Raw genomic sequence first — 57671 nt, forward strand, 5'->3', positions numbered from 1 at the left:
CCTGGATAATGGGGTAGAACAAATGATCCTCACCGGAACAAGCGTACGCGGAAGTAAAGAATCTGCTGAAATTGCAGAAGAATATCCTGAGATTTTATTTTCTACAGCAGGAATTCATCCCCACGATGCCAAATCTTTTAACCAGGAAAGTATCCAGGAACTTAGAAACCTTTTGACATCCGATCAGGTGGTATCGGTAGGCGAGTGCGGACTGGATTTTGACCGGGATTTTTCGCCCAGACCTGTTCAGGAAAAATGCTACAGAGCCCAGCTGGAATTAGCCGTTGAGGTTGACAAACCCCTTTTCCTGCATGAGAGATCAGCTTTCAAAAGATTTAATGAAATTACTGATGAATACCTTTCCGGATTGCCGGAAGCGGTTGTTCATTGCTTCACCGGAACATTGGCGGAAGCCAGAATTTATCTTGACAAAGGATTTTATTTAGGATTTACAGGCGCGATAAGTGATGAGAAAAGATTTAAACAGCTGGAAGACGTGATCAAATATACCCCGCTGGACCGGATGATGATAGAAACAGACGCGCCGTTTATGCTTCCGAAAAATATGCCGCGAATGCAGAACCGCCGGAACGAACCGTCTTTTCTACCTTATGTGGCACAGACGATCGCTCACTGGAAGAAGATGAGTATTTCTGAAGTCGCAGAGGAAACCACGGAAACCGCCAGGAATTTTTTCAAGCTATAAAAAAGAGCTCTACTGATGAAGTAAAGCTCTTTTTTTATGATGAAACTGCAAAACCACAGCTTAACTTTCTTTTCTGTTAAAGACTTTTTATCGCAGATTCCAAAGCCAGTTCCATCATCGGTTTAAGGGCTTTTTCTCTTTCGTCAGCAGAAATTTTTTCGTGGGTAGGAATAATATCAGTTACCGTAAGAATAGTCGCTGCGTTTTTTCCTAAATGCTGTGCATTCGCGAATAATCCGAAAGCTTCCATTTCTACAGCAGGACAGTTGTATTTCGTCGCAATGGCAGGAACATTAGGATCTTTTCTGTAGAAAATATCGCTGCTGTGTACATTGATCGCTTTGGTGGCTAAAGAAAGCTCCTGAGCCGTTTCATTAATGGTTCCGAAAATATTTCCCTGGTGAGGAAGAATATCATCTTCAATTTCCCATGCATATTTTGCATATGTACTTTCGCTGGCTGCATTTTCAATATTTAAAATATCAAAAAGTTTAAGGTCAGTCGTATAAGCTCCGCACGTCCCGATTCTGATGATGGTATCTACTTCATACTCCGTAAATAATTCAAAAGAATAGATCCCGATGCTCGGAAAGCCCATTCCGCTGGCGCCTACAGTGATCTCTTTTCCTTTGTAAAGACCTGTATAATAAAAGATTCCTCTTGTTTTGCTTACCAGTTTAGCATTTTCCAAATAATTTTCAGCAATATATTGTGCACGAAGCGGATCCCCCGGCTGCAATACTACTTTAGCAATTTCTCCTTTTTTTGCACTGATGTGAATACTCATAATGTTATTTTGAAGGGACAAAGATAGCAACTTTTAGATTGAAATATTCAAAGGTTTGTTTCTCAATAGACTAAGTTTTTTAAGCATGAATTTCTATCATCTGAAAAGGTCTAGCGTATGGTAAAAAGAATCAATAATTTAATGCTCCAAACAACCATCATACGTTTCCAAAACCGATGAGGTTTAATCAACAATAATAATTAACAGAGAAACTAGAGTACCTTTTATTAATGCCAATAGAGTTTTAAAATAGAATAACACAGAAGAAGTATGGACAGCATCTCCTTCTTACTTTAGTAAAAGTTAAAAGATAGACCATAATGAAAATTGAACATATCGCTTCTTGGGTAAAAGATCTGGAAAAGGTCAGAGAATTTTATGAGAAATATTTTGGAGCTGTTTGCAACGAGAAATACCATAATCCCGTAAAACATTTTCAGTCCTATTTTTTAAGTTTTGATAACGGATGCCGCCTCGAAATCATGACCCGACCTGATATACAGGAAAGTGGAAATACGTACGATTCCCAGCAATACGGAATTATTCACCTTGCATTCTCTACGGGAAGTAAAGAAAAAGTAGATGAGCTCACTGAAACTTTAAGAAAGGACGGTTATACAATTGCCGGAGAACCTCGTACAACAGGTGATGGTTATTATGAAAGTGTCATTTTAGATCCTGAAAACAACATCATTGAAGTAACAGAGTGATTTTGATCTGAAAGAACATTTTAGTTTAGGGTTTCGGGCCGCGTCGAAGACGCGGCCCGAAACCCTAAACTCTAAATCATCTGCACGATTTGCTCAATGCGAGAAAAAAAACAGAAAAAAGACTTTTATTATTAATTCGATCAACATATTTATTAATTATTCACCCCAAATATTATTTAACTGTCAATCATTCAGATAAAAATTTTATTCTCTGCGAAATAGTTTTATTTTTGTTAGATGATGGAAACCAAGTCCCCATTTCTAGATACTATTTTTCTGCTGCGAAACAGCGGGTCCATTACTGTATTTTCGAACCTGCAGGAAATTTCTAAAATGGAAGAGCAGGAAGCAGGAGATTATTTTGAAGCAGAGTTCGAAAAAGAGAGATTGGAATTTTTATCTGGTGATCTGAATTGCAATAAAGAAGCTGCAGTTTGGGGAGCTAAAGTTTTATATCACAGTGCTCAGCTCTGTCTTATCCGGGAAAATACATCAAAAGATCTGGATAAACTGATTCCGAAGATGAAAATAACCACTGATGTTTCTTCCGTTTTGTCTGCTGATTTATCATTGAGGTTTTTACCACAGATCGCTTCCGTATTGCAAACCGCAGATCCGTATGACCCGTTGGTGAAAATTTTGGAAGATATTCTCACGCAGTTTCATTATTCCGGAATAGGATATCCGCTGAATCTGGAGAAAATCAACTGGGAAAAAGAGCTTCAGGATAAGGTTTATAGAAAATTATATCTTGAAAGGATCGTTGAAAAGAAAGCCTATTCGTTGGCAGAAATTCCCTATATTAATAAATTGCTTATGGCAGATTTTGGACTTCATAAGGATATTTACTGGCGGGATTTAAAAATAGTTGCTCATGGAGATTAATACTGCAGTTGCATTAGGAGGAATAGTTGCTTCCTACTTTTTTGTGTTCTGTATTTTGGCATATTATGCCAATATTTTGATGTTTAAAACGAAAGTGAATGAGATTTGGATGTTCATGTCCTTTTCAAAACCCTTGTATGCCTACACCATAAAAAATGATCTCAGAATTAAGTTTGGCTATATTCCCCTTTCCAGCCTTGTGAAAACAGATTCAGGAGGGGAAGTGGGGCTTAATGATGATGAACTGAAGAAATATGACAGGCGGACTATGAAAAATGCCTTTATTTTTCATGGAATGATGGGAACTATCCTCAACGTTTTAATTGTTGCTGTCAGTTGGATTTCAGGGTATGATTCCCTTGTGATTTTTAAAGATTTCGGAACCCATATCTGGCTGCTGTTTTCAGGAAAGAATGACTTTTCTGGGTTTGTAAATTTTATTCACAGCCAATACACCGCATACGGGAAGCATTTTTTTATTTTTTTAAGTGTGGGAATATATTTTATTTTTATCTCACTGGTCATGATGATTTCCTCACTGTATTCCTTCCTATCGGCGCTTATGGGCCTTGTGATAATAGTTGGATACTTTGTTGTAGGCTTTAAATTTCTAGAACTTCCATTTACTTTTTATATTGATCTTATTCTTTCACTGATTGTAATTGGATTTATATACTTTTTACTGTTAAGATTTTTCATTAAATAAATACTAATGACTCAAAATATCACAAAACTCAATACCGTTCTCAACTACGTAAAAGACACCTTCGTAGGAAAAAATGATGTCGTAGACCTGCTGGGAATATGTCTTCTGGCCAAAGAAAACGCGTTTTTATACGGACCACCGGGAACCGCAAAATCTGCGATTGTAAGAACGCTGTCCAAAACAGTGAAAGACGGCAAAAACTTTGAATATTTGCTGACCCGTTTCACAGAACCGAACGAAATTTTCGGACCATTTGATATCAGAAAATTAAAAGAAGGTGAGCTTCTTACGAATACCGAAGGCATGATGCCGGAAGCTTCACTGGTTTTCCTGGATGAGATTTTCAATGCCAATTCTGCCATCCTGAATTCACTGCTGATGGCTCTGAACGAGAAAATTTTCAAAAGAGGAAAAGAAACAAAACATTTACCAGCGCTTATGTTTGTTGGAGCCAGTAATGTTCTTCCCGAAGATGAATCTTTGAACGCATTATTTGACCGTTTTCTGGTGAGAATTAATGTTGATTATGTAAATCCTGATCTGCTTCAGCAAGTACTTCTTGCCGGAAGAAAGCTCGAAAACGAAACGGTAACTGATATTCCGGAAATTCTGACAGACGAAATCAGAGAACTTCAGAATCTGTGTAAAGCAGTAGATCTGAGACCTATTTACGAAGTCTATTTAAATACGATCATCAGCTTAAGAAATACGGGAATTGCCATTTCAGACCGTAGAGCGGTAAAACTTCAGAACCTGATCGCGGCCAGCGCTCTGATCTGCGGAAGAAATGAAGCCGTGCTTTCTGATCTTTGGGTACTGAAAAATATCTGGGACACAGAAGAACAGATCGAAATCCTGGAAGGGATCATCAACAGAACCATTGAAAAAGATGACAACCCGAAATCCCATCCACAGGCGATGCAGAACAAAACTCCGAATCCGGAGGAAGTAATGAAGGATGTAAAAATTCTCGTGGAAAAATGGAACAGCGGAACGTTGAGTTTTGAAGAACAGAATGTGATCAAAGATAAATTGAGATACCTGCAGACCCGTTGCGACTGGATCAGAAATCCGGAGCAGAAGCAGTATATCCAGCAAGAAATTGAGAGCTTATGGCAGAAGATCCTTCAAACGGTATAAAAGAATTCTGGGCAGAACTTCCCCGCGCCGATGAAGATTTTCTGGGCGCCATCCGGGACTGGAAAAATGTACAGATTGCAGTAGACGACGAGACGGTTTGGCTGAAGGGCTTCACCGAAGAGCAGGCTGTATCCGCAGATATCCAGCAGCTGCCTAATTTTATGCTTTACGAACTGCGCGACGGACTTTTGTTCAAAAAAGAAGCATTGGTACCCAGCAAAAAGATGAGAACAGCTTTGCTTTGGTCGCCAATAGATAAAGCATTACGACTTACGTTTCCTGCTTCCAACAATAATTATTTTGGAATCAGCGAAAAGGTGGAAGTCAGATTGAAACCGGGGAATGAAGAACAGCCTGCCATTGCATTGTTAAGTTCAATAACAGAAATTAAAGACAGTATTCCTGCACAGCCGAATTTCAAACTGGATAAAATAGAATGGGCAGTGATTGATGATAAAGCATTGTTTCTGGGAACACCGCTGTTGAGTCTGCCCGGAAAAACCTACTGGACCAGAGACGGTCATCTTTTGCCTTCAGGTTTTGATTTCGAATTTAAAAATTTGAGTTCACTCCTGCAGCAGCAATATAACAAAGCGTCGGACAAATGGCTGTTATGGAAAGAAGACGGAACTTATCTTCCTGTGAAAAAAGAAGATTTCCGGAAACTGTCTGTAAGCTCATTCCACCTTACTGAAAAAACAAAAGAATGGATTTAAACGAATATTTCCAGTCATACGAAAACTACTTTTGGGAGTGGGAGACCGACGAGGATATCGCCGGTGATTCCGGGTACCATGATCATAATCTCATCTCGATTCCGGGCGTTGGGGCCATAGCCTACAGACCTTATGTGATGGAGATATTGAAAGAGCTACAACCGCAGGGATGGCCTCCTTTTGGTGCATTACTAATGGTTTTATATGCCATGCAGGACGGTTATACAGATTTTGCAGGTCCTCTGAAACATACGGCTAATTTTCACAGCATTGGAAATTTCGACTTCACCGCCGAGAAGAGTATTGAGTTTCTTGAAAAGTTGAAATCATTAAACAGAGTTTATAAGCATGGACAAAACAGGATCGTTCTGTTTCAGACCCTTTTTCAGGATGCACACAATAGGATCGCTCCCGGTAAAGCAGAAATGATCCTGACGATTTACCACAAAAGACCATACATCTTGGCAGCAAGTGCGGAGAAGAAATATGCAGGACCGTCCGCCATCAACAGAGACTTAAGCGCATTAGACCTGTTGAATGAAAAATTCCCAACAGTACAGTCTATTATTGATGCCATGAAGGATCACATCGACGAGCCTGAGCTGGACGATGAACTTGTAGAAGAAGAAACTACGGTAGAAACCGATAAAGATTTTATCCAGCAACTAATCGAAGAGCCGAAAACCTTTCAGGTAGGAAGTCTGATAAAAAGAATCTGGAGCGGACTGAGAATTCCGATGCGTCATTTATCTCCCGGGGAACAGCCCATCGGAGGAATTTCCGATATGGCGAATAAAGGTGATCTCCATAGAATGCTGCTTTCTGAATTTGCCAATGAAGATGAAGTGTTCATGAACCGTATCGCGAATAATGAAGCCTTGTACATCCAGAGAGAGATTCCGCCGGAAGAAAATATATTTGAAAGAGCGATTTTAATAGATACTTCCCTGAGAAACTGGGGAACGCCTAAAGTATTGGCGTTTGCATCAGCTATTGCGGTAATCAGACATCCGAAAGCCCATTCGGAGTGTAAGGTTTTTGCATTAGGACAGGCCGGATTGTCGGTATCTCTCGATAAAACGGAAGACGTTATTGAAAACCTGAATCAGGTGAGTCCGATTCTGGAAGTTTCGGAAGCACTTGGGAAGTTTTTTAATGAGGACCATCCTGAAAAAGACCTTGAAGTATTCTTCATTACTAATCAGGAAAACCTTGCTGATGAAAAAGTGCGGAAAGTGATCCACGAAAACAGGGACCGCCTGAAATTTCTGATCACGACTTCCTCAGATGGCGAACTGAATTTTTATAAACATCATAAAGGAGCCCGGAAACATATTCAAAAGATAAAACTCCCATTACAGGAATTGTGGGCCAATCCGCCACAGCGTAAATTGAAAGCGACGACCATTAATGGCAAAAAAACGGATCTTCCACAAAATTATCCGATCCTGTTTCCGACTCCGTCCAATAAAATTGCCCAGTTTTTATACGAAGGTGAATTTTATATTTTAAGTTCAAAGAAGCAATTGCTGAAAACATATCTTTCCGATAACTATTATGACCGCAGCTCTTACGACTACTACAAAACATATCATGGATGCGAAGTCCTGATTGAAGATATTTCCGTAAAACCGAGAGGACAGTTTGCCCTGGCAAAAAATAAGCAGCAACAGTTTATCCTCTGCCAGTATCAGCCGGATAAAAAACTCATCTCCAAACTGAATCTGAATACAAAAGAATATTCTGAATTCAACGTTACAGGATTGAATATCCCGAGCTCGTACCATTTGATCTATTTCAGCAGGAACTTTTATCTGCATCAGCCTACAAATTCTTCCCTTTACAAAATCAGTCTGGAAGGAAATATATCGGTAGAATCCGTTTTTAATGATGACCGTGAAATAGACAAGAATATTGCAAAAGCTGAAACCGAAGTCGCCAAGCTGAACCGAAGCGGAATGAAAATCATCAGCAATTTCAACCGGATGGGAATCAATGAAAATAATAATCTGGTGATCTCAGGAAATGAACTTTGCAGGTTGTATGACAATTCACTGAACCTTTACAAAAACAGATTTACAGTGAAGATTCTTGCTGAACAAAACAAAAATAAATTTACATTTCAGGACGGAAGCGAGATCATTACGGATCCCCGTGGAATGCTTACTTTTAATAGCAGCAATACCGGAATTCCCACATTTTATATTCCCTCCACGGAATATGGTTTCCTGGCATTGTCTACGATTACGGAGTATGGCGGTTCAGAATATTATCTTCCGAAACAGACGCTTTTGAAAGTAAAAACCCTGGAAGAAATGTATTCCCAGTATTTAACCGCATTTATTGATCAGATTTTGGATTATGGAGCTTAGAATAAAACCTTTTCCGAAAAACAGCTATCCTAAGAAAGGGGTTTTGATCAAAGATCCGTCCCCGAAGGTATGGCTTAACGAAATGGAAATATTGGGACTCGATCTCAATAAAGTAAAATCCTATGCGATTCCGGCGGATCAGCCTAATGTTCTGTACGGATGTCTGCTGGTATTTTATCATGAAGCTCCTCAGGAAATTGGAAAGAATGCCTATTTTCAGTGTGTAGACGATCAACTATTTATCCCTGAAAATACGATATTTTATCCAAAGATCAATCCTGAAGACTGGCAGTCAGCGGGGGCTAAATTAATGATCATACATCCTGAATTTGGGTTCGTCAAACTGTCAGAAGAAATAGACTGGCTTTCTATGGTGCAGGAACCTGAAATAGCACAGGGTAAAGTAAGAAAACCTTCGAATGGTGTGAAAATCCCTCTACATATTGAGAGTTTTACGGTTGAGATGGATGACGAAAAAATTCTGGCGGCCCTCCAGCAACCGAAGAACGAAGAAGAATGGATGAAAAACCTGCCTTTTGATCTTAAAAAAGTCATGGCCGGGAATAAAAAAGAGATTGAGAAGTATTTACAATATATAGAAAAATATCCTGACAGAGCGGTAGAACTGGGCGTACCATTGGATATTATGGGAACTTCCCGTGGTGATGGCTTTGGAAACTTTACGTTTGGAAACAGCTGGCTGGATACCCTGTTCGGAGGCTCCGGAGATAAAAAAGAAACCGCAGGAACCCGCAATTTCCGCAGAATATTCTGGGCTGTTGTCGTAATCGCGATACTATTCAGGATTTTTATGCCTTCAGATAAAGACAAGACGCTGAAAGAAGATTTTCTCGTTTCATCCGGTAAAATTATGAACGGTGCTGATAAAACCCGCGCTGATATGATCGCATATCAATCCGGAGTGACGGATATTGATATGAAAATTGATTCCATTTACGGAAAAACAAGAAAAAAACTATCCCGTGAATATTCTGCAGCCGGTGCTGCCATGTCAAAAGATCAAAACGAAAGGGAACAATATAAAAAAGCAGGAGGGAGAAATCTAGGAGAAGTTGGTAACGACATCGAAAAGCTCAACAGCAGAGAACAGAACAGCAGAGATTCCCTGAAAATCGTTTACTCAAAAAAGATAACGAAACATCTGGTTCAGCAGGAAGCCCCGATGAAACGCCGCATTACGGATTCCCTGAAACAGTACAGTAAAGGAAAGCCTGTGAATGGAGAGATTGTGAAATTTGTTTTAAAGAAAAAGCAGGTGCTCATGGCAGATTCTCTTGGAAAACTGTACGGAACGCTTGATATGATGGAGCTTCCTCCGTCTCCGATTAAAGATTCAAAAATTGGAAAGCTGGAGTCCGGCGAGAGCAGTTCACCTGAAAAAACAAAAGTTTCGGATATCTTCTATCTTGTGATTTTTATGTTTGGGGCGGTGGGAATCTATTCTTTCATCTTCAAAAGGAAATCATTAAACCTTGGAGGAGACAGCGTGCCGCTTTGGGTAAAGATTATTTTGTCGGTATTCCTTGTTTCCATGCTGGTGTATCTTTTTTATCCACTGATAAAAATGTTCGGCTACAACTGGTTTGTATGGATTCTGGTGATCTGTGTCATCCTTCTTCTGTACAGACTGTTCAGCGAAGATAAAACCATTTTAAACCCTGAAGACGATGAATAAGCAGAAATTTATAGACAAATTCCTGATCGCATTTATGATCCTGGCGGTGTTTAAGATCATTGGCATAGGAGCACAATTATTTCACGAAAGCATTTGGAGTGTTGTAGGGACGCTGGCTATTTTCCTTGTGGTAGCTTTTATTATCATGATTGTAATCACTGCGCTGAAAGATAAAGAACAGAACAGGAATAATTCTGGCAGAAGGGGTTCCAGCGGCGGAAATTTCTACCTTGAAGCTTCTTTGTTTGACAGGATTCGAAGTAAGTATGAAGAACTTGCCGAAAAATATATCGCGGAAAACGATTACAAAAAAGCGGCTAAAGTATATATGAATCTCCTTCAGGATCATTTCCGCGGGGCGAAAACACTGGAAGAAGGCGGTTTCTACAATGAAGCGGCAGCGGTATATCTGAAAAAACTAAACAATAAATCAGAAGCCGCATCATGCTATGAAAAAGCCAAACAGTACAAAAAGGCAATCGACTTGTACAAAGAACTCCAGCAGAAAGAAAAAGTAGGAGATCTTTACCGGGAAATTAGTGATATAAAAAATGCACATATCTATTATCAGATGGTTGCAGATGATTATACAGGCAATAATCAAATGGTAAAAGCCTCTTTGGTATACAGCAAAAAAATGGAACAGCTGGAAGAAGCCCAGAAAATCCTGCTGAAAGGCTGGGAGGAAGATAAAGATGCCTTCAACTGTCTGAATAATTATTTCGCCAATGTTTTTGATGTCGGAAAACTGGAAACTGAAATCCGGAAGCTTTATCAGAAAACACCTTCCTATAAAAAGACGACCTATCTTGAAGCAATGAAACATGAGTTTAAAAAAGATCCCAAACTGCAGCCTGTAACACGAAGTATAGCGTACGAGATTATTGCAGAAAAAGTAGGTACCCGTTCTGAGATCATCAATGAACTGAAATATTTTAATCCTGATGACAGTGTGATCCTGAAGGATATTTCGAGGTTTAAGACGGGGAGGAATAAGATGTTGAGGAATTAATAAATTTAAACATTTAAGAATTCAAGCATTAAAAAATTAGAAGAAATTGATTATACCAACAAATGCAATTTGGCTGAGGTACTCGAAGCCACCACCTAAGAGCCAATATTTGAATAGTTTTTCCAGTTAAACTATCCCCCTGCTCAGTGAAGAAAAGTATTATTTTCATTAATGAAAAACAATTTTTCCTATCTTTGCGCCATAAAATTATGACACTACAAAGAGCACATATCAATGTAAATCTATGCGATAGCCCTTCAATAAAAGGATTATTCGGATACGAATGGATGATATGGAATGAGGCGAAATGTGCTTGCTTTGAAAATTATTTACAATAAACCCGTAAGAATTTAAACAAAATACCACAGAAACGCCTCGATAACTCGAGGCGTTTCTTGTGTTTTAGGCCATAAATTATTTAGAATGAAAAAAAATAACCGTAAAAACAAAAATTTTTTAATTAACAATGTCAATTTAATACGATAAATAAGAGTGATAAGTAACCCGATGAGAGACAGTCATTTAGGTATTTAAGAGATCCGCAGGATATTGCGGACGGTTATTCTTTATGCTAAAAACATCGTTTAACTTATTGATTATCAAATATTTAATTGAAAAATAAATTTGCAGATTAAAAAATTTCATACTTACTTTGCAACCGAAAATTGAAAGCAACAGGTTTTCAGGATTCAAAAACTTTTTAAATAACAAGAATATAATGAAACAATTACATAACATATCTAATCAGTATTCAGGAATAGACGGACAGGAGCCGAAAGGATATGCATGTATTCTGGATAGTGAATTTATTGATAAAAGGTGCTTATATACGTAGGTCTCAGTGATCTGACACGTCAAAATATATACAGCGCCTCCCGAAAAGAGGTGCTTTTTTTATGGTTTCTTTAGCTTATTTGGTAAAGCGCCGGTCTGTGGAACCGGAGAACAGGGTTCGATCCCCGAAGATACCCAAAGTGAATAGGAATGATGAATTTTGGTAAGAGTGAATGGTCAATGGTGAATAATGAATTTAAAATTGACAATTGACCATTCACAAAATAAAAAACAATCTCATAGCTCAATTGGTCAGAGCACCGGTCTTTTAAACCGGGGGTTGAAGGTTCGATTCCTTCTGGGATTACAATAGATGTTAGAGACTAGAAATTAGAAGTTAGAAGATGAAAAATAGGAGCCATCGTATGACGAATAATTATCATTCATCAAACATCATTGATCAATTATTGATTCTGTAGCTCAATTGGATAGAGCGTTGGTTTTCTAAACCGAAGGTTAGAGGTTCGATTCCTCTCAGAATTACAAAAAAGGTCTATTGAGGTAAAGGCTAACCTGCCCGACTGTCTCTTGGGCACTGCGGGTTCGATTCCCGCATAGACCGCAAAGGTTCACGGAAAATTTTAGCTCCGGCTGTCTCCCGGAAAGAAAATTGGAAACCGAACCTTAAAAACTGGAAAGATAACGGTGGTTGTTTACCCGTCTTGGACGCGGGAGGTCGCAAGTTCGAATCTTGCTTTCCAGACAAGTTTTGCCAGGGGCAAAAGTGAATGGTGAACGGTGAATTTTGCTTTGCAAGTGAATTTTTAAAGATTGACAGTAAAACGAATTGACAATTGACCATTCACAAACAAAAAAAGATTTCGTAGCTCAAGTGGTTAGAGTGTCGGTCTGATACACCGAAGGTTGAAGGTTCGAGTCCTTCCGGAATTACAAAAGATGAAAAAGTGAATGGTGAATGGTGAATAGTGAATAGTGAATTTTGCTTCGCAAGTGAATTTTTAAAAATTGACAGTAAAACGGACTGACCATTGACCATTCACATAAAAAAATGATTTCGTAGCTCAACGGTAGAGCGCCGGTCTGTTAAACCGGAAGTTGAAAGTTCGAATCTTTCCGGAATCGCAGATAACTAAATGTTAATTGTTTCAAAAGAGAAGAAATAAGGTGTGTCAAGAGCAGAAGATCTTTACGCCAAATATGGAAAATACCGACAGCCTTTTTCTTTTTTTTATTGAGAAGTTAGATGTTAGAAATTAGAGGGTTTGTAGATTCATTATCAACCATCAACCATCAACCATCAATCATCAATCATCAATTATCAATTATCATTTATAATCACATCTGATGGTTCGCCGAAGTTGAAGAGTCGGGGCGGTCTGCAAAACCGTTGCATAAGCTGAGTGGGTTTGAATCCCATAGCCATCTCAAATAACTAAAATGAGATTAGTTCCGGAGAAAAAGTAAAAGTTTGTCGAGCGAAGAAGTTCTTATATCAAACAAAAAATTAAGACAGGCTTTGTTTTTCTTCAAATAGAAATTAGAAATTAGAGGTTAGAAGTTAGATGCTCATTACTAATTATCTATTACTCATTATACTGGAAGCTCGCCGGAGTTGGAGAGCCGGGGCAGACTGTAAATCTGTTGCTTTATTGCTGAGTAGGTTCGAATCCTACCGCTTCCACAAAAACCACTGATAATGTAACGGCAGCATGCAGGAAAAGTACTCTTGTTGTTCAGGTTCGATTCCTGGTCAGTTGGTTTAAACGCTCCATTCGTCTAACGGTGAGGACGCCTGACTTTCGAGCAGATGATAAGGGTTCGATTCCCTTATGGAGTACAAAATGTGAATGGTCAAAAATCAATTGTGAATAAATAATACCATGAAAGTTCAGATCGATGAGATAAAATTGATCCGATCATTCACAAATGTATAAATAATGAGTAATCAATTGTGAATGGTCAATAAGTCAATTTTTAAAATTACTAATTACCGATTACTCATTACTGATAAAACCCGCGGGAGTGGCGGAACTGGCAGACGCGCTTGATTTAGGATCAAGATATTGAGGGTTCGAATCCCTTTTCCCGTACAGAACATAGATGATGAGAGATCATTGATAAATACCAATAGGACTATGTTGGGATTGCTCATTACCAATTACTCATAAACCATGGAAGAGTGGTGTACAAGGTATGCACGCTAGTCTGAAAAACTAGAGGTACAGGTTCGATTCCTGTCTGTTCCACCAAAACATAAATGCTGATTGTAGGATAGTATCAATTATCAATCATTATCCATCAATTATAAAAAAACTCTGATAGTGTAATGGCAGCATCCCAGTCTCCAAAACTGATGGTATCGGTTCGAGTCCGGTTCGGAGTGCAAATAGTGAAAGATAATAGTGAATCGTCAATAGTGAATTTTACTTCGTAAGTGAATTTATAAAATTGACCCTGAAACGAATTGACAATTAACAAATTAATATACACAGAATTTAAAACATGTAAAAAAATGGAAACGCAACAAGAAGTATGGCAGAATATGAAAGGAAATTTTTTCCTAAAACCTATCACACAGCTGGTAGAAGAAGCCATCATCCGCGAACAGGCTAACGGTCACCGCCTGAAAGTATGTGTGGGCTCAGATTCCCACGTTTACGGCGAAGCGATCAATTATGCTACAGCAGTAGTATTTGTCCGTGAGGGAAAAGGAGCGTTTACCTTTATCAGAAAAGAAAGAGAAATACAGAAGATCAGTATCAAAGAACGAATGCTGAATGAGGTCAACAGATCCGTAGAAATTGCTTACGCTATCTGTGCCGTTCTGGATGCTTATGGTGTGGAAATGGAGGTACACGCAGACATTAATACAGACCCTGATTTCAAGTCAAATACAGCATTGAAAGATGCTATGGGCTATATTCTGGGAATGGGCTATGTGTTTAAAGCAAAGCCTCACGCATTCGCAAGCACCAATTGTGCTGATATGATGGTTTAATGAATAAAAAATGTATTCACAGGCTTTCGGACTTAAAAAAATAACAGGATGGAAATGACCAAAAGATTATTATTTCTGGATGATATAAGATACCCGGTTGAAGCGTATCATTATACCAAACAGGATATTTTCCTCAGAAAAGACTGGCATATTGTTCGCAATTACGAGCAGTTTGTCAACAGAATTATGGAAAAGGGACTTCCGGAACTCATTTCTTTTGACCATGACCTGGCAGATGTCCACTATCTGAAGCCCAATGCTGACGAATACACTGAAAAAACAGGCTACGATTGTGCCAAATGGCTGGTAGAATATTGTATGGATAACTATTTGGATCTCCCAAAATTCTACTGTCATTCCATGAATCCGGTGGGAAAGAAGAATATTCTTAGCCTTTTGGAAAATTTTAAACAATTATAATCAACATTTTTAGATCAGCGCAAAAAGATTGCGTTTTTACTTTTTTACTTTGCATAATCGTAATATCAAAGATTACTGAAAGAAAGAAGATGATTGATCGAAAGGCAGGAAAATATTCTAAGCCTTTTGGAAAACTATAAAAAATTGTAATGGATATTTTTAGATTAATTCAGGATATAAAAACGCATTTGAAACTCAGTTTTGATGAAGTGGACAAGTGGTTTGAAAAAGATGAAAAAATATTGAATATTCTGCCTGCCAATGAGGGCTGGACAGTTCAACAGATTTTGGAACATATTTATCTTACCAACTTTTATTTGCTCATTCTCATTGAAAAAGGATCAAAAAAAGCAATGCGGAATTATCTTGAGCTTGATCTGAATTCCGAAATAAAAAACTACAGTTTCGATAATAAAAAATTTGAGAAAGTAGGGGAGCACGGAGCTTTTGAATGGATAAGACCGGAACATATGGAGCCGAAAGGAGAATTAAGTCTGAGTGAAATCAGGAATTTAATGAGTCAGCAGTATGATCAATGTTTAAATTATTTATACCTGATGAAAAACGGCGAAGGTCTCCTCTGTAAAACAACTATGACAGTGAATGGACTGGGGAAAATCAATGTGTATGAATACATTTATTTCCTTTCACTTCACGCTCAGCGACACCTTACTCAAATGAAAAATAATGAATCAGAAACTATTAAAAACTAAAAAAAATGATTTTCAAAACATATAACTCTATAGAAAACGCTTACCAAACCCGCGTGATCGATCAGATCAGATTGCAGGGTTTTGGGGATGAGATTTTCATCGTGCAGGAAAAGGTTCACGGTGCTAATTTCTCTTTCTTTACCGATGGAAAGGAGATTAAAATCGCGAAGAGAACCGCCTTCATTGAAAAGGATGAAAAATTCTACAATGCACACCAAATTTTAGAACGTTACAGAAAAAATGTAATTGATTTGTTTCAAAAAGTGAAAACCATTCACCCGGAATTGGAAACGGTAGTGATCTACGGTGAACTATTCGGAGGAGGTTACAAACATCCAGAAGTAGAACCCGTAAAAGATTCCATCAAAGTACAAAAAGGTATTGAATACGCCGCTCATAACGAATTCTATGGATTCGATATTAAGTTGAACGGTACTACTTATTTGGATACCGATGTGACGAATCAGATTTTTGAGGAAACCGGATTTTTCTACGCAAAGGTTTTGTTCCAGGGCAGTCTGGAAGATGCTTTAAGCTTCCCGAATGTATTTGACTCTAACATTCCGGCTTGGCTTGGCCTACCTGAAATGGAGAACAATATGTGTGAAGGAACAATTGTCAAAACTTTGAAAACCAGGTATTTTGGAAACGGCGCCAGAGTTATTCTTAAAAACAAGAATGACAAGTGGGTCGAAAGATCTAAAATGGTGAAAAAAGACCGTAAAGAAACTCAGAAGCCAGCAGATTTTTCAGAAAATGCTCAGAATATCTGGGAAGAAATTCAGAGGTACGCCACAGTTAACAGATTGCATAATGTGGTGAGCAAAGTTGGAGAATTTGAACCCAAAATGATAGGCAAGATCATAGGTCTTTTTGCTCAGGATATTTTGGAAGACTTTGGAAAAGATTTTCCGGATGCTTTCACTTCAGTGGAAAAAGACGAACAGAAAAGAATCAACAAAAAGTTGAATACTTTAGTGATTGATTTTATAAAAGAAGAGTTGATGACTCTTAAAGTTTAGTTTCGGTATATTTTTACCGGAACTTTTTTATGTTTAAAAACTAATACAATGATACAGGCAGAGATAAAAAGTCTTTTGAGAGAAGACATCAGTATATTAATAAAAATTGCAAATTCAGCAAAACATTATTTGTGTGACTGCGGTGAAGCAAGCCAGCTGACGGTAAAAGAAATACAGTCGGTTTCAGCAGTGTTCATCAGCCATACACACATTGATCATTTTTCTAATTTTGACGGAATTTTCAGACATCAGATCGGTAGCGGAGAAAGAGTTGTGATCTGCGGACCAAAAAATATCCATCACCAGATTGAAGCGAGATTAAAATCTTACACATGGAATCTTATTGATGAAATGGCCATTGAATATGAGATACGGGAGATTATTTCCCCTAAAGAAATCAATGTCTATAACCTCCGTCCACCACACTGGAATCTGGAACTGGTGAAGACACAGAACTTTCTTTTTGAAGATGATCAGGTAAAAGTTGATTTTGCCATTCTCGATCATAAAACAGATTCCATTGCGTATCTGTTCAAAGAAAAAGATTCAGTCACCTTTCATGAAGAGGCTTCCGACTTCAGAAAAGGAAAATGGATCAGCGAACTGAAAACGGCGTTTGAAAATAATGATGCGGATAAGGAAATAGAAATTGAAGGAACGGTTTACAAAGCAGCTGATTTGTTTTATTTACTGACGAAAAATCATGGTTACAAGCTTGGGGTAATCATGGATCATGCGGCAGATCAGGAAAATTATGAAAAAATAAAAGCGGTGTTCAGTGAAGCAGATCTAGTGTATATCGAGAGTTTTTATAAAGATTCTGATCAGGAATTTGCAAAGCTCAATTATCACAGTTTTGCTTCTGCATCCGGAAAAATCATGAAAGAATGTCAGGTGAAAGAAGCCGTTCCCATTCATTTTTCAAGACGATATACGGAAACTGATGTTATTGAAATTGAAACTGCTTTTTATAAAGCATTTCGCGAAAATTAATTAAAATTTAAACTACAAAAGAATTGATTTTCTTAAACACAAACACCACAAATGATCTCCACAAATCAACACAATATCTGTGTTTTCTGTGTAATCCGTGGGAAAAAACGTAGTAAAGATTCAACAAACAAATTATTAAAAAAATGAAACCTAATATATTTTTTACAGCGGACCATCATTTCGGTCACGCCAATATTATAAAATTTTCAGAAAGACCATTCGAGTCTTTAGATCATATGAATGAAGAACTGATTAAAAGATGGAATGAAAGAGTCGGTACCAATGATACCGTCTACCACCTTGGCGATATCAGTTTGGGAAAACCGGATTTTACCAAAGAAATCCTAGACAGATTAAACGGCAATATCCATTTGATCAGGGGAAACCACGAAGGTGCTGCGCTCACATACCCCAAACGATTTGAATCCGTGAGAGATTATCATGAATTGAAAATTGATGAACCGGAAAACAGCAATGGCAAGCAGAAAATTATCCTCCTGCATTACGCCATGCGTAGCTGGAACGGTTCACACCGCGGAGTATGGCAGCTCTAAGGCCATTCGCACGGAACTTTACCTGATGATGAAATGGCTTTAAGCTTCGACGTGGGAGTAGATTGCCATGATTTCTACCCGATTTCTTACGAGGAAGTCAAAGAAATTATGAAGCTAAAAAAATGGACACCACCGTTTGGAGATAGAGGACTATAAGTAAGGAGTAATGAGTCATGGCCATTCTAATTACACCGGACTACCACAATCATGAATACATTTTACAGCGTACTTTTTACATTGTAGATTTTACAAAAAAACTATGAACACAACAAACGAAATATTAATCATCGATTTAGAAGCCACGTGTTGGGAAAATGACAGAATTCCCATTGGAGAGAAAGTCGATATTATAGAAATAGGGATCTGCAAGCTGGATTTAAAATCGAAAGCCATTTCCCAAAAACAGAGCATTTATGTCATTCCGGAAAGATCAGAAATCAATGACTTCTGTACAAAACTGACCGGAATTACGCCGCAGCTTATTGAAGAGAAAGGAATCTATTTTGAAGAAGCCTGTGAAAAAATTCTGGATGAATATCATTCTTCAGACCTTACCTGGGCAGGTTTTGGAAACTTTGACAAGGAACAGATTTTCGAACAGTGCGACTGGCTCGGAATAGAAATTCCTTTTGGCGGACAATATCTGAATGTGATGGAAGAATTCAGAGAACATTTCAGACTCCATAAAATGATAGGCCTGAAAAGAGCTCTTGAGTACCTGAAAATGGATTTCGAAGGAAACCATCACAGCGGAGCAGACGATGCTTACAATGCTGCCAAAATTTTACGGAAAATTTTGGAGTAGATATTAAAGATGGAAGCTATAGGCCAGAAGCAAGAAGCAAGAAGCCATCTTCCCTCCTTTGCAACATTAAAATTTTAAACAAATGAAAACAACAGAAAATATATTAATTATAGACCTGGAAGCCACCTGCTGGGACGACAGACCACCCAGAGGCCAGGAAAGCGAGATCATTGAGATCGGGGTCTGCATTATGAATGCTGCAACCGGCAAGGTCTCCAAAAATGAAGGCATTTTAGTGAAACCACAATACTCAAAGGTGAGTCCTTTTTGTACGGAACTGACTTCCATAACACAAAATATGCTGGATGATGACGGCATTATGCTGGAAGACGCTCTGGATATCCTTAGGGCAGAATACGATTCCGAGGACCTGACATGGGCAAGCTACGGTAATTATGACCTGAATATGCTGCAGAACCAGGCCAGAAGATTCAATGTGGATTATCCGTTGAGCGATGACCATATCAATGTTAAAACATTGTTCGGGCAGCTGCATCCTACCGTAAGAAAAAGTGTAGGCATGAGCAGAGCTTTAGGAGAGCTGAATCTTAAGCTGGAAGGTACGCACCACAGAGGTGTGGATGATGCGAAGAATATTGCGAAAATCCTGCATTGGTGCTTAAACAAAGCTTAATGTAACAGTTTAACAGTATAGCAATGACTCCCTTTTTTAAGGGAGTTTTTTATTTTTTATCAAAGTTTATTTTCTACGCAGAATGATTGCGCAATAAGCTTTTTACTTTGCATTATCAAAATGAAACAACACTGAAATTTTGAAAAACAGGTTTCAGTTAAAATATCAGGCAAGGCAGGTTGTGTGTTTCTGTATAACACCATTGCAGAAGAATTTGTTGAAAAACATTGTTTTCGTTCTGTTCAGCTTGGCCCGAAGGTTTGAGGAGTTAACCAAAAAACTTCTACCATAAGCTATTGTACGGAGGTTCGAATCCTTCTGTTTCCTTCAGGGAAATATAACTCAAGAGGATAGAGTAAATAGTTTTTTTGCGAAGGTTCGAATCCTTCTCTCAATTAAGATTGAGATAGCTCAGTTGGTTAGAGCACTACACTTTCCATGTAGTTGAAGATAGACTGAAAATCTATTTTTTACAAAGTTTTCAATGTTTTTCTTTAAAAACATTCCTATAGAGAAAATCTGAGTTTTTTCAGTTGTTGAATCAACATTTTTGAAAAAGCCAGTAAGAAAGATTTTTTCTGAAAGTGAAATTCAGTTGAGGATTACTCCAATTGAACGGAATTTTCTAATGAGGACGGGTTTTCCGCGTGAGCGATGGTAACGGATATCCTTTTTTGTACGCAAAAAAGATAGCAGTGAACGTAGCGGCCGGGGTTGCTGCTTTCAGCGGTGGCCAAGGGACACGCCCAAGATCTTACCAATTGGAAAAATAAGTTTAAGAACAGTATTTTGAAATGATTTGAGCTTTTTGAAACTCCTTTGCTTCCGCCATTTTTTGGAAGAAAGAAACTCGGTTTTCTCTTTTTAATTAAAAATAATAACACTTAAAAATATAATAAAATGATAAAAAATGTACACATTAAAGCCTACCAAATGGGTTTGGTCTTCAAAAACCGAAACTTAATTGAAGTTCTTAAAGAAGGTAATCATTATGTCTTCGGAAATAAATCGGTAGAAATCTATGAGATGAAATCCCGTTTTGAAGCCGGTGAAGATTTACCGATTCTGTTGAAAAATGAAATATTGAAAAATCTCTTGGAAACCGTAGAGGTAAAAGACGGAGAAATCATTTTAGTTCATGAAAACGGAACTTTTAAAGATGTTTTGACTGTTGGACACTATGCATTCTGGAAGGGAATGGTTAACAGAGAATTTCAGAAAATAGACTTAACAAAGATCGAAATCCGGGAAGGAATCTCCAAGACAATTTTGGAAAATATAAAGGTGAAAAGTTTTGTAAGAAAGTTTCTTGTGCCTCATCACCACAAAGGTTTATTGTTAATTGACGGTAAATTAACTCATATATTGGAAAGCGGTATTTACTCCTTTTGGAACAATGAAATTTCAGTTGAGGTTAAATTAATTGATCCCAATTATGAAGTAAAATCCCAGTTTGGAACGCATGAAAATGTAGCTGCTTTATTAAAAAATGAAACCCTGAAAAATCTTTTGGAAATCGTAGAGGTAAAAGATGGCGAAATCCTTTTGATGTATGAAAATAGGACTTTAAAAGATGTTCTGAATGTTGGACAATATGCATTCTGGATGGATATTACTGAAAGAACTTTTCAAAAAGTGGATTTAACGAAAGTTGAAATCACAGAGGATATCCCGAATACCATCCTGGAAAATTCAAGGCTGAGACATTACGTAAGAAAATTTATTGTACCGAATCAGTATAAGGGACTGTTGATCATTGGCGGTAAATTGGTGAACACTCTGGAAGCGGGAACCTACAGTTTTTGGAATAATGAAATTTCCATCGATGTCAACACGGTTGATATGCGAATGCAGCAGATGGAAATTGCAGGTCAGGAGCTTTTGACTAAGGATAAAGCGATGCTAAGAATCAATTTTTATGTGAGTTTTCAGGTACAGAGTATCGAAAAAGCACTGATGGAAAATAAAGAATATGATAAGCAATTGTATATTCTGATGCAGCTGGCATTGCGTGAGTTTGTAGGAGCTTTAACACTGGATGAACTGTTGCTGAAAAAAGATTCCGTAGGAAAAGAAATTCTTGAAAATCTGGGTGAAAAAGCCGGCGATTTAGGAATCAGAGCTTTTGATGCGGGTATCCGTGATGTGATCTTAACCGGTGAAATGAAGGAAATTATGAACCAGGTTTTGATCGCTGAGAAAAAAGCTCAGGCCAACAGCATCATGCGTCGTGAAGAAACGGCTTCCACAAGAAGTTTGCTGAACACCGCAAAACTGATGGAAGAAAATGAAGTTTTATGGAAGCTGAAAGAAATGGAGTATATGGAAAAAATCGCAGAAAAGATTGGTGATATTACCGTTTCAGGAAACAGCAACATCGTTTCCCAGCTGAAAGAGATTTTCACAAAATAAAAACTAATAACTGTTACTATAGGGGTGGGCTTGTGTAAAAACGGTCTGCCCTTTTTTAATCTTAATGATTGATAAGAATGAAAGAATTTCCGGACGGATTTTTTAACATATTTTTTCATAATATAAAGAAAGAAGAGCATACCGTGGAATCGATTTTTTTCAAAGAAGAAAGAAGAATGCACTTTAACTTTTATTCAGGAATGCTTCCAGAACTGCTGCTGAAAGCATAATTTTTTGTTAAAAAAATCACTTTACTGGGATATTTAAGTGTCTGTCTGGCAATTTTTGTTATTTTAGTCGCCTAGATTGGAATTATGCTTATTGAAGATGAATTGAAGACGATTTATTTAAATTATAGAATCAAGGAAATTGTTCCTTTTCTCATAAAGCTGACCCCAAAAGAAAAGAAAGAAACTGCAGTTGTTTTAAAGAAATTTTTAAATAAAGACTGGGGGCACAATCACGTTTCTATGCTTGCCGCTCTGGCCTGCAGCACTAACCGGGACGAATACGCAAAACTGTCACCCGGTTATTACGCGGTTCCAATACATCTCGTTGAAGAATTATTCGAATCCTACACTCCGGAATGGCTAGGAAACAGCTATCCGTTTCTCAGGAATATAGACTATCTGAAAGTCATGGAATGGCAACAGAAAGGCTATCTTACTCTCAATGATGAAATCGCGGCCCATCTTCTTTCCGAATCACTGGTTTCAAACCATACCACTGAAGAAATTCTTTTCACCTATCCTGAAACACTGAATGCCCATATATGGCTCCTTTTTCACCACAATTCCAATATCACTTATCATTATAAAAACGAAAAAAACTGGAAAGTCATTTTTAAAGATCTGATCCAAAAAAATAAAATTGACCGTTTAAAAGTTTTACAATCCTGTCTGGATGCAGTGAGTCTCAATTTTTCCAAAGATCATAATACGTGGTTTCTGGAGCTTTTCTCTTACTTGGAACCTTCCCCGCAGGAGGTTTTAGTACTTCAGGATAACTTATTTTCAATTTTCCACGCTCCACAAAAGTCACTTTTTATTCCGGTACTGAAAATGATCAATCCGGTTATTACAGAACCTGATTTTAAAATACTTGATTTTCTTAATGCCACAGCAAATTTACCCAGCCTTCAGATTAAAAATATTTTGAATACATTGCTTCAGACGGTTGAGAAAATAGCGAAGAACGATAAAAAATACTGGGAAGAAATTTGTCTTTTTGTCCTTCCTGCTTTTATGAGCAAAGACGCTTCTATACAGACTAAAGCAGCTAAAATCATTATAAAATATGGCGATCCCGGTTCTGAAAAATATAAGATTGAATTACAGCCTTATGCAGAATCATTACTTTCAGATACTAAAATAGTGCTTGAAAAGTTCCTTATCAGCAATACTAATGAAGCTACTGAACTGGTAGAAACTGCAGAACCAACTTCCTGGCATGTTTCTCAGTCGATTTCTTCCATTGAAACCATAAATGATTTTATATTCTTTGCACCACAAGTTTTCAGCAGAAACGAACCCAATGATTTCGATCTTTTCCTGGACGCCCTACTGAGGTTCAATACGGAGATCAGTGATGAACAGATGACTCGGCTGGAACCGGCTTTCAAAGCAGCCCTTAAAGTTAAAGGAAGTGGAGGAATGCATCATTTGTATGCTACATTTTTTATGGCATACGGACTTTTAAAACTGAAAAAAGGATCTGCGATACTTAGTGAAGCCAAGAAAGAATTTCCAACCCTTGAAAACTGGATTGGAAAACGTACTCCTTTGATCTTTAAAGCCTATCATCAGTTTCTGTCGGGAATATTTGATCTTTTAAAACAAGGAAAAAACCTTCCGTTACTATCAGTTGCGGATCATACACCTTGCTGGATTGATATCCGTGTACTGATTGATAAATTAAAAATATACCAGGATCAGAACGAATTTCCGGTTCCTTTTGATTTGCAGAGAGCAGTGCTTCGGGTACGAAAAGAGAATTTCGAAGAAGGACAAAAGGATGCCGAGAAACAGCTTAGCGAAGAATATTTAAAACTGCTGGAACCTATTTTTGATCCCGAATATTATAAAAACCTTTATGAAAAGTCTTATCTGGAAGGCAGTTTTGACAGAAAGTTAGGCATCAGAAAAATATACAAAGGCTACGTAGCAGAAGAAATTCCGGAGCTTACGGTAGCGATTGAAAATAAAGAAATTCTCGGAGATGCTCCTCTGCTGGATCATTTATTTAACTCTTATCACGGCATTTATGATCAGGATCTTATCCGGATTTTATATACTGCTCCGTACTTTTCGGTGGCTGTTTTTGCTAAAAAATATAACGAAACGTTATCCAATGCTGTTTATCAATATGACAGCAGAACCAATACTGAATTTTTAGATGCCTGGATGAAGCTGAATCTGCCATTCCGGCCAATGCATTATTTATTCCTTTCCGCGGCCATGTTCAGTAAGGATAAAACCTTCTCTGGTACGGCTTTTGAAGCGATTATTCACAAGATAGTTTCAGAAGATTCTGACCCCGGAATATTAGGAGTAATGATCGGTGAAAAGATCAGTCACGGACTGGTTACGGTAAAAAGACTGACGGATGGACTTTCCGGCTTTATCGGATTGACTCCCAGTCATAACCGCGCTTTTGAAAAACTATTGATACCCATTCTCACAGCGATAGATCATCCCGTTTTTAATCTCAAAAAGATTTTAGAGATGTACTACGAGCTGCTGCACCTTAATCAGTCCGAAGTTGATGGTGTGGTAGCTGCAAAGCTGGAAGAATGGAAAAACGAAAATAACCTGAAAAAAATTATCATCAAATTAAAAACAAATGAAAGAAAGACTTTATGAGATCCTTAATGAGGAAAAAGCACATGAGATTATTCCGTTTCTGAAGCAGCTAAGCACAGAAGAAAGAAAAACCCTGATACCCACAATAAAAAAGCTGGACCGGGAGATCAGTAAGATTGTAATGACGAAAAACTCCTACCATACTGCCGGTTCTGCAGATCAGCATTCTATCATTGATATCGCATCATTTGTCTGCATGGATCAGAAACATTACGGGAAAAACTACTGGAGCCTTTTCAGAGACAAAGAACAGACCCGTAAAATACTGGAATGGGGATGCCCGCCATGGTTTTCAGAATTTATAAATGATTCTATAGAAGCTGAATTTACAGCATTTAATTATCAGGATATTCTGGAATGGGCAGAAAAAGGCTATGTAAAACCCAGACCTGAGCTGCTGGGATACCATTTAAGTCTTCAGCCGTATGACCTGGATAAATCTCCGGAGACGCTGAACACACACTTTTGGTATTTATGCGAATTTCCATCGAAATCACTCCCTTTTACAAGAGAATGGCTTCCTTTGGTTCAAAAACTGATTGCCGAAAACAAAATCGAGAGAAAAAGATTTCTTAAAGAATGCCTTCTGGCAGCCAACAGAAATTTTAATAAAAACGTGACCGGATGGTTCATGGATGCATTCAATATCCTGAAACCTTCAAACGATGAACTCATCATGCTTCAGGACGAATTGATGGCCGGATTGGCTTCTGTACAGTCAAAAGCAGTGAATACCATGCTGGCTCATCTGAAAAAAATAGTTCCGGAGCCGGAATTCAAAACCAGTGAGTTTTCCCATTTTCTTCCGAATCTGTTAAGTTCAGAGGTCAAAACAGTGGTGGCAGCCAGTCTTGCCGTCACTGAAAATATCTTTCAGAAAAAGAAAACCGATACCGAAAATCTAGGAATGGCTCTGAGTGCAGCGTTTGTAAGCAAAGATGAAAGCATACAGACCAAAGCCGCAAAGATCATCCAGAAATACATCCCTGTTTCCGAAGATATCAAGGAAGCCTTATCGCATTATGCGGATAATGTTTTGGCTAATGTAAGACCGGGACTTGCTCAATACATAGATGACAAACAACTGGAGCTGGATGCCGTACAGCAGGAAAAGCTGGAACTGATCAGCGAAGAAAGCCGGGCTAAAGAGCCTGCAAGTTTCGAAGATCTGATGTTTTTCCTTCCTCAGGCAATAGAAAGGCCGGGGACTTGTTATTATGATCTGGCGCTTGGCGGACTTGTAAAGTTTGCTGATGAAGCAGATGAGGCATCCGTAAAACTTTTTGAACCCGTATTTCAGAAAGCCTGTAAAACCATTGCCAAATGGGAAGTACATCATTTTAATGTGCTGCTGTGCAATCTGATTATCAATTACGGACTTTCTTTACTGGAAAAATTTCCGGTTCAGCTTAAGAATCTGGAAAAAATATACAAAAGAACACAGGAAGACGAAGCGACAAGAGAGGTGTATTCCACCTATCACAAAAAGCTGGGACCTATCCGGGATATCTATGCAGGAGGTCTTGCTATGAAGCCTTTCAAACATATCGCAGTTCAGGTTTTCAATAAAATAAAATCAGGAGATAAAACTCCGTTGTTATCTACGGTAACTCATGAACCATGCTGGGTAAGTCCGGATGCATTGGTAGAAAGATTTGAAATCTATCAGAACGAAAATAAAAAGCCTGATGATCTGGATGTACAATTGGCATTACAACGTTGTTCCCTTGAAAGAACATCAGACAGATTAAAACGGGTTGAAGAAAAATTAAAGGGAGAATACAAAGATCTGCTTCTTTTCTTTTTTAATCCAAATGCCGCACCGAAAGGAAAATTTGAACATCCGTCATGGTGGATGACTGCCGGAATTACGCGCTCTCCCGGGACCGTTTTTAAAGAATTCAAAGACTTCGGATATGATGATATCCCTAAAGAATTTCTTACCGGTTCGTATGAATGGAAAACAATTGACAGCAAAAAAAACTCCTATTATCCGGTTGAACTTAATATTAATGTTCCAAAATATCACCTGAAAAAAAGAGAACATCCGCTTTTTATGGAATACTTTATTGCGGAACAGAAGCATTTCTCTGAAACCCCTTCATTTATGTGGAGTTTCCCGAATACGCTCGGGAATGTTTTTGCTAAGATCATCAAAGACTGCCTGTTTTATTCTGGAATAGCAGAGGTTTACGAAAGAAGTCTTGTTCTGAATACGGCACAGGCCCTTCATCAGATGAAAAAGCCTCTGGATGCAATGGGATATCTGTTTTTGGGAACCATTTTCCTGGACGGAGACAAAGTGATCCGTGGAACTGCTGCCGAGATCTGGCTGGAACATGTTTCCCATAAAGTAATGGATAATGTACAGCTGGGCCGTGTGACCGGTCTGCACGAGAAACTGGAATGGGCACCTGTGAAGAGATTTACAGATTTGGTACAGCATCAGATGCTTAATGTCAGCAAAGATCATAATCTGGCACTGGAACAACTTCTTACCCATATTTTGCTGCAGATGGAAACACCTGTTACCAATCTAAAAAAAATATTGGATATTTACCACGAGGTTCTGGCTTTAAACCAATCTGAAGCCGATAAAAACTTAAAAGAAAAACTGAATAGCTGGAAAGAGAATTCCAGTCTGAAAAAAATCTGCAATCTTCTTCTAAAAAAATAGATATGGAAGATACGCTTGTTTACAATTATCAGAGACCATCGTCTTTGATAAAAAAAGATGCATCTGAAGAATTATTTCTGTCCAAGTACAGTGAGATTCAGAAGAACACGGATGCTCCCTGCTTTTTCTGGGGAGATGTCAGTCAGCCGTTTATATTGGCAAGATGCCTTATTACCCTTTCCAATATTGTGAAATCCAGCTTTAATCTGTCGCCGTTTCAGATGGCGCTGCTTAAAGATCCTATCGTTACGGCCGGAAACGAGCGTTTGCGGTTTGAAGGATTTTCACATTGTGCCGGAGTGTACGCCAGGGTAGATGTACTGCCGGATGGGCTCCACGGTGAGTTTCTGGAAAATGGAACCACCAATGTGGATTTTAACCAGGCGATGATCACTGCACTGGGAAGCATTTGCCCGAATGAAAAAATAATGCTTTCGGTAGGGCAAAAAGAGGTAGGATTGTACAAAGAAGAAGAAAAGGTAGTGGAAAGAAAAGTTCCGCTGCCTGTAAAATGGATCAAAGGACTCAGTACCGTTCAGATCTACCTGTCAGAATCGGAAAAGCTTCATACGTTCAATAAAATCCAGACCCAACAGTTATTCAGAGGAATACCGAAAGGGCCGGTAAAATCAGATTATTACCTGATCATCCGGGGAAATAAACCTATGTTTTCTCCTGTGAAATCGGCGGATGCTGTGTGTATCGGCGGGCTTAACCGACTACGCTTGCTGGAACCGCTTCTGCCTTATATCGATCAGATGCAGGTATTTCCACATGCTGATATGCAGTCTACGACGTGGCAGCTGTATATGGGGAACATCAGGTTTAGTTTTTCATTGTCAAGGGAAAGCTGGAGAGGATTTTCGGGAGAAGGAGCCGTTTTGGACAGTCTGATCGACGATATCTCCGATGAATGGATTGATGCACTGGATAAATACGCTTATGCGAATCAGTCTTTTAATCCTTCTGCGTTTGCTGTGGAGGAAAATATCAGCCTTAACACAACGGATAACCTGACAGGAAGATTGGCTGCCATGGGGCTTCTAGGCTACGACCTTGATGATAATGGATTTTTCTACCGCAGATTACCATTTAAACTCAACCGTATTATTGGTTTAAATCCAAGGATGAAAAATGCAGAAAAGCTCATCGCAGAAGGGAAGGTGGAAATTTTAAATAAAAGTTTAGCCAGAACCGAAGCCAGGGTAGAAGGAACCGGCGTACATCATACCGTTATTATTGATAATGATAAAGAACGCTGTACCTGTGAATGGTTCAGTAAATACCAGGGCGAAAGAGGACCTTGCAAACATGTTCTTGCCGTAAAGAAATTAGTACATACTTAATAAAAAAGGACAGCTTGTGAATTGAAGGCTGTCCTTTTTATTTATTGATGTTTCATCCATTCTTCGTAGGAAATCACACCTAATTCTGGTTTTCCTTCACCTTCAAGAATAGAAATAAATTCAAGCTGATTGCCGTCCGGGTCATTGAAATAAATGGCCAGCGCGGGCATCCATGCAAAAACCATAGGTTCATCGATGCCGTTTTTCAGAAAGTTATAAGGCTTCAGATCTTTATTTTTCAAAAAATCTACGGAATAATTTAAAATATCTTCTTGGCTGCTGGAAAAAGCAAAATGCCTTGGCTGCAGGTTTTCTTTTTGTTCCCATAATCCCAGCATAAACTCTTTGCCTTCACCGATCCACAAAAATGCAATGGGACGCGTTTCATCCATATGGGCCAGTTTCAACCCTAATACTTCGGTATAAAACCGGATAGAATTTTCCAAACTACTTACCTGAACATGGGTTTCATATAATCCTTTAATCATAGCCTTAATTTTAATGTACACAAAGCTAGACAATGCATTTACAAAAACACGAGCGTACTGATTCCTTTATTTGAATTGAGTGATAGAAAAATTTTATTTAAAAGATAAAAGATCTTGCCATTAAAATTTCAATAGGAACAGGCTTTAGCCAAATTCCAGATTTAAACACAAATGTCACAAATCCTTTTCGCAAATAAACACAATCATCTGTGCACATCCGTGAAATCGGTGGATAAAAAATTTGAAAAAAAAATTGAACAAAAAATAACTACGCAAAAAGGATGCGCAATACTGTTTTTACTTTGCATCAGAAATCAGAGAGGAAAAGACGATCCTCCAAAAATGTTTAACAAAAAAACAGTAACTCATGAAATTTAATTTTTTAAACAAAGAGAAAAATACCGTAATGAATTATGAAGGTGCCAAAGCATTTACCATGACACCTGCTGAAGAATTATACAGTGCTGTTGTTACAACAGGATTATCCAGAACCTCCTATGAAAAAGGTGGCGACAGATTGGTGAGAATTCAGTCTCTAATCAAAAAAAACGATCCGGAATTCGTAGCGAAGTTAGCGGTGTATGCTAGGAAAGATATGTACTTACGTTCCATACCATTGGTATTGACTGCCGAATTGGCCAAGCAGACCTCAGGTACAGACTTAGTCAGCAGAACGGTTGATGGGGTGATCCAGAGAGCGGATGAGATCACTGAACTTTTGGCGTACTACCAAACGACCAACGAAAGAACAGAAATGAAAAAACTGAACAGACTTTCAAAGCAGATCCAGAAAGGTCTTGCTAAGTCTTTCAATAAATTTGATGAGTATCAGTTTGCAAAATACAACAGAAAGGCAGAAGTAACGCTTAGAGATGCACTGTTCCTTGTTCACCCGAAAGCAAAGGATGAAAATCAGCAGGCTGTTTTTAATAAAATTGTGGGTGATACTTTGGAAACTCCTTACACGTGGGAAGTTGAACTTTCTGTATTGGGTCAGACCAGGTTTGCAGATGAAGCTGAAAAAAAGCTGGCTTTTAAAAACAAGTGGGAAGAATTAATCTTCAGCAATAAGCTAGGTTATATGGCGACGCTGAGAAACCTGAGAAATATTTTGGAATCAGAAGTTTCTTCTGATGCGATGTTTAAGCTTTGCAGCTATTTATCGAATGAAAAGGCTGTCATCAATTCAAAACAGCTTCCATTCAGATTTTTAGCGGCCTACAGAGAATTGAAGGCTATGAAATCGCCTTATCTGTCATCTGTTTTAGAAGCATTGGAAGATGCGGTGATGGTGAGTGCGAAAAATATCAAAGGTTTTGGTTTTGATACTTCGGTAGTGATTGCAGCGGATGTTTCAGGTTCTATGCAACAGCCTGTTTCTCCTAAGAGTAAAGTATTGCTTTACGATATCGGATTATTGATGTCTATGATTTTGCAGTCTCAGTGCAAAAATGTGATCACGGGTATATTCGGTGACAGATGGTTGAGAGTTCCTATGCCTAAAAGTGGTATTTTGAGAAACGTCAATGCATTTTACAAACGTGAAGGTGAAGTAGGGTATTCTACCAACGGTTATCTGGTGATTCAAGATTTGATCGGAAAGCGAGAAAAGATAGATAAAATCATGTTGTTTACCGACACACAGTTGTGGAATAGCAAAAATGCCAAGTATTCATTTGAAGATTCCTGGAATCGTTATAAAAAGATAGCTCCGGACGCGAAATTATATATTTTTGACCTGGCGGGTTACGGAAACCAGCCATTGGATGTCAGAAAAAATGACGTATACCTTATTGCAGGTTGGTCAGATAAAGTCTTCGATGTATTAAATGCACTGGAAAACAGAAAATCCGCAGTGCAGTTAATTAAAAAAGTGGTGCTGTAAAAGGCGCTGCTTTTATAAATGATGAATGATGAATGATGATCCATCTTCACGCCAAAACGAGCGAATAAATATAAATAAAACTCAAACTTGAATTCTTCAGAGTATGAAACTTATTAATGTAATTGAAATCAACCCATTAAAATATTCAAAAGAAGAATCTGAATTACCAGATAGTTCTGATTTTCCAGATTCTGAAATTTGGTATAAGGAATGGGTAAAGTCTGTCTCTAGTCTGAATTTTAATTTTAGTCCAATAGATAACGACTCTTATTTTGTTGATATTGAAGTTATTGATGATGAGAATTTAGGGATTGTTTTAGAAGCGGATCTTAAAGAGATAAATCCGGAAGAAATTGAAGACATGCTCACAGCTTTTGATGGAGGAATAGCTTTGATGGAAGATGATAAAGCATGGGTTTTGCCTACCTGTTGTGGAGATATTGGTAATATTATAGAATGGAAAAAAATTCTTGAAGATGAAACTGAAAAATGGAATGAGCTGTGGATTGGTCACCCATGGATTTTTTATAAAAAAGTGAACGGAAAGATTCAGTTGTCTGATTATTCTGATTTAAATCTTAAAGACGCAAAAAATATACAAGCGCATATCGAAGTTGATGAATTGGAATTAAAAACGGAATTGGAGAAAGCAGAAAAACAACAAATTAATTTCAAAAACAGAATTTCAAAAATTTTGGAAAAGATGAAGATTAAAAATTTTGATAGGATCTCAGAAATGTTGACCGGCATGAACAAAACGACCTAGGAAACGGAGGCGTCAAAAAAATAAACTATGCGAACGTTAAAAAAATTCTACTGTCTGAGTGCGAGACCCATTTTGAACGAAGATAACACTATATAATTCGCACGAGTTTTAGAATTTTTAGAGAGTATAGATTATTTTTAGACGGAGTTTCCAAGTCTTGAATTTTTGGTTCTTTTGCTTCAAGGCAAAATGAACAAATATCCTAATTTTAAGATTGCTTCGTCATTCCATTCCTCACAATGACAAAATAAAAATACCATGCCAGAAACCTACCAATATCAGGGAAATTCATTTATAAAAGAAGATTTAACACATCTTTGTCTGTGTCCTTGCTGCGGAGCGCCCGATTGTGGCGAAGAATATATGTTGCTGACAAAATCGGAAGGGAAGCAGGAAGCGATACTCTTTGGAGGCGGAACTTTCAGAGGATATTTAAATTATTGGTTTTATGAAGGGATTACCCCGGAAGAGTACAACACATTGCCGGAATTTGTAAGACAAAACAATGAATGCACCGGCTGGCAGGATATCAGTGCTCAATGTACAGAGATCGATTCAGATGATTTTCTGCTGACATTAGAATCCATAAAAAATGGCAGCCGTAAGGAATATCTGTATGATGACTTTGAAAACTACTATTATCCCGTTTTTAAAAAATTTGCAGAAGAGGCTATGAGAAAAAGACAAAAACTGTATATCAGTATTTAAAAAAAATAAAATAAACTGCGTAAAAAGAATGCGCACTTCAAAGATAACTTTGCATTGTTATTGATCCGGTGCCGTAAGAAAAGAACTTCTTCGACTTTTCATTGAACAGAGTCTTTTCGCCAGATGCCCGGTAAAAACAGACCAATGCCGTACAATAAGCGTTTCATCGTCAAACTTCCAATTTGAATACATTCAAAAACGCTTATGACTTATTGCTTGGTTTTTATACAATGAAAAGATAAAATATTAAAAACCAGTAACCATGAAAATTGATAAAACCTGTCTTAAAGGAACGGTGTATTGAGGTTAATTCTCAATAGACATGAAAAAATTCAAGACATTAAAACAATCTTTCGGGATCAATGGATATGGACTCATTGACTTTCCGAAGAAAATTTCCGGAATACAAATCTCTAGATTAAAGTATGGAAATGAAATGGGCTGTTCGTATTGCTTTCCGCACGGTTTTGAAACGGCGAATTCCCATCAGGAAAACTCCCAGAGAAACTGGAAAAAATACAGAAACACCCGTTGGAAAAATACAAAGCAGGTGCCGTAAAACAGAATTGCTTCGTTGGGTGACAGCAATATAGGTTCGAATCCTGTTCTGGAAACAGATGGCGTAAGGGTATCGCTCTGTCGTAAGTTTCTGTTTGGCCTAATGCCCTGCTTACAAATAATCAAGTGTCGTTTTAGGATCATACTTCGGGATTTAAAAACATAGGGTCGCAGGTTCGATTCCTGCCTTTTCCCTCGAAAAGGAGAAGTAGCTCAGCAGGTAGAGCGCATGCACGGAAGATCCTTTCATTATTACCTTGATTTAAAAATAAAGAGTATGATTTAGAGAAAACAGACTCAATGTAAAACGAGTCAATAAATTGAAAATAAAAAAGTTAAGTGTCGTCTCAGAATCATACTTCGATTACGGTTCACCAGGTTGCAGGTTCGAATCCTGCCGTCTCTTTTGTAAAGGGATTGTAGTTCAATAGGCAGAGCAGGTGAAAAAGAAAGATTCTAACATTATAACCTTGACTTCAATAAAAGAGTGCCGTAGAAAAGGCTTACTTCGAGTCGGAAAATTAGACCTGAAAATCTAAGAAAAGTGCAGTATCCCCGAATAACAGTAAGGAAAAAGATGCATGTCTGTCTTTTCGCCTTTTGCCTCTTTTTTAATTAAAAATATAAACAAGTGCCGTAGAACAGTGTTACTTCGCTCATCACGACGGGGTCACGGGTTCGAGTCCCGTCTCTTCCACAAAAAAACACATTCTATAATAGGAAGAGTAGCTCAGTGGGTTAGAGCACGACAATACACGCTCAGCTGTTGCCTTGTTTTAAAAAATTAAAGTGTCGTACAGGAAAAATACATCGTACCATCTCTTGGGGAGGAATAGCGAAGTCGGTTACTCCGGCAAGGTTATCCGGTTCGAATCCGGCAAACGACAGCCCCGGTTTTCCTGGTCCGCTACCTTTTAAAATCAATGCCGGTGAATTATTCGCCGGCATTGATTACTTGTTCTATTTCTTCTTCGAAGGTTTTTTTCCAGTTCATGATCGTTGTTCTGCTGATCTTATAGGTCCTGGACATATAGCTGGTAGAAAAACCATGTTTGTTTTGATACTGCAAAAGCTTGAACATTGTTTTTTTATCATAGGTTTTAAGCTTCTGATTGTTGATCTGGCTCTCTTTCGACTGTGCAAAAATCTTGTCATTGAAATTCAATACATCTTCAGTCGTATTGAGTTTTCCGAGGAGCTCCTTGATTTTTGGGTCTTTCAGCTTTTCAGGATGTTCCAGCCTCAGCATATCGTAGTAGATCTTCTTGTAATTGGGACGCATAGTGAGTTCTGTTTATCCGTTAGTATTATCATTATTTTTCTGAAGCCATCTATGAAGCGTGCTTTTTGGAATAGAATATTCTTTAATTACCTCGCCGTAGGTCATCTCACCGGACAAAATCCTTTTCATGATAAAATCTTTGATTTCCTGGGTGTAAATATTTTTCCTGAAATAAGGAATTTTATCAGATTTCTTCTGGTCCTGGTTTTTCTTCACGGCAGATGGCGGTGCATAGAGGATAAGATGTGAACTGTAAAGTCTGAAAAAATCATATTCCAGCAGCTTGCTCCACCTTAAAAGCAGTTCCGCATCTATGGATTTGCTTTTGTAAACATTTTCAATAAACTCATCATCTTTATTGAGAAAATTGCAGATCCTCTCCATGGGTATCTCATTTTCATCAACCATCTCCTTGATAAACTTTCCTATATGAATTTCTTTATATAACATGTTTTGAGTACTATTTCTTGTTAATTCACGAATTAAAATCAACAGATCATATATTTCACTCTTACAGTGAATGAATGGACTGTCTGAACAATAAAATTACGCTAAGAAAATCTCAGCGGCAGCAAAAGGGGAATGTCAAGCTCTGTGCTATACTTGGCAGGTGTACAGCCGGCAGTCGGTGGGGCGGTCTGCCGATAAATTAGTTTTCAGGTTATGTGTCTTAAAAATACTTTTTTCTTCTATTTCCTTCTGCGGTATCCTTATTCAATGGGTTCAGGTAAGACCTCTTTCATGCTTCAGACTTCTTTTCTGTAAGAATATTTATAACCTATTAACGCTCTTTCATGCAGTTTTATTCGTAATATTTTTGACTATTGACCTTAGTGTAAACAGATTATTATGCCTGTTAATTTTTAATTAATAAGTAAATAATTTGTTTGTTCGTTTTCAAATTTAAATAAAAAATTGAACCTAATTCTTAAAAGTGCATAAAAAATCTACTTAAAAGCAAAATTTAATTAAAATTAACAAATTAAATACACATATGTGTGAATTATTTTTATGATCCTTTAATGGTAGGAAAAAACAAAAAATACCCATTGTATTCCATCCTTCAAGTATATACCTTTGCAGTTCAATGAAAAATACCATAAGCTTATTCGATTTTTCGAAAAAAATAAATTATAAAAATGAGCTCCTGGCAGGCTTTACAGTAGCCATGACCATGATTCCGGAATCGCTCTCGTTTGCAATTCTGGCCGGACTTTCTCCGCTTACAGGATTGTATGCAGCTTTTATGATGGGGATTGTAACCGCCGTTTTGGGTGGTCGTCCCGGAATGGTTTCAGGAGGCGCTGGCGCTACCATTGTTGTACTGATTGCTTTGATAAAATCTCACGGTATAGAATATCTTTTTGCCGCTGTTGCCCTTGCAGGAATCTTTCAGATGCTGGTAGGAATTTTCAAACTTGGGAAATTTGTCAGGCTCATTCCGCAACCCGTGATGTACGGCTTTTTAAATGGTCTTGCGATCATTATTTTTATGGCTCAGGTAGAGCAGTTTAAAATTACAGACAGTTCAGGAGTCTCCAGCTGGCTTCACGGAATGCCCTTGTATATTATGGCGGGACTGACAGCTCTTACGATTGCTATCGTATACTTTTTTCCAAAGATCACAAAAGCGGTTCCTGCATCATTAGTTGCCATTATCGTAGTTTTTGCGGTGGTTCTCGGTTTTAATATTCCTACGAAAACTGTTGCGGATATTGCCTATATCAGTGGAAATCTTCCAAGTTTTCATATTCCTCAGATTCCTTTTACTTTGGAAACCTTGCAGATCATATTTCCGTATGCGATGGTGATGGCAGGAGTCGGGCTTATAGAATCTCTTCTAACCCTGTCCATGGTAGATGAAATCACCAATTCAAAAGGGAATGCCAATAAAGAATCAGTAGCTCAGGGTATCGCGAATATTACGAATGGTTTTTTCGGAGGAATGGGTGGCTGTGCTATGGTTGCCCAGACATTAGTGAATCTCAATGCAGGTTCAAGAGCCAGACTCTCGGGAATTATCGGATCATTGATGATCTTAATCATTATTTTATTCGGAGCCCCTTTTATTGAAAGAATACCCATGGCAGCGCTGGTTGGAGTCATGATGATGGTGGCTGTAGGAACATTCCAGTGGGTGTCCATCAGAATTGTCAACAAAATGCCGAAGTCTGACATCGTGGTCGGAGTTACGGTGGCTTTAATTACGGTAATTCTTCATAATCTGGCATTGGCCGTTCTGGTAGGGGTTGTGATCGCTGCTCTGGTCTTTGCGTGGGATAATGCCAAAAGAATCCGTGCAAGAAAATCTACCGATGAAAATGGAGTGAAGCACTATGAAATATATGGTCCCTTATTTTTCGGCTCGGTGACGGCATTCATGGATAAATTTGATCTGATGGATGATCCGGATGAAGTCGTTGTAGATTTCAGGGAAAGCCGTATTGTAGATATGAGTGCCATTGATGCTTTGGATAAATTGTCAAAACGCTACAGTCAGCAAAATAAAAAACTCTATCTGCGCCACCTCAGTGAAGACTGCCGTGCCATGCTGAAAAATGCGGAGGCCGTGATTGAAGTGAATATCCAGGAGGATCCTACGTATAAGGTGATGCCGGAGAGGTAGGGGATTGGAAATTGAAAGATTTAAAAATCTGTGTCATTTGTGAAACCTGGGGGAGATTAAAGAATTATCTATTAGAATAAAGATTGGAAGATAGGAGCAGTATCAAAAAGATCTGTGTTACCTGAGAAATCTGCGGGATATAAAAATTTACTATTCACATTTCACGACGACAATAACCAAACAAGGACTGTAAAATCACTTTACAGCCCTCGTTTTTTAGGTTATTAATGTATTCGCAATGAAATCCGGCACCAAAGCATAGTGTGACAGTTTCATGCTGATCGAAGCTCTTCCGCTCGTCAGCGTTCTCAGATCGGAAATATATCCGAACGTTGAGGCCAACGGAACTTCCGCTGTGAAAATCTTTCTTCCTGATCTTTCATCAATAGACGAAATAATTCCCCTTCTCCGGTTAATATCAGCCGTTACGGCGCCTGTGTACTCTTCAATACTCTGAATTTCAACCTGCATGATGGGCTCCAGAAGCTTAGGACTGCATGATAAAGCCGCCGCTCTGAATCCATCTCTCGCGGCATTTTCAAAATCAAATGCACCAGAATCCTGAGCATGGAAAGCCCCGTCAAGAAGTCTGATCTTCATACTTTCCAAAGGATAACCTTTTAAGGGTCCGTTTTCCATGGCTTCCCTGAAACCTTTTTCTACGGAAGGAATAAATTCACCCGGAATAACACCTCCTTTGATCAGATTACTGAATTCCAATCCAGGTTCATTATTTTCTCTCGGCCCGATTTCAAAAGTGATATCGGCAAACTGTCCGCTTCCTCCATTCTGCTTCGAAAGCTTTTCCCTGTGCGTTCTGGTTTCCGTTAAAATCTCACGGTAAGACACTTTAGGTTTCCCTTGATTGACTTCTATACCGTGATTCAGACGTATCTTTTCCAGAGTGACCTCAAGATGAAGCTCACCCAGACCGCTCAATAGAGTTTCTCCGGTTTGTCTGTCTCTTTCCACCACTAAAGAAGGATCTTCTTCCTGAATTTTAGCCAGAACCAAACCGAAAGATTTCTCATCACTGTTCGTTTTAGGCTCTATCGAAACCCTGATCACAGGAGCAGGAATGGTAATCGCTTCCAGAAGGACAGGTTTTTCTACTGCGGATAAAGAATCTCCGGTTTTGGCGTCCTTAATTCCTGTTAAAGCCACAATATCACCCGCTTTTCCTTCCTCTACCGATAAGGTTTTATCAGACTGCATCTTCAGAATTCTCGATATTCTGAAACTTTCCCCTGTCCTTACATTCAGAACCGTGTCGCCAGATTTGATCGAACCGGAATACAGACGGAGCATGGCAAGCCTTCCCATATGTTTATCGATTAAGACTTTAAAAACAAGTCCTGAAAAAGTTTCCCTTTCATTTCTTACGAGTTCTACAGTTTCTTCCGTATCGGGATCTTTCCCCTGAACGGCTGGAAGCTGATCCGGTGCCGGAAAATAAGTGACTACTGCATCCAGAAGCGGCTGTACCCCTTTATTTTTAAAGGCAGAACCACAGAGAACCGGAACCGCAGCGCCTGATCTGCAAACTTTCTGTAAAGCTTCAGTGATCATTTCCCCGGTAATGCTGTTTTCAGGATCCATGAACATCTCAAAGAATGTTTCATCGTATTCTGCGAGGGTTTCCATTAATTTCATCCTGTATTCATAAGCATCCGCTTTATGATCCTCTGGAATTTCCTTTTCAATAATGGTTTCTCCGTTTTCGTCCGTCCAGTATAAAGCTTTCTGTCTGATTAAATCAATCACTCCCTCAAATTGGGCTTCAGCTCCGATCGGGATCTGAAGGGCCATAGGAACTGCATTAAGTTTCTTTTCAATTTCCTTAAGAACCGCAAAGAAATCCGCTCCGATTCTGTCCATTTTATTGATGAAACATATCTTGGAAATTCCATGTTTCTCAGCCTGGAACCAAACATTCTCGGTTTGTGGCTGAACCCCTGAAGAGGCACAAAACACAGCAACAACGCTATCCAGAACTCTTAAGGAACGTTCGACTTCTACTGCAAAATCGATGTGTCCGGGTGTATCGATGATATTGATGTTATAAACAGTTTCTCCTTTTTTCCATTGTGTGGAAACAGCTGCGGATGAGATGGTGATTCCTCTATTTTTCTCCTGGATGTCTTTATCCATAGTGGTATTTCCATCGTCCACATTTCCGATCTTATGTATGAGGCCTGTGTAATAAAGAAGTCTTTCCGTTAAAGTGGTTTTTCCTGCATCTACGTGTGCTATAATTCCTATATTTCTTGTGTTATATTTCATTTTGCTGAATTTAAATTGTTGATTTTGAGAATACGGCTAGGTATTCTCCTCGTTTTGAGGTCTGGAAAATAAGGCAGCAAAAAAGACCCATCTGAACAGATAGGTCTTCAATATATTTTTAGTAATAAAAGATCTAAGGAACTATTCAGATAAATATTTAGTGCTGCCAGAGTACACAGCTCTCACAGGGTTACTTAAAGTTATTATATTTATCATTGTTGTTGACATTGTTGATTTTTAATCGGTTGCGAAATTAGATAAATTTTTTAATTGTCCAAAATTTTTTAGATAAATTTTTTGATCGGCAAATTTAAACAAATGGTTAAGCCGGACTGTCATCAATAGAAAAGTAGGTGAAAATTCATAAAAATTTCTTAAAACAGAGAAGTACGTAATGCTTTTCTAAGAAAAATTTTATCTTTGGAAAGAATACCCAATTAAACACTTGTTGATGATTAAATAATTTTAAATCTTTTTCAAGAAAGCTAAATAAAACTTTTAACTTAAAACTATTGAAAACGGATATCGACATTCACAACCACTGTCATTTTTCTTTTGACCTGTGGCTCACCCTAATCAAATCTCACCCTGAATTTAAAACAAAAAGAGTTGAGCTGTTCACCTCGTTTTTTAATATTGACAAACCCATTGAGGAGGTTGCGAAAACCGTAAAATATTACGACGATCTCTGCAATACGATCAATGAGGTTACAGGAGGAAATATTGATACTTTTGAAATGTATTTACTGATTCTTGGTTCGCTGGATGTAGATGTAAAACAATTGGATAAAGAAAAACTGGACGGGTTTTATCTGAAAAGCGAAGAACTGTTTCTGGAATACAAGCCTGTTGTCATTTTCGAAAACATAAAAGAATTTTTTGATCAGATCAAGAATGAAGGAAAAACGGTAAATATTCTGAGTAATACAGGATTTATCAAAGGAAAAACGATGAGAAAATTTCTGATTCAGGAAGAGCTGGATCAGTATATAGACTTCCATATTTATTCGGATGAGATCAATATTTCAAAACCGAATCCTCTTATTTTTCAGGAAGTGAAAAACAATCTTAAAGACCGGGATCTTCCGATGCACCGTATCCTGCACATTGGAGACAATCCCGTGGCAGATTATAAGGGAGCGAAAGATTTCGGCTTCAGTGCCCATTTACTTAAACACTAAATTGATATGAATAAAAGATACAGCTTACACCACATTCATTCCGCGGATGAGTTCACTTTTTCACCCGCAGAATACAGCTATTTCAAATATGGCGATAAGTCGTATGCTGAAAAGTTTGCTAAAGAATTATTCAACGGATTTATTGCAGAGCATGCAGAACTTTTAAACACAGAAAAAGAGATCGTGGTTCTTCCAAGTCCGTATATGGCCATTCCCACGGCTTCTAATTTTTTATGTTTTTTCTTTAAAAAGCATCTGGATCTGTACCTGTTTCAGAAAGGAATGAGATCCAGTATGATCTCCAAGATCAACCGTAACCACACATATATCACGGATTACGGGAATCTTAATTTTGAAGACCGTAAAAATCTGATCGCGAATGATACTTATTATATCGATAAGGATTTTTTACGCGGAAAACTTTGTATTTTTATAGACGATATAAAAATCACGGGAAGCCACGAATTTACGGTGAACAGGATTTTGAACGAATATCATGTGGACGCAGATTTTATGTTCCTCTATTATGCGGAACTGATGAATTTTGACATCGACCCGAAAATTGAAAACCATTTTAATTATTATGCCGTGAAAAACATCAAACACGTGGCAGAAGTAATGACAAAGCCAAGTTTTGAATTTAACACAAGGATCGTGAAATATATTTTAGGCCTGGATTCAAGTAATTTTGACTATCTTACGTCTAAAGTAAAAAAGGAGCAGATGGACCTGCTTCTGGAGCTGGCGATCAGCAACAATTATCATTTAATAAAAGAATACGAAAATAACATCAATACTTTAACACAAACGGAACTATATTATGGCTATTAACTTACAAAAAGGACAAAGAGAAAACATTAACGCACCTAAATTCACTGTAGGTTTAGGATGGGATATCAATAATACTTCTACAGGAACAGGATTTGACCTTGACGCTTCTTTATTTTTATTGGGCGAGGACAAAAAACTGGTTTCAGACAGTCACTTTATTTTCTATAATAATTTAGAATCTCCGGACAAATCTGTGATCCACACAGGAGACAACCTTACCGGTGAAGGTTCAGGAGATGATGAGCAGATCAAGATCGATCTTACAAAAATCGATGCAGCGATTCAGGAAATTACGGTAGTGGTAACCATCCACGATGCTGATGCAAGAAAGCAGAACTTCGGACAGGTGAGAAATTCTTTCATCAGAATTTTCAATACAGATACCAACGAAGAAATCCTGAAATATGAACTAGACGAAGATTTCTCTATTGAAACTGCCGTAGAATTCGGAAGAATCTACAACAGAAACGGAGAATGGAAATTTGAAGCTGTTGGGGCAGGACAGAGAGACGGCCTTGACAAATTCGTATCAATTTATCAAAAGTAATTATGGACAATCAGGAAAATCAACCGATAGATCCAATGGGATCCATTGAACCTCTTAAAACATTTGAACCTGCTCCGATGGCTCCACCGAGCCAGCCTTTACAAAACACGGCACCGGCAGTTCTTGTGGATAGAGAAGGGAACGTCAATCTGACTCAGCTGCAGGTAGAAGAGCGTAAGAAATATGAAGTTCTTGCCAATTCTATTGATGAGACCAATCCCGGTTCCATCGTGAATTACGGAGCTGAGCTTCAGAAAACTTTATCCAATCAGAGTGATAGCTTCTTAGGAAACGTAAGAAGATCGAACTCTGGTGAAGTGGGAGTACTTATCAATGACCTGTTGGTAGAATTGAACTACGTAGATGTTGATGAGCTTCAGCAGAATAAAGTGAAAAGCTTTCTGAGCAAGATCCCGTTCATGAAAAAGGTCATCACGCAGGTGGAAAATCTGTTCACGAAATATGATAAGATCATCAACAATATCGAGCAAATTGCTCACAAAGTAAATGCAGGAATCATCACTTCTACCAAAGATAATGCTGTTCTTCAGACTATTTTTGAGAGCAATGTGAATTCTATTAAAGCCATTGAAGAATTGGTGATTGCCGGAAATGTAAGAATGGAAAGAGCTGCCGGCGAATTGGCTCAAATGGAAGCCGATCCGCAGACCTACCAGGATTATCAGATCGCTGATAAAAGAGATTTTATCGCGAGATTAGACCGGAGAATGGCTGATCTTAAAGTGGTACGTATCATCATGATGCAGTCCCTTCCACAGATCAGACTGGTACAGAATAACAATGTTTCTATCGCTGAAAAAGCACAGACGATCCTTACCACGACACTTCCGGTTTGGAAAAACCAGCTTTCACTGGCAGTAGCGATGTACAGACAGCAGCAGAATATCGAGATCCAGCAGAAGGTATCTTCTACTACGGAAGCGATTCTGAAGAAAAATGCAGAACGTCTGGGTCAGAATTCAGTGAATGTAGCGAGAGCGAACGAGCAGACCATCGTATCTGTGGAAACATTGAGAGAAACAACTTCAATGCTTATCAACACATTGAATGAAGTGAAGCAGATCCAAAAACAGGGTGCTGAAGGAAGAAGAAAACTGGATCAGGATCTTCAGACACTGGAGCATGAATTAAAAGCAAACGTCAGAGGTTAATTAACAGGATACCAAGGTGGGGGATGATGCAGCAACCATAATGTCTCAGAGCAAAAGAAGATTAACCAAGCTTAAACTTCTTGCTAATTTTTTTGAACATATTGATATCATATCTATTTACATCAAAACGGATATCATCCACAATTTGTTTCAGGAAAATACAGCGCTGGACTACAATAAGCTGGAACTTTTCCACCTGCAGTATACCGACAGCCTCATAGAACTTCTCACCAAAATAAAAAGGCAGAAGGAAAATGATATGTTGGCTGTGATTAATGAAATAGACGTTAATAATAAATATATTGAAGGTTTTGAGGAAAGACGGGTAGACAGTTTTCAGACTGACCGGAAGATGTACAGCGGTATATTTTCCCAACATCTGAAAATGCTTTACAAAGACCTTACTGAAGATATTTTTACGGCAGACTGGAACAATGTCCTGTATTTCCATAAAAAATACGGACAGGAATTCTACAGGAACAATGCAGATGAAGAGCAGCTGAAACCCCAGCCTTTTCCGGCCTATCAGTACAAAGATTATTCTATAGAAAGGAAACTTTTGGGAAGACTCAATATCCAGAGTTTTAAAGTACGTTTTGTCTGCGGTTATCTGATCGGGACTTATGAGTATGAACTCTTCAAGATATTTCAGTCTGATGATCATTTTATTTTCGGCATCGATGATAAAAAACTCTATCTGTTTGACGGGGATCTTGAAAAACTTGATGTTTCCGAGAATCAGTCGAACCAGAGTTCAATTATCAATCAGTTGAAAACAAAAAATGAGCTGCTGGAAAATACGATCACTGAAAGGAAAAGAACGATTCCTGCAGAAGTGGGAAATGTGCTGAAAGACTATCTCAAAAATCTGGAAAATATAGATATTATGAGCAAAATATTTGATTTCGACGAAGAAACGAATATCCTGCGTGCAATGCTTAATTTAAATTTGAATAATAATTAAAGCGAAAGAAAAACAAATCATTTCGCCTTAGAATACATAACAATACTAAACATAAAAAGATGGCTATTAACTTACAAAAAGGTCAAAGAATCAACCTGAAGAAGGAAAACGGTGCTGAGCTTACCCAAGCTTGTGTGGGAATCAACTGGGGAGCAATTGAGAAAAAAGGACTTTTCGGAACTAAAAAAGAAGCAGTAGACTTAGATGGAAGCTGCATCTTATTTGATTCAAACAAGACGCTTACGGAAGTGATTTATTTCGGAAATCTGAAATCAAGAAACGGTTCTGTAAAACATAGCGGTGATGACCTTACCGGGGATGTCAACGGAGATGACGGATTAGACAATGAAGTAATCACAGTAGATTTCAGCCAGCTGGAGCCTAACGTAGAACACGTTGCATTGGTACTGAACAGCTACCAGGGACAGGATTTCGGAACAATTCCTTTCGCTTCTATCCGTATCTATGAAGGAACGCCTACCAATGTAAGAGAAGTTTTCGCTAAATATGACATCGCTAATGATGCTTCTTTCAAAGGACACGTTGCCATGGTAATGGGGGTTTTCTACAAAAGAAACGGAGAATGGAAATTCAACGCGATCGGAGATCCTACTTCAGACAGAAAACTGGAACAGACGATCCAGACGGTTCAGGCCAATTATTTATAATCAATAGATCATCAGTAAGAAAGAGCTTTGGTTCATTCGAAAAAAATGAATAGTTTTATAGGCTTGAGCTAAAACTTATTGACCCTATTGATATCAAATAAAAAACATTAAAAATTAGCAATATTTGTGCATACTGTACATCTATTGCTTTTATCATATAATAACATAAACTGAAGTGGAACATCAAAGTATTTTAGAATTGCACCCGGGCTTGGTGTGGGGATTTGCGGTAACGGTAGTTATCATGCTGCTCCTGGATTTAGGAGTATTCAACAAAAAAAGCCATGAAGTATCATCCAAAGAAGCTACCATCTGGTCTATCGTATGGATTTCACTATCCATGATATTCTCCGGAGTAGTGTATTGGGTTTTCAATACAGACGGAAGTCCTGAAAGCCACGCTGTGGCCGTAGAGAAATTTACACAGTATCAGGCCGCCTACTGGATTGAAAAGGCCCTCTCTGTGGATAACTTATTCGTATTTATCCTTGTTTTCGGGTTCTTTAAAGTTCCGAAATATCTTCACCACAAAGTGCTCTTCTGGGGAATCATTGGAGCATTGATATTCAGAGCGATATTTATCTTCGCTGGAGTAGGGTTGATCAACCTGACGTATCTTCCTGAAATGAATGTTTTCGGAAAAGCAGTTCAGATCAACGTGGTAATGGCCCTTTTCGGTCTGTTCCTTGTCTATGCCGGGATTAAATCCTGGGGTGACGGAGGTGACGATGACGACGAAGATTACAGCAATACAGCCGGTGCAAGGCTGATCAAAAGCTTCTGGAAAGTTTCCGATAATTATGATGGTGATAAATTCTTCACGATCCAAAACGGAATCAAGATGGCAACACCACTTTTAGTAGTAGTTGGGGTTATTGAATTTACCGACGTTCTTTTCGCGGTAGACTCTATTCCGGCGATCTTTGCGATCTCCAATGACCCGTTCATCCTGTATACATCCAATATTTTCGCGATCTTGGGATTAAGATCTTTATATTTCCTGTTGGCGAACTTTATCCACATGTTCAGCAAGCTTCCTTACGGACTGGCGATTATCCTTTCATTTATCGGGGTAAAAATGCTGATCGCTCCGTGGATTCATATTCCGTCTCCGGTTTCATTGGGAATCGTAGGAGGAGTATTGGTGCTTTCTGTTCTTATATCCATTATGTTCCCTGAAAAGGAAGATGAGGAAAAAGAGAAACTGGAAGATAAATAAATCTTAAGAATTTTCTTAAAAAATAGAAGTCCATGAAATTAAATTTCATGGGCTTTTTTTATGATGAACCAAACCTATTTTTGATTTAAAACAATAGTATAAAAAAAATAGACAGACCTGTCTGTATGTATTGGATTTTGTTGTACATTTGTCCTATAAATTAAAATAGATGGCATCACCAAGAGATAGAATTGTTCATACGGCTTCCGGTTTATTTGGTAGGCAGGGGTATAATTCTACAGGTATCAATCAGATTATTTCTGAAGCTAAAGTAGCCAAAGCAAGTTTCTACCAGTACTTCAAATCTAAAGATGACTTGTGTGTAGAATACCTTAAAGTAAGACACGAATATTGGTTTAGTGAACTGAATCATTTTTGTGCACAGGAAGAAACCCCGAAATCAAAAACCTTAAAATCTTTCGATTTTCTGATCCATATGAACCAGAAAGAACATTTTCAGGGCTGCAGCTTTCTTAATATTTTATCGGAAATTCCTGTAGATAATGTAAAGATTTTAACGGTGATCCAACATCACAAAATGGATCTCAGAACCTATTTCTCAGAACTGTTGGAAGAGGAAGAACTTTCAGACCATATTTATTTACTGTTTGAAAGCAGTCTTATAGAAAGTCAGCTTTTTAAATCCAATGAACTCATCGAAAGATCAAAAAAAATAATTAATCATTTAATTTCTTAAAAATGGAACAGAAACACCCGCTTCCGCCTTTCACGCTTGAAACCGCAAGAGAAAAAATACAGATGGCAGAAGATGCCTGGAATAGTCAGGATCCGGAAAGAGTATCCAAAGCATATACGACTGACAGCGAATGGAGGAACAGAGATACTTTCATTAACGGAAGAGAAGAGATTGTAACTTTTCTGCAGAAAAAATGGGAGAAAGAGCTTAATTATCAGCTTAAAAAAGAATATTGGGCCCATACCGACAACCGAATTGCTGTCCGCTTTGAATATGAATACCAAACCCAGGATGGAAATTGGTTCAGAGCATATGGCAATGAAAACTGGGAGTTTGATAACAACGGGCTTATGCAAAAAAGATATGCCAGTATCAATGATGTAAACATCAAAGAAGAAGACCGGAGGTTTAAATAATAATATAAAGACAGCCCGAAAAGAGTAGTCTTTTTTTGTAGATATCGGAATGGGTAAGGTTTACGCCTTTAAATTCATTGATGTTTGTGCAGCAGCTTGTTAATCTTCCTTCTCGTCTGCACAGATACTTTATAAGCTTCATCACGCAGTTTCTGTATCTTTCCTACAGGCTGGAAAAAGATTTTACTTTCAAATGGATTGAATGACAGCAGCTCGTTACTGCAATTCCGGTGATCTAGCAGCTGATCTTTGTTGATTTTCACTTCCCCGATTTTAATATAGGGTGAATTCTTCCATTCCACATTCAGCTTGTTGATAGGCTGTTCTTTCAGGTTATAACAAAACTGGATAAGGACATCGGCCACATAATCATGATCCTGAAAATAATGCTTTAGAGCGTCTTTCATTTTTAATTTCTTGCCAAAATTTTTATCTACGGATTTCGGGACCATCTTTATTTTGATCATATGGTCACCAAGACGGTAGGCACCTACAGAATGATAGTCAAAAGACAGAATAAAATCATTTCTTTTTCCCAGCAGCTTTAAAATATTTCGTGCAAACGACAGGGTACAAACGGAAGGAATTACTTTTACCGCCTGAACTACCAGTGAAAAGAAGCTGCTCCATTTTTTGATATAAAACCGGTTCACGGCAGTAAACAGTTTCAGAAAATGAGAAACCGAATTGGTGGGGAATAAAGGAAAATTAACCAAAGGGAAATTCGCGATCAGTCCGCCTTTCTCGTCTTTTATTTTGACAGCGAATCCGTAAGCAGGAATATCTTTTTCAGAGTTCTTAATTTTCAGATTGGCATTGGAAAGTCTGATGGTCAGATCAAATTTTTCAATGTCAAAGAAAGGAAGAAGTTCTTCAGGAATATTTTTATCGATAAAGAATGTACCATCAGCTGTGGCATAAGTCTTGGCATGTGCATTTCTGGTAGCATAGTCGACATCACTTATGGAAGAAGACTGTTCAACGAAATCAGCAATTGTCTTTTTATTGATTTCGATAAGTTTTTTTTCCTCTTCAGTAAGCTCGTCAAATTTCTTATTATATTTTAGTGGTTCTGGCATTTAGTTTTTAAATTCAATTATAACGCCAAGTTTCTGAATCCGCGTTAACCCAATGTTAAAATTATTTGAATTTTGCGGCAGACAGAGAGGTTTGGGTATAACTTGTTGTTAATCTGTAGTTTAACGGAAAGGGGAGGTGGAAGTCTGAAGATGGAAGAACTCCTGATTTCCCCATTAGTTAGCGGTGATTTAAATTTATTTCTTCATTATATTCTAAACCGACAACTAGCAACCAGCAACATCTTAACCATTATCCCTATCATCCACCTCCATAACTCCCATCTCTTCCATCTTCTCAAAAACCCCTATCTTTGTAAAAAATATCAACAATGGGAGTAGCAGATATGTTATTTAAAAAGAAAAAGGAACAGGCTGAAAAGAACCTTAACGACGGTAAGGAATATATGGTGGAATATGGTAAAAGAGAAAGTGTTGTACAATTGCCAAGCGGTTTGCAGTACGAGATCATTACCGAAGGCGATGGCGCACAGCCGGGACCTAAATCCACAGTAAAATGCCATTACCACGGAACGACCATTTCCGGGAAGGTATTCGATAGCTCTGTAAAAAGAGGAACACCGGCATCTTTCCCTTTAAACAAGGTGATCAAAGGATGGACGGAAGCCCTTCAGCTAATGTCTGTCGGAAGTAAATGGAGACTGATTATTCCTCCGCATTTGGCGTATGGAGATCAGCAAATCAGCAAAGAAATCGGACCGAATTCTACATTGGTTTTCGAAGTGGAATTGCTGGATATTAAATAATCCTGCTTAAAAATAGCTTAAAAATTTACCTGAATTCAGGTAAATTTTTTTATTTGTATTATATTCGTATTGATTAATTACAAAGAATAAGTTTATTGGAGTATTTTTTAGGTTATAGCAATTTAAAACTTTCCACAAAGTTGATGGTTTAAAATTTTATCGTGAATAAAATCCTTGCACCTTAAAGCATTCGAATTTGTTTAAAAGACTTGCGTCCTTTGCAATGATCTAACCACCACACTACACAAAGAAAAAATATAAACTGAATGAGAAAACTCTTTTACCTTTTGGCCGTATTCAGCTTATTGACTTCCTGTGTTTCAAAAAAGAACCAGGTTATCAGGCAGAACATCCTTACGTTAAAAGACAGCTATTGCAAAGCGCCTTTTAAATATAACTACAGTAACAGGGTTCCGTCTTATAATTCGGATTCTATTTTAGCAGCCAATAAAGAACTTCAGGGAACATTTTCTGATCAGAGTATTCTTATCCTGAATGCCCTGGATAACCTTGATGAGGTTCATAAGATCATTGATCTGAAAAAAGATTCTTCCATAGCTGCTCAGGTTAAGGTTTTACAACTTAAAAGCAAGATCAACAGTAAAATCACCATTGCACTTACCGAATTGGATGCCGTAGCTGCAGAATTTGACTGTGAGGGAGAAAGAGTAGCCCAGATCGGAAATTATGTGGATAATCTTAATGATTCCAGAAACAATAAAATGATCCTTTATTCCATTGTAACGGGTGCAGCAGCATCCATTGCCGGTGGTATTGTATCCGATGGAGGATGGAGCAACGCAATTGATATCGGCGGGGGTGTTGTGGGAGCAGGTTTCGGTCTTGCCACATTGAATCCGAAAGGGAAAAAAGTAGAATTTATCCACCAGAGAAACCTTTTAAGAGATATCTGGAGGGAAAAACTGGAGTCCCCGAATTTTCCACCATTTATCTGGTATATGTATACGGAGAAAAAGTTTTCCAATAAAGAGAAACATTCCATTATCAGCAGCATGAAGGAGCGATGGCTTCATTATCAATTTGATGACAGCACAACAGAAGCCGATCAATCTGTGATTTTCAGCGACGGAGGCTTTTACAGGGCTGATGACCTTCACAACCGGGCGGCGATGCTGAATCAGATGCAGTCGGCCACTCGCACGATTAATCAGAATATCAACTATCTGCTGCTGGATCTGGACAAATTAATTCTTTAAGAAAAATTTAACTGTAATAAAATTTGTTACATTTAAAAATTTATCTATCTTTGCCTTGTAATTAAAATGAACAATACAAGATTTGCTACGGCGATACATATTCTGACCTTGTTGGCCAAAAGCCCTCAGGAGTGGCTCACTTCTGAATGGATTGCAGGCAGTGTGAATGTAAATCCGGTGATGGTAAGAAAGGAGTTAAGTGTATTGAGAGAAGCAGGTTTGATTATAAGCAGACAGGGAAAAGACGGAGGAACTCAGCTTGCGAGAAATGCAGATCAGATCACTATTTCAGAGATTTATAAATCTGTGAAAAATACGGATGTTTTGGGAAAAAAGAATCAGAATCCCAATCCGGCATGCAGCGTGGGAAAAGAAGTCAATGTTCATTTAAATACACTGTTTGAAGAAACAGATCAGTTGGTAATTAATTTTTTAGGCGATAAGTCATTGCAGGAATTCAGCGATCAGTTCGAATAAAATTTTTTACCCTTAAATGTAACAAAAGTTATTACAATTTAATTTAAATAAAATATTATGAAAAAAGTATCAGTAATCGGTGCGACCGGTTTTGTAGGGAAACAAGTAGTAAACGAACTAGCATCAAGAGGATACGCGGTGGAAGCTTTGGTAAGAGATGCTTCTAAAGTAGAATCAAAAGAAAACGTGACGGCAAAAAGCGTAGATGTAAACAATACGGAAGAGCTTACAGAAGCTTTGAAAGGAAGTGATGCCGTAATCAGTGCATTCAACGCAGGTTGGACCAACCCAAATCTGTATAATGATTTCCTGAACGGTTCTGTAAATATTGAAAAAGCGGTAGAACAGTCGGGCGTAAAAAGACTGATCGTAGTAGGAGGGGCCGGAAGCCTTTATACACCGGACAATGTACAGATCGTAGATACTCCGGATTTCCCAGAAGCTTACAAACCGGGTGCTACAGCAGCAAGAGATTATTTAAACAAAATCAGAGAAAACAATACCCTTGACTGGACGTTCTTCAGCCCGGCTATTGAAATGAATCAGGCGAATGTAGGAGAGAGAACCGGAAAATACAGAACCTCTCTGGAAACCCCTGTTTTTGATGAAAACGGAAGAAGCCGTCTGTCTGTAGAAGATGTAGCTGCCGTACTGGTAGACGAACTGGAGCAGAACAACCACATCCGCGAGCGTTTTACAGCAGCCTACTAATTCACAAAAAAAATGACAATGTTAAAAAAGAAATTATTCTCACTGGCAGCAGTGCTTGGATTGGTAAGTATGATGTTTGCAGGAAATGTAAAGATCAAAGTATACAATCCCGGTCCGAAAGCCATTTTTCCTATTACTTCGACCATTATTTACGGAGATAAAGATGCTGTACTTATCGATGCCCAGTTTCAGAAGCAGTATGCAGAACAGTTGGTGAAGGAAATTAAAGCAACGGGAAAAAATCTGAAAACAGTTTTTATCTCTCACAGCGATCCGGATTTTTATTTTGGACTCGATGTGATTAAAAAAGCATTTCCCAATGTAAAAATCATTTCCACAGCTCAGACTGTGTATCTGATATCTGCTTCAAAAGATGATAAGATGGCGGTATGGAAACCACAGCTGAAAGAAGATGCCCCCTCAGAGATCATTGTTCCGGAAGCGGCTAATGCCATTCCTGATTTGGAAGGAAATAAAATTGAAATTAAACAGAATGCGGAAGATCCTGCCCACAGTTTTGTCTGGATTCCATCTTTAAAAACAGTGGCCGGCGGTATTTCTGTTTCCGTAGATTCACACATCTGGATGGCAGATACTCAGAATATCAAGGCAATTGATCAGTGGATCGGGCAGATTGATGCGATGAAGGCATTAAAACCTGAACAGGTTATTCCTTCCCATTTTGCAAAATTATCTTTATCTCCACAGTCTCTGGATTTCGTTAAAAACTATCTGGAAAACTATAAAAAGGCAATCACCGAAAACAAAACATCTTCAGGTGTCGTAAATTTTATGGTGAAACAATATCCTGACCTTCACGGAAAAGATGAACTGGAAATGGGAGCGAAAGTTTTCTTTGGAGAAATCAACTGGGAGCTGAAGTCACCCTACCCTGCGATAGGCAACAAAGTGGAAGCTGATTTCGGAACATTTAAATTCGTTTTGGATTTTAAAAACAATAAAGAAATGTCCTTCACAGGCGTTTCCGGAAATGTAAAAGGAAATACAGATACTGTACAGTATACCGTAACAGAAGTAGCCAAGAATATCTTTATGGTGTACTGGCACGAACCCAAACTGGGTTCAAACATTACCCACATTCAGGATTATAACAAAAATATCATTTATACTAATATTGCAGAACCGGACGGATCATTTAAGCATCTTAAAGGAACGCTTAAAATTCTTAAATAATTATAGAAAACTGCTGTCGTATGACAGCAGTTTTTTTATGACCAAAAATCATTAGAAGTATCATTGATTTTTACAAATATGGAATGATTTTTTACAATTATTAAGCTTGATCTTTACTATACTTTTGTAGGTACAATTGAGGACAGACAATAAAAAATTATAGTATGAAAAAATTATTTCAATCGTATCATTTGAATGATATCCAGTTAGATAACAGATTTGTAATGGCTCCAATGACCCGCAGCCGTTCTTCAGAGCCTGATAATATCCCCAATGACCTGATGGCAGAATATTACGGGCAGCGTGCTTCCGCAGGTCTTATCATCTCTGAAGCTACTCAGATTTCTCTTCAGGGAATGGGATATGCCAGAACTCCCGGTATCTATACCAAAGAACAAACTGCAGGCTGGAAAAAAGTAACCGAGTCTGTACACGGAAAAGGCGGCCGAATATTTTTACAGCTTTGGCATGTAGGCAGAGTATCTTCTTCCAGAATCAACGGGCTGCAGCCTCTGGCTCCATCTGCTCTTATCGCAAGCAATACCAATGTTTATATTTTTGATGGTGCAGCAAACGGCGATGCCACTTTTATTCCGGTGGAAGAACCGAAAGCAATGACAAAAGCTGAGATTGACCAGACCTTCCATGATTTCGCAACAGGTGCAAAAAATGCAATAGATGCGGGCTTTGACGGCGTGGAAATCCATGGAGCGAATGGTTATCTCATCGACCAGTTCTTACGTGGTAATTCTAACATAAGGACCGATGAATATGGAGGAAGTATAGAAAACAGAGTCCGCTTTCTGATTGAAGTGACTGAGGCAGTGATCAAAACGGTGGGTAAAGAAAGAACCGGGGTAAGACTCTCTCCATTCATAAAATTTAAAGATATGGATGATCCGGAAATACTTGAAACCATCATGCTGGCAGCCGAAAAACTTAATGAACTGGGAATTGCACACATTCATTTATGTGAAGCCGATTGGGATGATACCCCTCAAATTCCATATCTGTTCAGAAAAGAGCTGAGGTATAAATTCAGAAATACAATCATCGCCACAGGAAACAAAACGCCATCCGAAGGCGAAGAGCTGTTGGAGCAGAATCTGGTAGATCTTATAGGCTTCGGAAGAAAATTTCTCACCAATCCTGACTATCCGGAAAGAGTTCTGCAGAATGCTGCCCTGAATGAGATCAGCGATCCGCATACCCTTTTCGGCGGAGGAGATTCAAGAGGGTATACAGATTATCCTGCATTATTCTGACATTCTAGTTGAATGTAATGGGTAAAAAGTTTCTTAATTTGAACCATTAAGAATATGGAAGAGATTAAGTTTCATTAAGAAAAATCAAATAGATTTTTAAATCAGGACTGCTTAAAGCGAAGCTCAACTTAAATATTATTAAAAGTTTAATAGGATCTTAATGGTTTAAAAAATCTGTCTTATAAAATATTTTTTTTCATAAAATCTCCCACTGATTTCTCAGAATACACAGATTTTCTTTTGATCTTATTACATAAAAAATGGCCGTCTAACAGACAGCCATTTTTTTATAAATTCATAAACAGTTTCGGATTCACCGGAGTGTTGTTTTTGTGTACTTCGTAATGAAGGTGCGGTCCTGTAGAACGTCCGGAGTTACCGGATTTGGCGATAACCTGTCCTACTTTTACTTTCTCATTTACTTTTGAAACCAGTTGCGACAGGTGACCGTAAAGGGTAGCCAGTCCGTTTCCGTGAGAAACAATAACACAGTTTCCATAGCCGCCTTTCTGACCTGAGAAAATAACGGTTCCGGCTGCAGCAGCTCTCACATCCGAGCCATAAGCAACAGCAATGTCCAGTCCTTTGTGAAACTGCATCTGATCCGCTTCAGCAGGTGGGTTGTTCTTTTCCATCGGCGCTTTCGCTGAGGTATTTCCCGCTACAGCTTTCGTTGAAGCAACAGCTGGAGACGGTGTGGCGGCTACCGGAGCAGCCTTCGGGGTAACCATTACTTTTACTTCTCTTTTATTCCCGTAGCTGTCCGTTAATTCAATGATTTTTTCAACGGGTTCAGCTTTTACTTCCGGTTTTGGTGCGGCAGCAGCCATGGGTTTGGATTCTGCGGCACTAGGCTTTACAGAAGCAAATACGGTTTTGAAAGGAATTGGATTTTTTCTGATGCCGAAATTAGACGAGATGTATCCGTCGGTAGGCATTCCCAGGGGAACTTCCATCAGCTTTTTTTGGAGATTCATTAAGTACTGGCTGTAGCGGTTGGCCTGTTTTGCCAGATATACAGAATTGGAGATACTGTCCTGACTTAGAATCATCAGCTTCTGATCTGTGATATTTTTGGATTTCAGGAACGAATTCAGCTCAGCCACAGTCTGATCTACCATGGTAAGATCAGTTTTCATTTTCAAATAATCTACACTGTCTTTTTCAGTGTTTATTTTGACGAGGTTCACTTCATACATCTTGTCATCCTTTTCAGAAAATAACCTAGCGATAAAGATAGCCTGTGCAAAAACTACTAGCAAAAGTCCTCCAAGGAGAATATTCACGTTCTTCCTGCTGTTTAGAAATTTCTTCATATTTCTTCTCTTAGTAAATTACAAAACGGTTTTAAGCCTGCAAATTTAATTAAAAATACTATTTGAGGCATATTTTTAAATAAAACTTAGTTTTTTCTGTATTTAACGTCTAATTAGATATTTAATTGTGTTGAAGTGTTAATTTTTTCAGAAAGTGGCTTTTATCATAGCCCCAAAGTCCTTGTTCCGTCTTTGTTTTAATATATTTGCAGTTCACATTCCAATTATGGCTAAAAAGAAAATAATTTCAGAATCTTCTAATCCAAAAAAGAATAAGAACGACGTTTCTGTAGGAGTAGTAGGAAGCGGAAGTTTTGCTACCGCTATCGTAAAAATGCTGGTTGAAAACTGTAAAACGGTACACTGGTGCGTAAGAAGTGAATTCGTGAAAGGAGCTATTGAACTCCGCGGACACAACCCATCTTATCTTACAGCCGTTAATTTTAATCTTAAAAGTCTAAAACTTACCACAGATATCAACGAGCTGGTGAGCGCCTGCGATGTCATCGTACTGGCAACACCTTCTATTTACCTGTCGGATACGATGGATAAAATGACCTGTGAATATGGGGACAAAATTTTTGTTTCCGCGATTAAAGGGATTATTCCTAAAGTAAATGATGTGGTAGCGCATTATTTAAGAGACGAATTTAAAATCGGTTTCAGAAACCAGGCGGTTATAGCAGGACCATGTCACGCTGAAGAAGTCGCTATGGAAAGACTTTCTTACCTTACTGTTGCTGCCGTGGAGGATGAAACAGCAGATAAACTAACAGGAATTTTCAGTTCAGATTTTATCAAAGTACATTCCAGTAAAGATATTTTAGGAAATGAATATAGCGCGATCCTTAAAAACATTTTCGCGATCGGTGCGGGAATAGCAAGCGGACTTGGTTATGGGGATAACTTCACTGCCGTTTTTGTTTCCAATGCCATCCGTGAAATGGAAATCTTTCTGGAAGCGGTATACGAAGCGCCAAGAGATGTGAATGAAAGCGCTTATCTGGGTGACCTTCTGGTAACAGCTTATTCTCTTTTCTCCAGAAACCGAAGCTTAGGAAATCTTATCGGAAAAGGATATACCGTAAAATCCGCAATCCAGTCTATGAACATGGTGGCAGAAGGGTATTATGCCGCAGATTCTATCTATAAAACGGCCAAGCAGAAACACCTGAAGCTTCCGATCATTGATACAGTATACGCCATTCTTTATGAAGGCAAGAATGCAGAAAAGCAGTTTAAAAAATTAACGGCAAAACTGAATTAAATCTGGTTGTAAAACTAATTTAAAATATAAAAACCGTCATTTACTTAAACAGTGGATGACGGTTTTTCTTTACTCTTATCAAGGTTTTAAACTTTGACTATGATAATTTTAATAAGCCTCGCTCCTGATCGCTTCGATTTCTTCAGTAGTTAAGGCCAGATGTTTACCCAACATCCTGCTTCCACGTTCTGTAATCAGAAAATCATCTTCCACTCTGATGCCGCTGAAATTTCTGAAGGTTTCCAGTTTATCGTAATTGATATATTCTGCAAACTGATTGGATGCTTTCCAACGGTCGATAAGTTCAGGAATGATATAAATACCAGGCTCAACGGTTAGTACATAACCTGTTTCCAGTTCTTTGCCGAGCCTTAAAGATTTAATACCAAACTGGGTGGTATTTTTAACGAGATCATCCGTATAACCTACATACTGTTCGCCTAAATCTTCCATATCATGAACATCCAGCCCCATCATATGACCTGTACCGCACTGAAAAAACATAGCATGAGCACCAGCCTGCACTGCATCGTCAATATTGCCTTTCATCAGGCCGATATCTTTTAATCCCTGAGCCAGAATTTTGCACGAAGCCAGATGTACATCCAGATACCTTACACCGGGTGCCAGCAGATTTTTAGCATGATGATACGCATTCAGTACAATATCATACACATCTTTTTGTTCAGCACTGAAAGTCTTGCCCACAGGAAAAGTACGCGTAAGATCACCGGCATATCCTAAAGCGGTTTCCACTCCGGAATCGTTTAAAACCAATTGACCTTCTTTTAACTGATTACCATAATAGTGATTGTGCAGAATTTCACCCTGAACCGTTAAAATAACCGGATAAGCAAGGTTACCGCCAGAAGCTAATGCCTCACTCTGTATTTTAGCGGCAAGTTCACGCTCGTACATTCCGGGTTTTGCCTGTTGCATCACCATTAAATGGATATCAGCCGATATCGATGCTGCACGATCCAGTTCTTCGATTTCCTCAGGAGATTTGATTGAACGTTGTGCGACTACGGCTTTTATAAAATTTAGAGATGAGCGTTCTTTAAGCTGATACGTAGGAATATTAAACCAGTTCGTCAGTTTAATTATATTTTCCGGACGGTAAGGCGGTA

Annotated in this window: 51 protein-coding genes and 12 tRNA genes (2 of these 63 cut by a window edge); 54 read left to right on the top strand and 9 right to left on the bottom strand. The window is 38.3% G+C overall.

Going from position 1 to position 57671, the window contains the following annotated elements:
• Nucleotides 1–706, top strand: partial view of a TatD family hydrolase gene (locus LC419_RS07880; RefSeq protein WP_223606832.1) — the 3' portion only. 80 nt of this gene lie to the left of the window's left edge; 706 of the gene's 786 nt are visible here — the last part of the coding sequence; its start codon lies off the left edge, out of view; its stop codon occupies nucleotides 704–706.
• A 76-nt stretch (nucleotides 707–782) separates the two neighbouring features.
• Here the strand turns inward: LC419_RS07880 and deoD are convergent, their stop codons facing one another.
• Nucleotides 783–1493 (bottom strand): purine-nucleoside phosphorylase, encoded by a 711-nt coding sequence (gene deoD / locus LC419_RS07885; protein ID WP_223606833.1) that lies wholly within the window; start codon nucleotides 1491–1493, stop codon nucleotides 783–785.
• Nucleotides 1494–1813: 320 nt separating this feature from the next.
• Between deoD and LC419_RS07890 the strand changes: the two genes are divergently transcribed.
• The 32 genes from LC419_RS07890 to LC419_RS08045 all read left to right on the top strand — a co-directional run bounded on the left by LC419_RS07890 (nucleotide 1814) and on the right by LC419_RS08045 (nucleotide 28960).
• Nucleotides 1814–2203, top strand: coding sequence for a VOC family protein (locus LC419_RS07890; RefSeq protein WP_223606834.1), 390 nt, complete (start codon nucleotides 1814–1816; stop codon nucleotides 2201–2203).
• A 237-nt stretch (nucleotides 2204–2440) separates the two neighbouring features.
• Nucleotides 2441–3088, top strand: coding sequence for a hypothetical protein (locus LC419_RS07895; RefSeq protein WP_223606835.1), 648 nt, complete (start codon nucleotides 2441–2443; stop codon nucleotides 3086–3088).
• Nucleotides 3078–3794, top strand: a complete 717-nt coding sequence (locus tag LC419_RS07900) for a hypothetical protein (RefSeq protein ID WP_223606836.1) — start codon at nucleotides 3078–3080, stop codon at nucleotides 3792–3794. The genes LC419_RS07895 and LC419_RS07900 overlap by 11 nt, the downstream gene beginning before the upstream one ends.
• A 6-nt stretch (nucleotides 3795–3800) precedes the next feature.
• Entirely contained in the window at nucleotides 3801–4934 is a 1134-nt protein-coding gene (locus LC419_RS07905) for an AAA family ATPase (RefSeq protein WP_223606837.1), read from the top strand.
• A complete protein-coding gene (locus tag LC419_RS07910) occupies nucleotides 4907–5650 on the top strand; it encodes a hypothetical protein (RefSeq protein ID WP_223606838.1) in 744 nt (247 codons plus the stop codon). Before LC419_RS07905 ends, LC419_RS07910 begins: the two co-directional genes overlap by 28 nt.
• Nucleotides 5641–8022, top strand: coding sequence for a hypothetical protein (locus tag LC419_RS07915; RefSeq protein WP_223606839.1), 2382 nt, complete (start codon nucleotides 5641–5643; stop codon nucleotides 8020–8022). Before LC419_RS07910 ends, LC419_RS07915 begins: the two co-directional genes overlap by 10 nt.
• On the top strand, nucleotides 8012–9718 hold the full coding sequence (locus tag LC419_RS07920; protein ID WP_223606840.1) for a nicotinamide mononucleotide transporter family protein: 1707 nt from the start codon (nucleotides 8012–8014) through the stop codon (nucleotides 9716–9718). Before LC419_RS07915 ends, LC419_RS07920 begins: the two co-directional genes overlap by 11 nt.
• Nucleotides 9711–10730, top strand: coding sequence for a soluble NSF attachment family protein (locus LC419_RS07925; RefSeq protein ID WP_223606841.1), 1020 nt, complete (start codon nucleotides 9711–9713; stop codon nucleotides 10728–10730). Before LC419_RS07920 ends, LC419_RS07925 begins: the two co-directional genes overlap by 8 nt.
• An 898-nt stretch (nucleotides 10731–11628) precedes the next feature.
• A tRNA-His gene (locus LC419_RS07930) sits at nucleotides 11629–11701 on the top strand.
• 96 nt (nucleotides 11702–11797) lie between these two features.
• Nucleotides 11798–11871, top strand: a tRNA-Lys gene (locus tag LC419_RS07935).
• Between the two features lie 102 nt (nucleotides 11872–11973).
• Nucleotides 11974–12047: transfer RNA gene (locus LC419_RS07940), tRNA-Arg, on the top strand.
• A gap of 7 nt (nucleotides 12048–12054) precedes the next feature.
• A tRNA-Asp gene (locus LC419_RS07945) sits at nucleotides 12055–12126 on the top strand.
• A 69-nt stretch (nucleotides 12127–12195) separates the two neighbouring features.
• Nucleotides 12196–12267: transfer RNA gene (locus LC419_RS07950), tRNA-Pro, on the top strand.
• 114 nt (nucleotides 12268–12381) lie between these two features.
• Nucleotides 12382–12455, top strand: a tRNA-Ile gene (locus LC419_RS07955).
• Between the two features lie 120 nt (nucleotides 12456–12575).
• Nucleotides 12576–12647, top strand: a tRNA-Asn gene (locus LC419_RS07960).
• A 475-nt stretch (nucleotides 12648–13122) separates the two neighbouring features.
• A tRNA-Tyr gene (locus LC419_RS07965) sits at nucleotides 13123–13206 on the top strand.
• Nucleotides 13207–13290: 84 nt separating this feature from the next.
• Nucleotides 13291–13362: transfer RNA gene (locus LC419_RS07970), tRNA-Glu, on the top strand.
• Nucleotides 13363–13541: 179 nt separating this feature from the next.
• Nucleotides 13542–13615 (top strand) — tRNA-Leu (locus LC419_RS07975).
• Nucleotides 13616–13698: 83 nt separating this feature from the next.
• Nucleotides 13699–13774: transfer RNA gene (locus LC419_RS07980), tRNA-Phe, on the top strand.
• A 63-nt stretch (nucleotides 13775–13837) separates the two neighbouring features.
• Nucleotides 13838–13908: transfer RNA gene (locus LC419_RS07985), tRNA-Trp, on the top strand.
• Nucleotides 13909–14037: 129 nt separating this feature from the next.
• Nucleotides 14038–14523 (top strand): ribonuclease H-like YkuK family protein, encoded by a 486-nt coding sequence (locus LC419_RS07990; protein ID WP_223606842.1) that lies wholly within the window; start codon nucleotides 14038–14040, stop codon nucleotides 14521–14523.
• Nucleotides 14524–14571: 48 nt separating this feature from the next.
• Nucleotides 14572–14943 (top strand): cyclic-phosphate processing receiver domain-containing protein, encoded by a 372-nt coding sequence (locus tag LC419_RS07995; protein ID WP_223606843.1) that lies wholly within the window; start codon nucleotides 14572–14574, stop codon nucleotides 14941–14943.
• A gap of 149 nt (nucleotides 14944–15092) precedes the next feature.
• Complete coding sequence (locus tag LC419_RS08000) at nucleotides 15093–15656, top strand: DinB family protein (RefSeq protein ID WP_223606844.1); 564 nt, start codon at nucleotides 15093–15095, stop codon at nucleotides 15654–15656.
• A gap of 5 nt (nucleotides 15657–15661) precedes the next feature.
• Nucleotides 15662–16678 (top strand): RNA ligase, Rnl2 family, encoded by a 1017-nt coding sequence (locus tag LC419_RS08005; protein WP_223606845.1) that lies wholly within the window; start codon nucleotides 15662–15664, stop codon nucleotides 16676–16678.
• A gap of 48 nt (nucleotides 16679–16726) precedes the next feature.
• On the top strand, nucleotides 16727–17671 hold the full coding sequence (locus LC419_RS08010) for a peptidase (RefSeq protein WP_223606846.1): 945 nt from the start codon (nucleotides 16727–16729) through the stop codon (nucleotides 17669–17671).
• A 143-nt stretch (nucleotides 17672–17814) separates the two neighbouring features.
• The gene (locus LC419_RS08015; protein ID WP_223606847.1) at nucleotides 17815–18225 is read left to right on the top strand and encodes a metallophosphoesterase; all 411 of its coding nucleotides are present in this window, start codon (nucleotides 17815–17817) and stop codon (nucleotides 18223–18225) included.
• A gap of 259 nt (nucleotides 18226–18484) precedes the next feature.
• Nucleotides 18485–19030, top strand: a complete 546-nt coding sequence (locus LC419_RS08020; RefSeq protein WP_223606848.1) for a 3'-5' exonuclease — start codon at nucleotides 18485–18487, stop codon at nucleotides 19028–19030.
• A gap of 82 nt (nucleotides 19031–19112) precedes the next feature.
• Entirely contained in the window at nucleotides 19113–19664 is a 552-nt protein-coding gene (locus LC419_RS08025) for a 3'-5' exonuclease (protein WP_223606849.1), read from the top strand.
• 900 nt (nucleotides 19665–20564) lie between these two features.
• Nucleotides 20565–22076: a slipin family protein gene (locus LC419_RS08030; protein WP_223606850.1), complete on the top strand. Its 1512-nt coding sequence runs from the start codon at nucleotides 20565–20567 to the stop codon at nucleotides 22074–22076.
• Nucleotides 22077–22390: 314 nt separating this feature from the next.
• The gene (locus tag LC419_RS08035; protein WP_223606851.1) at nucleotides 22391–24937 is read left to right on the top strand and encodes a DUF6493 family protein; all 2547 of its coding nucleotides are present in this window, start codon (nucleotides 22391–22393) and stop codon (nucleotides 24935–24937) included.
• On the top strand, nucleotides 24918–27614 hold the full coding sequence (locus LC419_RS08040) for a DUF6493 family protein (RefSeq protein WP_223606852.1): 2697 nt from the start codon (nucleotides 24918–24920) through the stop codon (nucleotides 27612–27614). The genes LC419_RS08035 and LC419_RS08040 overlap by 20 nt, the downstream gene beginning before the upstream one ends.
• Nucleotides 27615–27616: 2 nt before the next feature.
• Nucleotides 27617–28960, top strand: coding sequence for an SWIM zinc finger family protein (locus LC419_RS08045; RefSeq protein WP_223606853.1), 1344 nt, complete (start codon nucleotides 27617–27619; stop codon nucleotides 28958–28960).
• 41 nt (nucleotides 28961–29001) lie between these two features.
• Here the strand turns inward: LC419_RS08045 and LC419_RS08050 are convergent, their stop codons facing one another.
• Nucleotides 29002–29448 (bottom strand): VOC family protein, encoded by a 447-nt coding sequence (locus LC419_RS08050; protein ID WP_223606854.1) that lies wholly within the window; start codon nucleotides 29446–29448, stop codon nucleotides 29002–29004.
• 367 nt (nucleotides 29449–29815) lie between these two features.
• Here LC419_RS08050 and LC419_RS08055 point away from each other — a divergent pair, with 367 nt between their 5' ends.
• The 4 genes from LC419_RS08055 to LC419_RS08070 all read left to right on the top strand — a co-directional run bounded on the left by LC419_RS08055 (nucleotide 29816) and on the right by LC419_RS08070 (nucleotide 33366).
• Nucleotides 29816–31333 (top strand): TROVE domain-containing protein, encoded by a 1518-nt coding sequence (locus LC419_RS08055; RefSeq protein WP_223606855.1) that lies wholly within the window; start codon nucleotides 29816–29818, stop codon nucleotides 31331–31333.
• 103 nt (nucleotides 31334–31436) lie between these two features.
• The gene (locus tag LC419_RS08060) at nucleotides 31437–32099 is read left to right on the top strand and encodes a hypothetical protein (RefSeq protein WP_223606856.1); all 663 of its coding nucleotides are present in this window, start codon (nucleotides 31437–31439) and stop codon (nucleotides 32097–32099) included.
• 258 nt (nucleotides 32100–32357) lie between these two features.
• The gene (locus tag LC419_RS08065) at nucleotides 32358–32807 is read left to right on the top strand and encodes a hypothetical protein (RefSeq protein ID WP_223606857.1); all 450 of its coding nucleotides are present in this window, start codon (nucleotides 32358–32360) and stop codon (nucleotides 32805–32807) included.
• 322 nt (nucleotides 32808–33129) lie between these two features.
• Nucleotides 33130–33366: a phosphate ABC transporter substrate-binding protein gene (locus LC419_RS08070; protein WP_223606858.1), complete on the top strand. Its 237-nt coding sequence runs from the start codon at nucleotides 33130–33132 to the stop codon at nucleotides 33364–33366.
• A gap of 758 nt (nucleotides 33367–34124) precedes the next feature.
• On the opposite strand, the gene LC419_RS08075 is transcribed toward LC419_RS08070, so the two are convergent.
• The 3 genes from LC419_RS08075 to LC419_RS08085 are packed head-to-tail and all read right to left on the bottom strand — an operon-like array spanning nucleotide 34125 to nucleotide 35031.
• Entirely contained in the window at nucleotides 34125–34313 is a 189-nt protein-coding gene (locus LC419_RS08075; RefSeq protein ID WP_223606859.1) for a hypothetical protein, read from the bottom strand.
• Nucleotides 34300–34647: a helix-turn-helix domain-containing protein gene (locus LC419_RS08080; protein WP_169236561.1), complete on the bottom strand. Its 348-nt coding sequence runs from the start codon at nucleotides 34645–34647 to the stop codon at nucleotides 34300–34302. The genes LC419_RS08075 and LC419_RS08080 overlap by 14 nt, the downstream gene beginning before the upstream one ends.
• A gap of 12 nt (nucleotides 34648–34659) precedes the next feature.
• Nucleotides 34660–35031, bottom strand: a complete 372-nt coding sequence (locus tag LC419_RS08085; RefSeq protein WP_306666572.1) for a transposase — start codon at nucleotides 35029–35031, stop codon at nucleotides 34660–34662.
• Between the two features lie 703 nt (nucleotides 35032–35734).
• Here LC419_RS08085 and LC419_RS08090 point away from each other — a divergent pair.
• Nucleotides 35735–37273, top strand: coding sequence for a SulP family inorganic anion transporter (locus LC419_RS08090; protein ID WP_223606860.1), 1539 nt, complete (start codon nucleotides 35735–35737; stop codon nucleotides 37271–37273).
• A gap of 216 nt (nucleotides 37274–37489) precedes the next feature.
• On the opposite strand, the gene fusA is transcribed toward LC419_RS08090, so the two are convergent.
• Nucleotides 37490–39556: an elongation factor G gene (gene fusA, locus LC419_RS08095; RefSeq protein ID WP_223606861.1), complete on the bottom strand. Its 2067-nt coding sequence runs from the start codon at nucleotides 39554–39556 to the stop codon at nucleotides 37490–37492.
• Between the two features lie 512 nt (nucleotides 39557–40068).
• Here fusA and LC419_RS08100 point away from each other — a divergent pair.
• The 9 genes from LC419_RS08100 to LC419_RS08140 all read left to right on the top strand — a co-directional run bounded on the left by LC419_RS08100 (nucleotide 40069) and on the right by LC419_RS08140 (nucleotide 47251).
• Complete coding sequence (locus tag LC419_RS08100) at nucleotides 40069–40737, top strand: HAD family hydrolase (protein ID WP_223606862.1); 669 nt, start codon at nucleotides 40069–40071, stop codon at nucleotides 40735–40737.
• Between the two features lie 6 nt (nucleotides 40738–40743).
• Nucleotides 40744–41568 carry a phosphoribosyltransferase family protein gene (locus LC419_RS08105; RefSeq protein WP_223606863.1) on the top strand — a complete coding sequence of 275 codons (825 nt, stop codon included), beginning with the start codon at nucleotides 40744–40746 and terminating at the stop codon, nucleotides 41566–41568.
• The gene (locus tag LC419_RS08110) at nucleotides 41558–42115 is read left to right on the top strand and encodes a TerD family protein (RefSeq protein WP_223606864.1); all 558 of its coding nucleotides are present in this window, start codon (nucleotides 41558–41560) and stop codon (nucleotides 42113–42115) included. The genes LC419_RS08105 and LC419_RS08110 overlap by 11 nt, the downstream gene beginning before the upstream one ends.
• A 2-nt stretch (nucleotides 42116–42117) precedes the next feature.
• A complete protein-coding gene (locus LC419_RS08115) occupies nucleotides 42118–43287 on the top strand; it encodes a toxic anion resistance protein (protein WP_223606865.1) in 1170 nt (389 codons plus the stop codon).
• A gap of 40 nt (nucleotides 43288–43327) precedes the next feature.
• Nucleotides 43328–44251 carry a hypothetical protein gene (locus tag LC419_RS08120; protein ID WP_223606866.1) on the top strand — a complete coding sequence of 308 codons (924 nt, stop codon included), beginning with the start codon at nucleotides 43328–43330 and terminating at the stop codon, nucleotides 44249–44251.
• 59 nt (nucleotides 44252–44310) lie between these two features.
• Nucleotides 44311–44919, top strand: coding sequence for a TerD family protein (locus LC419_RS08125; RefSeq protein WP_034703446.1), 609 nt, complete (start codon nucleotides 44311–44313; stop codon nucleotides 44917–44919).
• Nucleotides 44920–45094: 175 nt separating this feature from the next.
• Nucleotides 45095–46138: a TerC/Alx family metal homeostasis membrane protein gene (locus LC419_RS08130; protein ID WP_223606867.1), complete on the top strand. Its 1044-nt coding sequence runs from the start codon at nucleotides 45095–45097 to the stop codon at nucleotides 46136–46138.
• A 169-nt stretch (nucleotides 46139–46307) separates the two neighbouring features.
• Nucleotides 46308–46835: a TetR/AcrR family transcriptional regulator gene (locus tag LC419_RS08135; protein ID WP_223606868.1), complete on the top strand. Its 528-nt coding sequence runs from the start codon at nucleotides 46308–46310 to the stop codon at nucleotides 46833–46835.
• Between the two features lie 2 nt (nucleotides 46836–46837).
• Nucleotides 46838–47251, top strand: a complete 414-nt coding sequence (locus LC419_RS08140; RefSeq protein WP_223606869.1) for a nuclear transport factor 2 family protein — start codon at nucleotides 46838–46840, stop codon at nucleotides 47249–47251.
• A 74-nt stretch (nucleotides 47252–47325) separates the two neighbouring features.
• Here the strand turns inward: LC419_RS08140 and LC419_RS08145 are convergent, their stop codons facing one another.
• On the bottom strand, nucleotides 47326–48330 hold the full coding sequence (locus tag LC419_RS08145; RefSeq protein ID WP_223606870.1) for a catalase: 1005 nt from the start codon (nucleotides 48328–48330) through the stop codon (nucleotides 47326–47328).
• A 329-nt stretch (nucleotides 48331–48659) separates the two neighbouring features.
• Between LC419_RS08145 and LC419_RS08150 the strand changes: the two genes are divergently transcribed.
• The 6 genes from LC419_RS08150 to LC419_RS08175 all read left to right on the top strand — a co-directional run bounded on the left by LC419_RS08150 (nucleotide 48660) and on the right by LC419_RS08175 (nucleotide 53958).
• Complete coding sequence (locus LC419_RS08150; RefSeq protein WP_223606871.1) at nucleotides 48660–49094, top strand: FKBP-type peptidyl-prolyl cis-trans isomerase; 435 nt, start codon at nucleotides 48660–48662, stop codon at nucleotides 49092–49094.
• A 266-nt stretch (nucleotides 49095–49360) separates the two neighbouring features.
• The gene (locus LC419_RS08155) at nucleotides 49361–50311 is read left to right on the top strand and encodes a hypothetical protein (RefSeq protein WP_223606872.1); all 951 of its coding nucleotides are present in this window, start codon (nucleotides 49361–49363) and stop codon (nucleotides 50309–50311) included.
• Nucleotides 50312–50377: 66 nt separating this feature from the next.
• Nucleotides 50378–50788, top strand: a complete 411-nt coding sequence (locus LC419_RS08160) for an Rrf2 family transcriptional regulator (RefSeq protein WP_223606873.1) — start codon at nucleotides 50378–50380, stop codon at nucleotides 50786–50788.
• A 57-nt stretch (nucleotides 50789–50845) separates the two neighbouring features.
• Nucleotides 50846–51499, top strand: a complete 654-nt coding sequence (locus tag LC419_RS08165) for an NAD(P)-dependent oxidoreductase (RefSeq protein ID WP_223606874.1) — start codon at nucleotides 50846–50848, stop codon at nucleotides 51497–51499.
• 18 nt (nucleotides 51500–51517) lie between these two features.
• Nucleotides 51518–52693 carry an MBL fold metallo-hydrolase gene (locus LC419_RS08170; protein ID WP_223606875.1) on the top strand — a complete coding sequence of 392 codons (1176 nt, stop codon included), beginning with the start codon at nucleotides 51518–51520 and terminating at the stop codon, nucleotides 52691–52693.
• 164 nt (nucleotides 52694–52857) lie between these two features.
• Nucleotides 52858–53958 carry an alkene reductase gene (locus LC419_RS08175; protein WP_223606876.1) on the top strand — a complete coding sequence of 367 codons (1101 nt, stop codon included), beginning with the start codon at nucleotides 52858–52860 and terminating at the stop codon, nucleotides 53956–53958.
• A 287-nt stretch (nucleotides 53959–54245) separates the two neighbouring features.
• Here the strand turns inward: LC419_RS08175 and LC419_RS08180 are convergent, their stop codons facing one another.
• The gene (locus LC419_RS08180) at nucleotides 54246–55274 is read right to left on the bottom strand and encodes a M23 family metallopeptidase (RefSeq protein ID WP_223606877.1); all 1029 of its coding nucleotides are present in this window, start codon (nucleotides 55272–55274) and stop codon (nucleotides 54246–54248) included.
• Between the two features lie 226 nt (nucleotides 55275–55500).
• On the opposite strand from LC419_RS08180, the gene LC419_RS08185 reads away from it, so the two are divergent.
• Nucleotides 55501–56541, top strand: a complete 1041-nt coding sequence (locus LC419_RS08185; protein WP_223606878.1) for an NAD(P)H-dependent glycerol-3-phosphate dehydrogenase — start codon at nucleotides 55501–55503, stop codon at nucleotides 56539–56541.
• A gap of 108 nt (nucleotides 56542–56649) precedes the next feature.
• Here the strand turns inward: LC419_RS08185 and LC419_RS08190 are convergent, their stop codons facing one another.
• On the bottom strand, nucleotides 56650–57671 hold the 3' portion of the coding sequence (locus tag LC419_RS08190) for an aminopeptidase P family protein (protein ID WP_223606879.1). Its footprint extends 376 nt past the window's final position; 1022 of the gene's 1398 nt are visible here — the last part of the coding sequence; its start codon lies off the right edge, out of view — the gene reads right to left on this strand; the stop codon is at nucleotides 56650–56652.

It is taken from the genome of Chryseobacterium sp. OSA05B (assembly GCF_019970065.1).
Lineage (GTDB): Bacteria > Bacteroidota > Bacteroidia > Flavobacteriales > Weeksellaceae > Chryseobacterium.

What these genes read in the sequence shown, in the direction of transcription:
- deoD (WP_223606833.1), bottom strand. Translation starts at nt 1,493, where the DNA reads ATGAGTATTCACATCAGTGCAAAAAAAGGAGAAATTGCTAAAGTAGTA.
- LC419_RS07890 (WP_223606834.1), top strand. Translation starts at nt 1,814, where the DNA reads ATGAAAATTGAACATATCGCTTCTTGGGTAAAAGATCTGGAAAAGGTC.
- LC419_RS07895 (WP_223606835.1), top strand. Translation starts at nt 2,441, where the DNA reads ATGATGGAAACCAAGTCCCCATTTCTAGATACTATTTTTCTGCTGCGA.
- LC419_RS07900 (WP_223606836.1), top strand. Translation starts at nt 3,078, where the DNA reads ATGGAGATTAATACTGCAGTTGCATTAGGAGGAATAGTTGCTTCCTAC.
- LC419_RS07905 (WP_223606837.1), top strand. Translation starts at nt 3,801, where the DNA reads ATGACTCAAAATATCACAAAACTCAATACCGTTCTCAACTACGTAAAA.
- LC419_RS07910 (WP_223606838.1), top strand. Translation starts at nt 4,907, where the DNA reads ATGGCAGAAGATCCTTCAAACGGTATAAAAGAATTCTGGGCAGAACTT.
- LC419_RS07915 (WP_223606839.1), top strand. Translation starts at nt 5,641, where the DNA reads ATGGATTTAAACGAATATTTCCAGTCATACGAAAACTACTTTTGGGAG.
- LC419_RS07920 (WP_223606840.1), top strand. Translation starts at nt 8,012, where the DNA reads ATGGAGCTTAGAATAAAACCTTTTCCGAAAAACAGCTATCCTAAGAAA.
- LC419_RS07925 (WP_223606841.1), top strand. Translation starts at nt 9,711, where the DNA reads ATGAATAAGCAGAAATTTATAGACAAATTCCTGATCGCATTTATGATC.
- LC419_RS07990 (WP_223606842.1), top strand. Translation starts at nt 14,038, where the DNA reads ATGGAAACGCAACAAGAAGTATGGCAGAATATGAAAGGAAATTTTTTC.
- LC419_RS07995 (WP_223606843.1), top strand. Translation starts at nt 14,572, where the DNA reads ATGGAAATGACCAAAAGATTATTATTTCTGGATGATATAAGATACCCG.
- LC419_RS08000 (WP_223606844.1), top strand. Translation starts at nt 15,093, where the DNA reads ATGGATATTTTTAGATTAATTCAGGATATAAAAACGCATTTGAAACTC.
- LC419_RS08005 (WP_223606845.1), top strand. Translation starts at nt 15,662, where the DNA reads ATGATTTTCAAAACATATAACTCTATAGAAAACGCTTACCAAACCCGC.
- LC419_RS08010 (WP_223606846.1), top strand. Translation starts at nt 16,727, where the DNA reads ATGATACAGGCAGAGATAAAAAGTCTTTTGAGAGAAGACATCAGTATA.
- LC419_RS08015 (WP_223606847.1), top strand. Translation starts at nt 17,815, where the DNA reads ATGAAACCTAATATATTTTTTACAGCGGACCATCATTTCGGTCACGCC.
- LC419_RS08020 (WP_223606848.1), top strand. Translation starts at nt 18,485, where the DNA reads ATGAACACAACAAACGAAATATTAATCATCGATTTAGAAGCCACGTGT.
- LC419_RS08025 (WP_223606849.1), top strand. Translation starts at nt 19,113, where the DNA reads ATGAAAACAACAGAAAATATATTAATTATAGACCTGGAAGCCACCTGC.
- LC419_RS08030 (WP_223606850.1), top strand. Translation starts at nt 20,565, where the DNA reads ATGATAAAAAATGTACACATTAAAGCCTACCAAATGGGTTTGGTCTTC.
- LC419_RS08035 (WP_223606851.1), top strand. Translation starts at nt 22,391, where the DNA reads ATGCTTATTGAAGATGAATTGAAGACGATTTATTTAAATTATAGAATC.
- LC419_RS08040 (WP_223606852.1), top strand. Translation starts at nt 24,918, where the DNA reads ATGAAAGAAAGACTTTATGAGATCCTTAATGAGGAAAAAGCACATGAG.
- LC419_RS08045 (WP_223606853.1), top strand. Translation starts at nt 27,617, where the DNA reads ATGGAAGATACGCTTGTTTACAATTATCAGAGACCATCGTCTTTGATA.
- LC419_RS08050 (WP_223606854.1), bottom strand. Translation starts at nt 29,448, where the DNA reads ATGATTAAAGGATTATATGAAACCCATGTTCAGGTAAGTAGTTTGGAA.
- LC419_RS08055 (WP_223606855.1), top strand. Translation starts at nt 29,816, where the DNA reads ATGAAATTTAATTTTTTAAACAAAGAGAAAAATACCGTAATGAATTAT.
- LC419_RS08060 (WP_223606856.1), top strand. Translation starts at nt 31,437, where the DNA reads ATGAAACTTATTAATGTAATTGAAATCAACCCATTAAAATATTCAAAA.
- LC419_RS08065 (WP_223606857.1), top strand. Translation starts at nt 32,358, where the DNA reads ATGCCAGAAACCTACCAATATCAGGGAAATTCATTTATAAAAGAAGAT.
- LC419_RS08070 (WP_223606858.1), top strand. Translation starts at nt 33,130, where the DNA reads ATGAAAAAATTCAAGACATTAAAACAATCTTTCGGGATCAATGGATAT.
- LC419_RS08075 (WP_223606859.1), bottom strand. Translation starts at nt 34,313, where the DNA reads ATGCCGGCGAATAATTCACCGGCATTGATTTTAAAAGGTAGCGGACCA.
- LC419_RS08080 (WP_169236561.1), bottom strand. Translation starts at nt 34,647, where the DNA reads ATGCGTCCCAATTACAAGAAGATCTACTACGATATGCTGAGGCTGGAA.
- LC419_RS08085 (WP_306666572.1), bottom strand. Translation starts at nt 35,031, where the DNA reads ATGGAGAGGATCTGCAATTTTCTCAATAAAGATGATGAGTTTATTGAA.
- LC419_RS08090 (WP_223606860.1), top strand. Translation starts at nt 35,735, where the DNA reads ATGAAAAATACCATAAGCTTATTCGATTTTTCGAAAAAAATAAATTAT.
- fusA (WP_223606861.1), bottom strand. Translation starts at nt 39,556, where the DNA reads ATGAAATATAACACAAGAAATATAGGAATTATAGCACACGTAGATGCA.
- LC419_RS08105 (WP_223606863.1), top strand. Translation starts at nt 40,744, where the DNA reads ATGAATAAAAGATACAGCTTACACCACATTCATTCCGCGGATGAGTTC.
- LC419_RS08110 (WP_223606864.1), top strand. Translation starts at nt 41,558, where the DNA reads ATGGCTATTAACTTACAAAAAGGACAAAGAGAAAACATTAACGCACCT.
- LC419_RS08115 (WP_223606865.1), top strand. Translation starts at nt 42,118, where the DNA reads ATGGACAATCAGGAAAATCAACCGATAGATCCAATGGGATCCATTGAA.
- LC419_RS08120 (WP_223606866.1), top strand. Translation starts at nt 43,328, where the DNA reads ATGTCTCAGAGCAAAAGAAGATTAACCAAGCTTAAACTTCTTGCTAAT.
- LC419_RS08125 (WP_034703446.1), top strand. Translation starts at nt 44,311, where the DNA reads ATGGCTATTAACTTACAAAAAGGTCAAAGAATCAACCTGAAGAAGGAA.
- LC419_RS08135 (WP_223606868.1), top strand. Translation starts at nt 46,308, where the DNA reads ATGGCATCACCAAGAGATAGAATTGTTCATACGGCTTCCGGTTTATTT.
- LC419_RS08140 (WP_223606869.1), top strand. Translation starts at nt 46,838, where the DNA reads ATGGAACAGAAACACCCGCTTCCGCCTTTCACGCTTGAAACCGCAAGA.
- LC419_RS08145 (WP_223606870.1), bottom strand. Translation starts at nt 48,330, where the DNA reads ATGCCAGAACCACTAAAATATAATAAGAAATTTGACGAGCTTACTGAA.
- LC419_RS08150 (WP_223606871.1), top strand. Translation starts at nt 48,660, where the DNA reads ATGGGAGTAGCAGATATGTTATTTAAAAAGAAAAAGGAACAGGCTGAA.
- LC419_RS08155 (WP_223606872.1), top strand. Translation starts at nt 49,361, where the DNA reads ATGAGAAAACTCTTTTACCTTTTGGCCGTATTCAGCTTATTGACTTCC.
- LC419_RS08160 (WP_223606873.1), top strand. Translation starts at nt 50,378, where the DNA reads ATGAACAATACAAGATTTGCTACGGCGATACATATTCTGACCTTGTTG.
- LC419_RS08165 (WP_223606874.1), top strand. Translation starts at nt 50,846, where the DNA reads ATGAAAAAAGTATCAGTAATCGGTGCGACCGGTTTTGTAGGGAAACAA.
- LC419_RS08170 (WP_223606875.1), top strand. Translation starts at nt 51,518, where the DNA reads ATGTTAAAAAAGAAATTATTCTCACTGGCAGCAGTGCTTGGATTGGTA.
- LC419_RS08175 (WP_223606876.1), top strand. Translation starts at nt 52,858, where the DNA reads ATGAAAAAATTATTTCAATCGTATCATTTGAATGATATCCAGTTAGAT.
- LC419_RS08180 (WP_223606877.1), bottom strand. Translation starts at nt 55,274, where the DNA reads ATGAAGAAATTTCTAAACAGCAGGAAGAACGTGAATATTCTCCTTGGA.
- LC419_RS08185 (WP_223606878.1), top strand. Translation starts at nt 55,501, where the DNA reads ATGGCTAAAAAGAAAATAATTTCAGAATCTTCTAATCCAAAAAAGAAT.